This is a genomic window from Nonomuraea sp. NPDC050786 (genome assembly GCF_040654115.1).
Classification (GTDB): Bacteria; Actinomycetota; Actinomycetes; order Streptosporangiales; family Streptosporangiaceae; genus Nonomuraea.
Genome location: NZ_JBFAHJ010000030.1, coordinates 114,431 through 161,984 on the forward strand (window position 1 = coordinate 114,431; position 47,554 = coordinate 161,984).

Genomic DNA, 47,554 nt, shown 5'->3' on the forward strand with positions numbered 1-47,554 from the left:
CACGTGGGAGCCCGCGGCGCCCGCCTGCTCGGCCAGCTTCAGCGCCGTCCGGTACGCCTCCAGCTGCTGCCCGATCGACGGGTGGCCGGGGATGTCGGCGCAGGCGAAGTGGGACCAGAGCCCGACGATCTCGATGACGCCCTCGGCCCGCAGCCGCATCGCCCGGTCCAGCAGCCCCGGCCAGCCGGCCAGCGGGGCGCCGCCCCTGCTCATGCCGGTGTCGGCCTCCAGGTGCAGCTTGGCGGCGCGTCCCGTGCGCCGGGCCGCCGCGGCGATCTCCTCGAGCAGGCTCTCGTCGGAGGCCGACAGCTCGACGTCGCTGCCGAGCGCCTCGTCCAGCGGCTCGCCCGGCGTGATGAGCCACGCCAGGATCGGCGCGGTCACGCCGCCCTCCCGCAGCGCGAGCGCCTCCCTGACGAACGCGGTGCCCAGCCGGCTCGCCCCGCCCTCCAGCACGGCCTCGGACGCCGGCACCAGCCCGTGCCCGTACGCGTCGGCCTTGACGGCGCCCATCAACTCCGCGCCGCCGGCCCGCGCTCTCAGCAGGGCCACGTTGTGCCTGATCGCGTCCAGGTCGACCCGCGCCTCGGCGGGGGTGGCCATCGGGGAGTACATCCTTCTAGTGTGGCAGCTCACGCACGTGGTCGAGCGCGATTCGTACCCCTGACTCACCCCTTGACGGACGACTTCCTCCGGCGCTCACCGCGCGGATGGCCGCGGGGACGGCGGAGGCCACGTCGGCTGCGGTCAGCGGCGCGCCGTCGGCGGCGAGGCGGCCCGCGAGCCCGTGCAGGAACGCCCCGCACGACCCCGCGTCGTAACAGCTCGCCCCCTGGGCGAGCAGCGCCCCTGCCACCCCCGCCAGCACGTCGCCGGTCCCTCCGGTGGCCAGCCAGGACGTCCCCGTGGGGTTCACCCGCACCGGCCGGGACTCCTCGGCCACCACCGTCGTGGACCCCTTGAGCAGCACGGTCACCCCCAGCTCGCCGGCGGCCCGCCGGGCGTGCTCCAGCCGGGACGACTCGATGGCGTCGCGGTCGGCGCGGAGGAGCCGTGCCAGCTCCCCGGCGTGCGGCGTGATCAGGACAGGCGCGGACCGCCGCAGCAGCGCCCGGTCCCGGGACACCAGCGTCAGCCCGTCGGCGTCGATCAGCACGGGCACGTTGGTGGCGAGCACGGCGGCGGCCAGCTCGTGCGCCCACTCCCCGGTGCCCAGTCCTGGCCCGAGCACCCACGCCTGCACCCGGCCCACGTCGTCGATCGACGGCCGGTCCAGCTCGGTGATCACCGCCTCGGGCCAGTGCGAACGCACCTGCGTGACCGGCTCGCCGGGCCCGACGTACCGCACCATGCCCGCCCCGGCCCGCAACGCGCCGCCCACGGCCAGCACGGCGGCGCCGGTGAACAGGTCGCTGCCGGCCGCGACGCCGAGCACGCCCCTGCGGTACTTGTCCGACTCGTTGCCCGGCCGCGGCAGCAGGACGTCCACGTCGGCGGAGCCCAGCGCCGCGACGTCGGGATCGGGCAGGTACGCCCCGAGCCCGATGTCCACCAGCTCGACCCGCCCCGCGTACTCGGCGCCCGGATCGACGAGCAGGCCCGTCTTGTACGCCCCCATGGTCACGGTCACGCGGGCCCGCACCGCCGTGCCCTCCACCCGCCCGCTGCTCGCGTCCACGCCGCTGGGCACGTCCACCGCCACGATCGGGCCGCGGACCGCGTTCGCCTCCTCCACCAGCTCCCTGTACGGCTCCCGCAGCGCCCCCGAGGCCCCGATCCCGACGAGCCCGTCGACGATCAGGTCCGCCCCCTCCAGCGAGTCCCGGTCGACGACCCGTCCACCGGCCTGCCGGAACGCGGCCAGCCCGGCCTCGTGCGTCTTGGACCCGGCCAGGATCGCGCCCACCCGGGCACCGCGCCTGGCCAGGCGCTCGCCCGCGTAGAGCGCGTCGCCGCCGTTGTCGCCGCTGCCGACGAGGAGCACGACGCGTGTGCCGTACACCTTGCCCAAGAGGTCGGCGCAGACGGCGGCGAGCCCGGCGGCGGCCCGCTGCATGAGCGTGCCCTCGGGCAGCCGCGCCATCAGCTCGTGCTCGGCGCCCCGGATCTGGTCGGCGGTGTAGGCGGTCTTCATGGCCTCACTCCGTTCGGCTGCCCGGTCGCCCGGCACTCCCTCGCGCGCATGATCCGAAGCTATCCCTCCGCGATCACATAGGCCACGGCCACCCCCGCGTCGTGGCTGAGCGAGATGTGCCACCGCTTCACCCCGAGGTCGTAGGCGACCTCGGCGGCCCGGCCGGTGATCCGCAGCTCCGGCCTGCCGTCCTCGTCGCGGCGGACCTCGGCCTCCCGGTGGTCCAGCCCCGCCGGCGCGCCGAGCGCCTTGGCGACGGCCTCCTTGGCGGCGAACCTGGCCGCCAGCGACTGCACCGGCAGCCCGCGCTCGCCCTCGGTGAACAGCCGCTCCCTGAGCTTCGGCGTGCGCTCCAGCGTCGCCTCGAAGCGGGCGATGTCCACGACGTCCACACCGATGCCCAGGATCATCACCCCAGCGTACTCAGAACAGGCCGCGCTCCCACGGACCCCAGATGGCGAACGACCTGCCCTGCTTGGCCTGCACGTTGACGTACAGCGTGTGGCCGTCGGGCCCGAACGTCGAGCCCGCGAACTCCGCCCCGGGATCGCCCGAGATCGGCTCCAGGCGGCAGAAGTCGAAGATCTCGCCCGACTTGGTGAGCCCGCGGAGGTAGTTGTCGCCGTCGCCGTCCTCGCAGAGCACGAGCGTGCCGCGCTTGCTGGCGGTCACGTTGTCCGGCAGGTCGAGCGTGGCCGAGCGCGGCGACTCGTAGACGAGCTTCAGCCGCCCGCTCCACGTCTCGTACGCCCAGACCTGCCCCCGCCCCTTCCCGAACCCGGACGGCGGCGTGTCGCCCGGCGCGGTGTCACCGCCCTGGGTGGAGACGAAGTAGACGACGCCCTGGTGGAAGACGGCGCCCTCCAGCCTGGAGAAGACGGCCGCGCCCGCCTCGCGCCCCTGCTTGCCCACGGCCTGTACGGCCTCGTCGTAGGCCGGCCTGCCGGTGAAGGCCGGGTCGGGTTCGTCGATGTCCACCCAGACGGTCTCGTACGTCGTCCCCGCGCGCTGCCCGACGGACAGGTCCTTGCGCTTGGCGCCCTTGACGGCGAGCATCTGCAGCCTGCCGCCGTCGAGCAGCCGCCCGGCCTGTACGGGGTGCTTCGGCGGCAGGTAACGGTAGAACCCGGAGGGGAAGGAGAAGTTGTCCTCGGTCATGTAGAGCGCGCCCGTCGAGGGGTCGAACGCCACGGACTCGTGCGGGAACCGGCCGGCTGACTTGATCGGCCTGGCGGTCGCGGCGCGGCCGACCGGCACCTCGAAGATGTAGCCGTGCTTCCGCGTGAGCTTGGAGTTGTCACCGCCGGAGAAGTCGTCGGCCACGTCGGGGCCGTTGACCGTCTCCTCGCAGCTCACCCAGGCCCGCCATGCCATGGGGCCGCCCGAGCAGTTCATCATGGTGCCGTTCAGCGAGGGAGCGCTCTGGATCACCTCGCCGAACCGGCTGACGCGCAGCGTCGAGGTGCCGCCGCCGGCCATCGGGTCGTACGCCTTCTCCTTGTCGCCGAACGCGCCGACCGGGCCGTTGACCTCGTGGTTGCGGATCAGGATGGCGCTGCCGTCCGGCCCGGAGAACGCCGCCATGCCGTCGTGCCTGCCCGGCACGGCCGAGCCGTCGCTGAACCTCTCGCCCGCGGCGCTGAACGAGCGGTACCGGAACCCGTCGGGCAGGTGCAGGCGCACCTTCCCGTCACGCAGGTCGGCCGTGGGCCGCAGCCGTCCGTACCCCGGCACCGGCTTGACGCCGCCCTGCGCTCCCGCGCAGGCCACCCCGGCGAAAGGCCCGGCGACGGCGATCACATTGGCGATGAAGCGACGACGGTCCATGAGACCTCCCAGCCTCGAACAGTAGCCGCCGGCGCATCCTCACATACGTCATTCGCCAAAGCGAGTCTTCCTTCCCCGAACACAGTCTCGGTAATCCCACGTCTTTATCCACAGGCTGTGGATCACGCGGGGAGCGCCCCGCCCATGATCCGGTTTGTCCCCCATCGCTACGCTGCCTAGGTGAACAACGGCTACGTGGAACTGAGCAGGGAGCAGTGGAGCGAGCTCCGCAAGAACACGCCCTTGACTCTCACCGCAGACGAGCTGGAAGAGCTTCGCGGCCTCGACGATCCCATCGATCTCACCGAGGTCACCGACATCTACCTCCCCCTCACCCGGCTGCTCAATCTGCACTTCACCGGGTCCAAGCAGCGCAGCAGCGTGCTGAGCGCCTTTCTCGGGCATCCCGAGCAGCGCGTGCCGTACGTCCTCGGCATCGCGGGCAGCGTCGCGGTGGGCAAGTCGACGACGGCGCGGCTGCTGCACACGCTGCTGGCCCGCTGGCCCGAGCACCCGCACGTGGAGCTGGTCACCACCGACAGCTTCCTCTACCCGAACGCGGTGCTGGAGTCCAAGGGCATCATGCACCGCAAGGGCTTCCCGGAGAGCTATGACCGCAGGGCGCTGGTCAGGTTCGTGGCCGAGGTGAAGGCGGGGTCGGCGGAGGTCCGCGCGCCGGTCTACAGCCACCTGGAGTACGACATCGTCCCCGGCGCCACCCAGGTCGTGAAAAATCCGGATATCTTGATCATCGAAGGGCTCAACGTCCTCCAACCGGCCCCGCCCACCTCCCTCGCGGTCAACGACTACTTCGACTTCTCGATCTACGTGGACGCCAAGGTCGAGGACATCCGCACCTGGTACGTCGACCGCTTCCACAAGCTCCGCCGCACCGCCTTCGAGGACCCCAAGTCGTACTTCCGGTACATCGCGGAGCTTTCGTACGAGGAGGCCACCGACTTCGCCGTCAACGTCTGGCGCGACATCAACGAGCGCAACCTGGTCGAGAACATCGCCCCCACCCGGGGCCGCGCCGACCTCGTGCTCCAGAAGGGCGCCGACCACTCGGTCAGACGAGTACGCCTCCGCCAGACCTGACCGGTATCAACGCCGCATGGACCACAATGTGTCCGTGTTGCATCTCCGACTGATCAGCCCCGCCACCCGCACAGAAGAGGCGACGGCGGTGTTGGAGGACTGCCCAGGCGTCACCAACATCGTCGTCCTGCCCGGCGCGGCCCGCGAGCCCGCCGGCGACGTGATCCTGTGCGACGCCGCGCGCGAGTCGGCGAACGAGGTGCTGGGCCGGCTCAAGTGGGTGGAGACGGAGGGCTCCATCGCCATCGAGCAGGTCGATTTCTCGCTGTCCAGGGCGGCGGACGACGCGGTGGACGAGGCCCCCGGCGATCCCGACGACGCCGTGGTGTGGGAGGAGCTGGCGCACAAGGTGCACGCCGACTCCCGCATCACGTGGGCGTACCTCACGTTCCTGGCCATCGCCACCCAGCTCGCGGGCATCGGCGTGCTGCAGAACTCGCCCATCCTGATCGTCGGCGCGATGGTGCTCGGGCCGGAGTTCGGCGCGGTCGCGGCCATCTGCTTCGGCCTGCTGCACCGCAGGTGGCACCTGGTCGTCTCCTCGTTCAGGACGCTGGTCGTCGGCTTCACGATCGCGATCGCGGTCACGTTCGCCTGCGCGCTGGTCTCCAACTGGCTCGGCTGGATCGACCACGGCCCTCTCAGTGGGCACGAGGAGGTCCAGTTCATCGTCAAGCCGGACCGGTGGTCGTTCATCGTGGCGCTGCTGGCCGGCGCGGCCGGGGTGCTGTCGATCACGGCGGGCAAGTCGTCGGCCCTGGTCGGCGTCTTCATCTCGGTCACCACGGTGCCCGCGGCCGGCTTCGTGGCCGTCGCGCTGGCGCTGGGCGACTGGGAGGAGGTCTCCGGTTCGGCGTCGCAGCTCGCGGTCAACATCCTCGGCATGGTCATCGCGGGCACCGGCACGCTGCTGGTGCAGCGGAAATTCTGGCCTCAAGTAGGACGGCGTTCATCCGTCTGAACGAGGCGGCGGCCCCGTCCCGGCGGTACGGTCGGGCACATGCACATCCTCGCCACCGAGGGGCTGACCAAACGCTTCCCCACCGTCACCGCGGTCGATCAGCTCACGGTCACCGTGGGACCCGGGGTCACCGGTCTGGTTGGGGCGAACGGCGCGGGCAAGTCGACACTGATCAAGATCCTGCTCGGCCTGCTGCCGCCCACCAGCGGCAGCGCCAAGGTGCTCGATCTGGACGTGACCGCGCAGGGCGCCGAGATCCGCAGGCTCGTCGGCTACATGCCCGAGCATGAGTGTCTCCCGCCCGACGTCTCCGCCACCGAGCTGGTCGTCCACCTCGCACAGATGTCCGGCCTGCCGCGCACGGCCGCCCGCGAGCGCGCTGCCGACGTGCTGCGCCACGTCGGCCTGGCAGAAGAGCGCTACCGCGCCGTCGGAGGCTACTCCACGGGCATGAAGCAGCGCGTCAAGCTGGCCCAGGCTCTGGTGCACGACCCCAAGCTGATCTTCCTCGACGAGCCCACCAACGGCCTCGACCCCCGCGGCCGCGACGAGATGCTGACGCTGATCAGGCGCATCGGCACCGAGTTCGGCATCAGCGTGCTGGTCACCTCCCACCTGCTGGGCGAGCTGGAGCGGATCTGCGACCACGTGATCGTCATCGACGCCGGGCGGCTGCTGCGCTCGTCCGCCATCGGCGAGTTCACCCAGGCCACGCAGACCGTCACGGTCGAGGTCGAGGACGGCCTGGAGCCGCTGGCCGCCCGCCTGACCGAGGCTGGGCAGGCCGTCTCGCGGCAGGGCCGCCTGCTGGTCGTCAAGGTGCTCGGCCAGGAGACGTTCGACGCGATCAGGGACGCCACCGTCGACCTGGACCTCTGCCTCATCCGCCTCGAACAGGGACGCCACCGCATCGAGGACGTCTTCAGGGAGGAGGTCGCGGGTGTCTGAGATCTACGACATCGGCTACCGCCACTACGACGGCCCCCGGCTCGGCCGCGCCTACGCGACCAGGGCGCTCACCGTGCACAGCCTGCGCGGCATCTTCGGCCTCGGGCGCACGGCCCGCAGCAAGATCATGCCGTTCTCCCTCTTCGTCATCATGCTGCTGCCGGCCGTCGTGGCCATCGCGACGATGGCCCTGGCCCAGCAGCGCATCCTGCCGTACAGCGGCTTCGCCGTCATCATGCAGGCCGTGGTGGCGGTCTTCCTGGCCTCCCAGGCGCCCACCGTGGTCGCCCCCGACCTGCGCTACCGCGTGCTGCCGCTCTACCTCTCGCGTCCGGTCTCGATCGCCGAGTACGTGGGCGCCAAGGTCGCGGCGATGACCCTGGCGCTCTTCCTGCTGGTGGCGGTACCCCTGACGTTGATCTACGTCGGCGAGCTGGTGGTGGACATGCCCGGATCGCCGGCCACCGGCGAGTACCTGGGCGCGGTGCTCATGGCGCTGGTGCTGGCGCTGCTGCTGTCGGCGTTCGGGCTGGCGCTGGCCTCCTTCACGCCGCGGCGCGGGCTCGGGGTGGCCTCGGTGATCGTCGTCTACCTGCTGTCGGTGGCGTCGGTGCCGTTGATGTACGGGATGCTCTCCTCCTCCGGCTACGAGTCCGCGGCCGCCTGGGCCTGGCTGGCCAACCCGTTCTGGTTGGTGGACTCCCTACAGTCCTGGCTGTTCGGCACCCCGCCGCACTCCATCGAGAGCGCCGCCTACCCGAGTGGCCCGGCCTCGGCGGCGACCGTCGTGGTGCTGGTGGCACTCGCCCTGGCCGCCCTCGCGCTGCGCTACAGGAAGGCGGCCTCGCGGTGAAGATGGAGCTTTCGCAGGTTTCCCGCTGGTACGGCAACGTGGTGGCGGTCAACGACGTCACCATGACGATCGGCCCCGGCGTCACGGGCCTGCTCGGCCCCAACGGGGCGGGCAAGTCCACGCTCCTCCACATGATGGCCGGCTTCCTGGCCCCGTCGGGCGGCTCGGTCACGCTGGACGGGAATCGGGTCTGGAAGAACCATCACATCTACCGAAATATCGGCCTGGTCCCGGAACGGGAGGGCGTGTATGGCTTCCTCACCGGCTGGCAGTTCGTCCTCTCCGCCGCCCGCCTCCACGGGCTGAGCGACCCTGTTGAGGCCGCGCGCAAGGCCCTGGCCACGGTCGAGATGGAGGAGCCGAAGGACCGGCGCGTGGAGACGTACTCGAAGGGCATGCGCCAGCGCGTCAAGGTGGCCGCCGCGCTGGTCCACGACCCGCCGGTGCTCCTGCTCGACGAGCCTTTCAACGGCATGGACCCCCGCCAGCGCCTCCACCTCATGGACCTGATCCGCGCCATGGGCACGGCGGGCAAGACGATCCTGTTCAGCTCCCACATCCTGGAGGAGGTCGAACGGGTCGCCCAGCACATCGAGGTCCTGGTGGCGGGGCGGCACGCGGCGTCGGGCAACTTCCGCGAGATCAGGCGGCTGATGACCGACAGGCCCCACCTGTTCATGATCCGTTCGAGCGACGACAGGAAGCTCGCCGCGGCCCTCATGCGCGACCAGTCCACGGGCGGCATCACCCTCCGTCCCGACGGTCTCGAGGTGCAGGCCACCGAGTTCCGCCGCTTCACCTGGCTGCTCCCCCGGGTGGCGCAGGCGGAGGGCGTACACCTGCACCAGGTCTCCCCCGCGGACGAAGACCTGGAGAGCGTCTTCGCCTACCTGATCACCAGGAGCACCTGATGAATCCAGTTGTCGCAGGTATCACCTACCGGGCGCTACTCGGTCGCCGCCGGATCATCCTGCTGCTCCTGTTGCCCTTGGCGCTGATCGGCCTGGCCGTGCTCTTCCGCGTGCTCGGCGGGAACGACCAGAAGATGGCCGTCGACCTGATGCAGATCTTCGCCATCGGCACCATGCTGCCCTTGCTGGGCGTGATCGCCGGCACCGGCGTCATCGCACCGGAGATCGACGACGGCACGATCATCCACCTGATGTCCAAGCCGATCTCCCGCCCGGTCATCGTCCAGACGAAGTTCCTCGTGGCGGTCTCGCTGATGGCCCTGTTCGGCGCCGTGCCCACCTACCTGGCGGCCTGGATCCTGGCCGGCAACGAGGACGGCATCGCCCCGGGCTTCGCCCTGGGAGCCCTGGTGGCCGGCATCGCGTACGCCGCCGTCTTCCTCCTGCTGGGCATCGTCACCCGGCACGCGGTCACGATCGGCATCATCTATGCCCTCGTCTGGGAGAGCGTGGTCGGCGGCTTCATGCCGGGCGCCCACAAGTTCTCGATCCAGCAGTGGGGTCAGACGATAGCCAAACAGATCTCCGACTCGACCTTCATCAAGGCGGACGTCGCGCTGAGCTTCGCCGTACCGGCGCTGATCGTCGTCACGGTCGTCGGCGTGCTCTGGGCGGCACAGCGGCTGCGGGTCTTCTCGCTCACCGGGGACGAATAGGCGAACGGCCCGCGGGATCATCCCGCGGGCCGTTCGAAGCGTCGCTCAGGCGCAGACCTTGCGTACGACGTCGGCGAGGCGCTCCGCCACCTGGGTGGCGTGCTCCTCCGACGCGGCCTCCACCATGACGCGGATCATCGGCTCCGTGCCGCTCGGCCTGATCAGGACCCGGCCCGTCTCGCCCAGCTCGGCCTCCGCCTCCGCGACGGCGGCCAGCAGGTCAGGCTCCGCGGCCTTGCCCTTGTCCACGCCCTTGACGTTGATCAGGATCTGCGGCAGCGGCGTCATCACCGAGGCCAGCTCCTTCAGCGGCACGCCGGACTTGGCCACCACGCCCAGCAGGTGGAGCGAGGTGAGCAGGCCGTCGCCGGTGGTCGCGTGGTCGAGCATGATGACATGGCCCGACTGCTCGCCGCCGAGGTTGAAGCCGTCGGACTTCATGCGCTCCAGCACGTAACGGTCGCCCACCGCGGTCTCCACCACGGTGATGCCCGCATCGCGCATGGCCAGCTTGAAGCCCAGGTTGGACATCACGGTCGCCACCACGGTGTCCTTGGCCAGCAGGCCCTCGCCGTGCATGGCGGCGGCGAGGATGGCCATGATGTGGTCACCGTCGATGACCGCGCCCGTGTGGTCGATCGCCAGGCAGCGGTCGGCGTCACCGTCGTAGGCCACACCGAGGTCGGCCCCGCGCGACACGACCACCTGCTGGAGCTTCTCCAGGTGGGTGGAGCCGTGGCCCGCGTTGATGTTGAGGCCGTCGGGCCTGGCGCCGATGGCCTCGACCCTGGCGCCCGCGCGGACCAGCGCCTCGGGAGCCACCATGTGGGCGGCCCCATGAGCGCAGTCGACCACGATGTCGAGCCCGTCGAGGGCGGCGTTCATCGTGGTCAGCACGTGATCGATGTACCGGTTGGCCTCACCGTACGCGTCCCGCACCCGGCCCACGCCGGAGCCGACGGGGAAGGTCCACTCCTCGCCCAGGCGCCGCTCGATCTCGTCCTCGACCGCGTCGGACAGCTTGAAGCCGCCACGCGCCAGGAACTTGATGCCGTTGTCAGGCGCCGGATTGTGCGAGGCCGACAGCATGACGCCGAGGTCGGCGCCGAGCGCTGCGGTGAGGTGGGCGACGGCAGGTGTGGGCAGCACGCCGAGGCGTAGCACGTCCACGCCGGACGCCGCGAGGCCGGCGACCACTGCGGCCTCGAGAAACTCTCCCGAGGCACGCGGGTCCCGGCCTACGACAGCCACCGGTCGGCGCCCGGTGGCTGCGAACGCGCCTGCATCGCCGAGGACGTGAGCCGCCGCGACCGCGAGGTCCATGGCGAGCTGCGCCGTGAGGTCGCGGCCGGCGACCCCACGGACCCCGTCGGTGCCGAAGAGGCGCGCCAACTTAGCGCTTGCTGTACTGCGGAGCCTTGCGGGCCTTCTTGAGGCCGTACTTCTTCCGCTCCGTGGCGCGGGCGTCACGGGTGAGGAAGCCGGCCTTCTTCAGCGGCGGGCGGTTGACCTCGACGTCCAGGATCGCCAGGGCGCGGGACAGGCCCATGCGCAGCGCGCCGGCCTGGCCGGTCACGCCACCGCCGTCGATGCGCGCGATGACGTCGAACGCCTCCTCGGCGCCGAGCACCACGAAGGGCTCGTTGACGATCTGCTGGTGGACCTTGTTCGGGAAGTAGACGTCCAGCGAACGACCGTTGATCGTCCACTTGCCGGTGCCGGGGACGATGCGCACGCGGGCGATCGCCTCCTTGCGGCGGCCGGTGCCGTACGAGTTGCCCGTGGTGACGGGCTTGCGGACGGGCGCGTCGGCGCTGGCGGCGGACTCGGTGGTGTACTCGGACGGGAAGTCCTCGCCGGAGAAGTCCTCCAGCTCGGCCTCGACGACGGCCGTCTCGACACCGGTGGGCTCAGCCACGGTTCTCCTCTAAATCTTTCGAACTACTACTGGGCGATCTGGGTGATCTGGAACTGCACCGGCTGCTGGGCCTGGTGCGGGTGCTCGGAACCCGCGTAGACCTTCAGCTTCTTCGCCATCTTCCGGCCGAGGGAGTTCTTGGGAAGCATGCCCTTGACGGCCTTCTCGACGGCCTTCTCCGGCCGCTTCTCCATGAGCTCGCCGTACGTGACGGAACGCAGACCGCCCGGGTAGCCCGAGTGGCGGTACGCCTTCTTCTGCTCAAGCTTGTTGCCACTGAGCGCGACCTTGTCCGCGTTGATGACGATGACGAAGTCACCGGTGTCGACGTGGGGAGCGAAGATCGGCTTGTGCTTGCCGCGGAGCAGGGTCGCGACGTGGCTGGCCAGCCGGCCCAGCACGACATCGGTCGCGTCGATGACGTACCACTGACGCTGGACGTCGGCGGGCTTCGGTGAGTACGTGCGCACGGTCGTAGCCTTCTTTATGCTCGCGTCTTCGGCGCTGTCGGAAGTGACAGCTAACATTGGTCGGTCGGTGCGGGCACACGACGGCCCGGACCTTCCGTCTCCTCAACACGGGAGATGACGCCGGACGCGCCGCGCATTGGTCTCACGGACCTATGCACACAACGAACCTAAGCTACCCGCCCATAGGCGTGCAGGTCAAAATGACCGGTAACCCGGTGTGAGTTTACCTGACCGCAGAACGGTTCGGTTTCGTTTCCCTGGGACCTCTTCATTCCCAGGACCAGACATCCCTATCGTTAGCGGCGGTATGTGGCAGAACTCTCACCCCCGGCAAACCCAGCAGGGCGCTCGGCGCCGGAATCACCTGGGGGTGCTCGCCTGCCTCATGGCCGTGCTGTTCACGGGCATACTGATCGGCCGGCTGAGCGACGACGCCGAGCCGGCCCGCCACGTCTTCCTGAACGAGACCGCCCCGCCGGCCGCCGCCACCGCCAACCCCGCGCCGACCTCCGCCAAGAAGGCGCAGCAGCAGGCCGAGATGATCCCCAGGAAGCTCACCACCAAGACCGTGCCGCGCGACAGGGCCACCCCGCGGCCCACCAAGACGCCCGAGGGCCAGATCCCCGGGTTCAACACCCAGGACAACCCGGCGCTGCTCAGCGACGGCAGCACCGGCGTGCAGGCGATGCCCGGCCTGGCGGCCAGGGTCGTCTCGCTCACCAACTCGGCCAGGTCCAGGCACGGCTGCGGGGCGCTCAGGGTGGACGGGGGGCTCACCCGCTCCGCGCGTACGCACGCGCTGGAGATGGCGAGCACCAAGCAGCTCTCCCACAACTCCCCCGACGGCTCGTCACCGTGGGACCGGATGGAGCGCGCCGGGTACCACTGGGGCGCCGCCGAGAACATCGGCGCCGGATACAGCACCCCTGAAGAGGCGGTGAGCGGCTGGCTCGGCAGCCCCGACCACCGCAAGAACATCCTCGACTGCGGCCTCAAGGCCATCGGCGTGGGCGTCGCGTCAGGCCCCGACGGGCCGTGGTGGACCCAGGACTTCGGAACCCGATGACGAACATCACGGTAATGTCGCCGCATGGGTTTTCCCGAAGGACGTGAAAACGGCGCCCCCTACGGGATGGGGAGCATGTTCCAGCCTGCGGGCAACGGTCAGGGTGGTCAGGGCCGTCGCCGCGCGCCGGCCGATCCGGGTGGGCCCCCTGCTCAGGGCGGTCCCGGCTTCCCCGACGGTCCGGGCGTCCCCGATTCCCCCGGCGGTCCCGGCGGTCCGGGCTTTTTTGGCGCTCCCGATGGTCCCAGCGGTCCGGGCTTCTTCGGCGGTCCCGATGGTCCGGGCGGTCCGGGCGGTCCGGGCGGTCCCACCGCGCCCGGTGAGCCGGGTGCGCCCGGCGGCCCTGATGCTCCTGGTGCCTCCGACGCCGACGCTCCAAAGGGAGGCCGTCGCTCCCGCAGGGGACGCGCCGCCGACGACTCCGACCAGCCTGACAAGCCGGACAAGACGGATAAGAAGGCAGACAAGGCCGACAAGGCGTCCAAAGGCAAGTCCGAGAGGGCGCCACAGAGCCGGGTCGGCTGGAGCCCGTACGACGAGGGTCCGCGCTCGCGCGCCCCGCTGTGGTTCTCCCTCGGCGGCCTCGCGGTGCTCGGCCTGCTCGGCGGCGGCCTCGCGCTGATGTTCAACGCCGACGACCCCGCCACCACCCAGGCCTCCGTCCCGACCCGGACCTCGGCGCCGCTCCCGTCGGCCCCACCCGGCAAGTACGGCTTCGCGGCCGAGCGCTCCTCGGATCCCGAGCCGATCACGGTGAAGGAGATCTTCGGCAAGCAGAAGAAGATCACCGTCGCGGGCCGGTCGTACGAGATGACGATCACCAGCAAGGACAAGAAGTGCAGTGACGGCGCTCTGGGCGACGCCCTGAAGAAGGCACTCAAGGCCGGCAAATGCACCCAGCTCGTACGCGCGAGCTTCCGCGACAAGGCCGGCAAGGTGATCGGCACGATCGGCGTGGCCAACCTCAAGAGCAGCAAGTCCGCCAGCAAGGTCGCCAAGGTCGGCAGCACGAGCAACTACGTGAAGCCGCTGGCAGGCAAGGACAGTGTCACCAAACAGCTCGGTTCGGGGGCCGGCGGGGCCAGGATCTGGACGCACGGCCACTACGCGATCATGGTCTGGTTCCAGAACAAGGACGGCACGAAGCCGGACAAGAAGGGCTCCAAGCAGCTCTTCGCCGCCATCGACGACATCACCAAGGCGACGGTCTTCAAGGCTCTGGACAACCGCTCACTGACCGGCAGCCCCCAGTAGCGAAACGGGCTTCGTGCGCGTTAGGCGGCCAAACGGGATGCCGGATCCCGCTGGGAACGCTCATACCGACATAACGATCTCGCTGCTCTCGCTAGGCTCCCCCTTATGCGTGGCCAGGAACCCGGGTCCGAGCCCGATCGCAGGGAAGCCGACGGCTCGTCCGCCCCAGCGACGCCACCGCCGAGCTTCGGGCAGACCGGCGGGCGAGACATGCCATCGGCGTTCACGCCTGCCGACGAGTCGCCACCCGACTCCGCCGAGGGCGCGACACGCGGGCTCGCCGACGGCGCGACCCGCAACCTCGCCGACCGCGTCGCACGCGGCTCCACCGACGGGGCGCCCCATGGCTCCGCCGGCAGGGCGGCAGGTGGCGCCGCCGACGGCGTGACACGCGCCTCCGACAGTGGCGCGGCACACGGCCCTGCCGACGGCGCCACCCGCAATCCCGCCGAGCGCGCCGTACGCGGACCCGGCGACGAAGCGGTGTCCGCGTCCGCCCACGACGCGGCGCACGCGTCCCCCGCCCGGCCCGCGTCCGCCCCGTCAGGCGGAGCCACAGGCGCCGGCGAGCCCCCTGCCATCCCCGTCTTCCAGGGCCCTCCCCCCAACCTGCCCGACCCCGACGAGCCGCCCGGCAAGCAGCCGTGGGAGGTCGCGGCAGACGACGCCGCGGAGTACGACTGGTTCGCCGACGACGTCGAGCCCACCCGCCCGGGCGAGCTACGGCCGTACATCCCGCTCTCGGACCCGAGCCGCCCCACGCGCCCGGCCCGCCCGCCGGCCGACCCGGTCGTGCCCGGCGCGCCGCCCTGGGAGCCCCCGCCGGCGTTCACCGCCGCCGCAGCGGGCATGCCGGCGTGGCCCGCGCCCATCAGCGACCCGCACGCCATGCCGCCCTGGCCCGCCGCCACGGGCGAGCTGGTGGCCGAGCCCGACAGCGACGAGCCGGACACCCCCTTCGACTCGAACGCCACCAACCCGGAGGGCTTCACCCGCCCGGCCCACTACTTCAACCCGGGAGCGGCGCGACGGGAAGCATCCCAACAGCAGCCGTCCGGCGCCCAGGCAGGAGCCGACGCACCGGAGCAGCGGGAGGACGCCCAGCACCCCGCCGGGCCGGACGACGTCCCTCCGCCGAAGCAGGCGAGCGCCCCTCCCGTCCGGCGAGGGAGCGTTCCACTGTCGGCCCCCGTCGCCCCGCCGCAGGAGGAGACCCGGCCGATCGCCCAGGAGGGCACCGCGACGTCTCCCCACAGCACCAGGCAACCGGCCCACTACTTCGACCCCAAGACCGCCGGACGCGACCACCCGCCGGTCTCGCTCTCCGATCCCGCGAACGTGCCGGTCCACCCGGCGGAGCCCGGCGACGTACCCGTCTGGCCGCCCACTCCACCGGCCGCGAGCAAGCTGCCCGATCTTCCGTTCCCCAAGGACACCTGGGGCCAGAAGTCCCTCCCCCCGGGCGGCGGTGCCGCGTTCCCAGGTGGAGCGTTCAAACAGCCCCCGTTCCAGACCCCGCCCCCGCCGCCCGCACCGCCCGGAAAGAGCAGGCGCGCCCTGTTCGTCACGTTGGGCGCCCTCGCACTGGCCGGGGTGGCCACCGGCGGCTTCTTCGCCTACCAGGCGGTGAGCTCTCCCGCTCCCACCACGACCGCCGCCCGGCCCAGCGCGTCCGGGCAGGCGAGCTCCGAGCAGCCGCCGTCCGGCGAGCCCTCAGGCGCCCAGCCCTCGGACGCGCCCGGCGGCACGTCGATCCTCAACTCCGAGCAGACCGACCCGCAGAAGCTGTCGCTGTCGGAGGCGTTCCCGAAGAAGAAGGTGAGCGCGGCGGGCACGACGTTCACCAGGGTCAAGGCCGACATGGAGACGAGCTGCGACAAGGCCGCCGTGGGAGCCTTCGCCGACGCGCTGCGCGAGCAGAAGTGCGGCCGCGTGCTGAGGGCCACCTACGTCGACAGCAAGCGCCGCTACGCCGTCACCACGGGCATAGCGGTCCTCCCCGACAAGGACGCGGCCGCCGCCGCCGACAGGGCCAAGAACCTGTCACGCAACATCTGGTTCCGCCCGCTCCCCGGCGCCGCGGGCTCGGGCAGCGAGCGCGTGCACATCGCCGGTGGCTACGCGTCCGGCCTGGTGTGGGGGCGTTACATCGTCTTCAGCTACGCCACGTACGCCGACGGCCACACGCCCGACTCGAAGGACAAGACGCTCCCCAAGGTCAGCGGGGCGCTCCGCGACCAGACCTCACTCGTCCTGGAACGCCGCGTCACCAAGGGCTGAGCCTCCCAGCGGAGCGGCCCGCCGGTCAGACACCGTCCGTACTCGCCGCGTGGCCGAGGCCCGCGCGGCGAGCTCCGCCTCCGCCGGGTAGCCGACCTCCTCCAGGCACAATCCGTGCGCGGGCGCGACGTGCACCCCAGAGTCGCGTACGGCCCGCACCAGCACCTCACCCGGCCACTCCACGGGCCGGCTGCCGTCGCCCGCCGCCAGCAGCGACCCGACCAGCGCCCGCACCATCGAGTGGCAGAACGCGTCCGCCACGACGGTCGCCACCAGCAGCCCGTCGGGCTCGCGTACCCACTCCAGCCGCTGCAGCTCCCTGATCGTGGTGGCTCCTTCGCGCTTCTTGCAGAACGCCGCGAAGTCGTGCTCACCGAGCAGCCGCGCCGCCGCCGCGTTCAGCGCACCGACGTCCAGGGTCCGGTTGTGCCACACCACCTCACGCCGCCGCAGCGGGTCCACGCCGCCCACCGCGTCGCTCACCCGGTACGCGTACCGCCGGAACATCGCCGAGAAACGCGCGTCAAAGCCCTCAGGAGCCACGGAGACGCGAAAAACACGTACATCGGGGGGCAACACCCCACCAAGCCGCCGGACGAGCGCAGAGAGCCGCTCATCGACGCCCAGCGGCCCGCGGTTGCCGTCGAGCTCGGCCAGCGAGCCGTCCGGCACGTCCACGTGGGCCACCTGGCCGCGCGCGTGCACCCCGGCGTCGGTACGGCCGGCCACGGTCAGCATGGCGGGCCCTTCGAGGCGCAGGATCCGGCCCAGCGCCTGCTCGATCTCGCCCTGGACCGTACGGCGCCCCGGCTGCCTGGCCCAGCCGGAGAAGTCGGTCCCGTCGTACGCGAGGTCGAGGCGGAGCCGTACCACGATGATCCTCCTTCAACGAAAACGGGCCCGCACCCCCGCAGGGAGTCCGGGCCCGTCTCATGCGGCCTGAGAGATCAGGCCTCGTCCTTCTTCGCCTCGGCCTCGGCGGCCGGAGCCTCCTCGGCGGCGGCCTCCGCGGCGGGGGCCTCCTCGGCGGCGGCCTCGGGAGCCTCAGCGGCCTCCTCGGCCTTGGGGGCCTCGGTCTCCTCCGCGGCGGGCGCCGGGGCCGCGGCGGCGGCCGGAGCCTCGGTGCGGCGGGTCGTGACGGCGTTCAGCGGCTCGGTCACCAGCTCGATGACCGCCATCGGGGCGTTGTCGCCCTTACGCGGACCGACCTTGGTGATCCGGGTGTAGCCACCGGGACGCTCGGCGAACGTCGTCGCGATCTCGGTGAAGAGGTGGTGTACGACGCCCTTGTCCTTGACGACGGTCAGGACCTGGCGACGGTTGTGGATGTCGCCCTTCTTCGCCTTGGTGATCAGGCGCTCCGCCAGCGGACGCAGGCGCTTGGCCTTCGTCACCGTCGTGCGGATCTTGCCGTGGCGGAACAGATCGGTGGCCAGGTTGGCCAGGATCAGCCGCTCGTGCGCCGGGCTGCCGCCAAGACGTGCACCCTTGGTGGGCTTGGGCATGGTCTTTCTCCTCCTGGATTAACCCGCCCCGGCCGTACCAGGTACCGGAGTCGGGCCGGATCGCCGTCGCTTCGTGTGCGATCCGTTACTGTGGCCCCGCGCCATGACACTGCGCGGGGCCCTCGAAAAGCGGGATCAGTACTGCTCGGTCTCGACGTACGCGCTGTCGTCGTCGTCGTAACCGCCACCGGCCACCGCGCTCGGGTCGAACCCGGGCGGGGAGTCCTTGAGCGCCAGCGACATCTCGTGCAGCTTCTGCTTGACCTCTTCGATCGACTTGGCGCCGAAGTTGCGGATGTCCAGCAGGTCCTGCTCGCTGCGGGCGACGAGCTCGCCCACGGTGTGGATGCCCTCGCGCTTGAGGCAGTTGTAGGAGCGAACCGTGAGGTTGAGCTCCTCGATCGGCAGCGCCAGGTCGGCGGCCAGGGCGGCGTCGGTCGGCGACGGGCCGATGTCGATGCCCTCGGCCTCGACGTTGAGCTCACGGGCCAGGCCGAAGAGCTCGACGAGGGTCTTACCGGCGGAGGCCACCGCGTCGCGGGGCTTCATGGCCGGCTTGGTCTCGACGTCGAGGATCAGGCGGTCGAAGTCGGTGCGCTGCTCGACTCGGGTCGCCTCGACCTTGTAGGTGACCTTGAGCACCGGGGAGTAGATCGAGTCGATCGGGATGCGCCCGATCTCCTGGCCCGGCTGCTTGTTCTGGGCGGCGGAGACGTAGCCGCGACCGCGCTCGACGGTCAGCTCCATCTCCAGCTTCGCCTTGCCGTTGAGCGTGGCGATGCGGAGCTCGGGGTTGTGCACCTCGACACCGGCCGGCGGCGCGATGTCGGCGGCGGTGACCTCACCCGGGCCCTGCTTGCGCAGGTACATCACGACCGGCTCGTCATGCTCGGAGGAGACGACGAGCTCCTTGAGGTTGAGGATGATGTCGGTGACGTCTTCCTTGACCCCGGGAACCGTCGAGAACTCGTGCAGGACGCCCTCGATGCGAATGCTCGTCACGGCCGCGCCCGGGATGGACGACAGCAGCGTGCGACGGAGCGAGTTGCCGATGGTGTAGCCGAAGCCCGGCTCCAGCGGCTCGATGACGAACCGGGACCGGGTGTCGTCGATCGACTCTTCGAGAAGAGTCGGGCGCTGAGCGATCAGCATGTGCGGGTCTCCCCTTGTTTCGTGTGACGCCCGCTATATGACGCCACTCCGATAAACAGCGTAGCTGAGGTGCGGAAATCCGCACCTCAGCCAAGGCTCACTTCGAGTAGTACTCGACGATGAGCTGCTCCTGGACCTGGGTGTCGATCTGCTGGCGAACCGGCAGCTGGTGAACCAGGACGCGGAGCTTCTCCGGCACGACGCCGAGCCACGCGGGAACGGTGCGCTCGCCCGCGGTCGCCCTGGCGACCTCGTAGGGCATCAGGTTGCGCTTGGTCTCGCGGACCTCGATGATGTCGTGCTCGCGAACGCGGTAGGACGGGATGTCGACCTTCTTGCCGTTCACCAGGAAGTGCCCGTGACGGACCTGCTGGCGGGCGGCGTCGCGCGACTGAGCGAAACCGGCGCGGTAGACCACGTTGTCGAGACGGCTCTCCAGGATCTGGAGCAGCACCTCACCCGACTTGCCGGTCTTGCTCGCGGCCTCCTCGTAGTAGTTGTGGAACTGCTTCTCGAGGACGCCGTAAATGCGGCGGGTCTTCTGCTTCTCGCGAAGCTGAAGCTGGTACTCGGACTCCTTGGGGCGTCCGCGGCCGTGCTCACCCGGCGGGTAAGGACGGATTTCGATGGGGCACTTGGCGGACTCGCACTTGCTGCCCTTGAGGAAGAGCTTGGTCTTCTCGCGACGGCAGAGCTTGCAGTCCGCGCCCGTGTAACGAGCCATTTCTCTGTATCTCCTGGGCTAATTCAGACGCGGCGGCGCTTCGGCGGGCGGCAGCCGTTGTGCGGAACCGGGGTGACGTCCTGGATCGAGCCCACCTCGAGGCCGGTGGCCTGCAGCGAGCGGATCGCGGTCTCACGGCCGGAGCCGGGACCCTTGACGAAGACGTCGACCTTGCGCATGCCGTGCTCCATGGCGCGGCGGGCGGCGTTTTCCGCGGCCATCTGCGCGGCGAACGGGGTGGACTTGCGGGAGCCCTTGAAACCCACGTGGCCGGCGCTGGCCCAGGAGATCACGTTCCCGTTCGGGTCGGTGATCGAGACGATCGTGTTGTTGAACGTGCTCTTGATGTGGGCGTGCCCGTGAGCGACGTTCTTCTTCTCCTTGCGGCGCACCTTCTTCGGGGCGCCCTGACGGCTCTTAGGAGGCATTGCTTGCCATTACTCCTGAGGTCTTCGGTCCGCGGCTGTGGACTACTTCTTACCGGGCTTCTTCTTGCCGGCCACGGTCTTCTTCTTGCCCTTGCGGGTGCGCGCGTTGGTCTGCGTGCGCTGACCGTGGACGGGCAGGCCCTTGCGGTGCCGGATGCCCTGGTAGCAACCGATTTCGATCTTGCGACGAATGTCGGCCTGGACCTCGCGGCGCAGGTCACCCTCGATCTTGAAGTTCGCCTCGATGTAGTCACGCATCGGGACGAGCTCGGTGTCGGAGAGCTGGTGCACGCGGAGGTCGCCGCTGACACCGGTGGCCTGGAGGATCTCCTGGGCGCGGGTGCGGCCGATTCCGTAGATGTAGGTGAGAGCGATCTCCAGCCGCTTCTCGCGGGGGAGGTCGACGCCAACCAGGCGAGCCATGGTCGGGCATTCTCCTTCTTTGTGGCGGAGGTCTTGCGCCGCACTACCCCTCCCCATGCCCGGGGTGAGGGCCCCGGCCTCCGACCGGGGGTCTCCCGAATGGTTCGGGCCTTCGGAAAGGCCCGCCTGTTCGGGTGTGAGACGCGATTACTGACTCAGGCTCCTCATGCGTCGAGCCCGCTCCCTTGTCGGGGCGGACTCGGAGAAGCCTTTGCGGCGACTAGCCCTGGCGCTGCTTGTGGCGCAGGTTGTCGCAGATCACCATGACGCGACCGTGCCGGCGGATCACCTTGCACTTGTCGCAGATCTTCTTGACGCTCGGCTTTACCTTCATTGTCCTTCGTATCCTCAGACGTCTTACTTGTATCGGTAGACGATCCGCCCACGACTCAGGTCGTAGGGGCTCAGTTCAACGACTACCCGGTCGTCAGGCAGGATCCGGATGTAGTGCATCCGCATCCGACCGCTGATGTGGGCCAGGACCTTATGGCCGTTGTCGAGCTGCACCCGGAACATGGCGTTCGGGAGCGACTCGACCACAGTGCCCTCGATCTCGATGGCGCCGTCTTTCTTGGCCAAAATTCCTCGCGTTTCACTGATCGATCGTCTGAGGCTCCGGTTCACTAGCAGCCGCGACCTCACGCTTCGGAGAGAGCGGCGACCGGCAACGGTCACCGACGCGTGACAGTCATAGTGAGCCGACTAAGGAGTGTACGACACCTGGGCCCTAAACGCGAAACGCGTGCCAGGCGTCCTGACACAACCATGTAAGAGCTTACCCTATCTTCTCCCCGCACCCGACCGCACAGCGAAAGGCCCGCCGGAGGAGACCTCCCGGCGAGCCTTTCAGGGGAAAAGGGGCCTCAGTAGATGCGGTGCACCGGCCCGCAGTACGTGGACGGGCTCCCCCAGCAGGTGTACGTGTACAGCTTCTTGATCCCGTGCTTCGACCAGGTCGCCTGGTACGAGCCGTCCCAGCCCTGGACGAACTTGTGCCAGCTCCCGCCGGAGTAGTACCTGAACCACACGTACCCCTTCCTCGGGGTGGACTCCTTGCCGTACCAGTGGGTGTAGACCTTGCCGTGCTGCTTCCAGGTCTTCCCGTAGGTGTAGGCCTTGTGGTTCTTCGAGTAGAACTTGCCCCAGCTGCTCACCGAGGCGGCGGTCGACTGCGTCGTGGTGGCCGCCTGGGCGGTGGGGGCGACGGCGAGGCCGGTGACGGCGATGGAGCCGGCGAGGGCGGCGGCTGCGAGGACCTTGCGCATTTCGGATTCCCTCCGTGAGTGGTGTTTCTCGACACCGCTCACGTTAGAAATCCGGACATATATCCACTGCGGAGGAATGCACACAGTGCACTAGTGCACAGAGCCCTACCGGCGCTTCTTGGGCGGCGCACCGCCGCCCAACGTGCTGATCAGCAGGATGACGCCCCACGGGCCCATCACCCACAGCGGCCAGGGATAGATCGCATGCTCGGCCGTGATGCTCACGATCAGCCAGATCACCCAGTTGATGCCGCTGGCCGTGGCCCAGGCGCCCCAGGCCGCCTTCATGCCGGGATGCATGCCGCCCCGCCGCTCGGGGCTCTGGGACACCTTGGCGGGCGCGTGACGCAGGTCCACGTCCGGCAGGTCGGCGGTCAGCCTGGCCAGTTCGCCGTACGTCCTGCTCTTGTAGAGCTGTTCGAGCCGCTCGTTGAACTCGTCCATCGTGATGCGGCCCTGCGCGGTGTGCTCGCGGAGGATGGCGGCGACGCGGTCGCGATCGGCGTCGGAGGCTCGCATCTCGGGGCTGTTCGCCATCCCACCCACTCCCGGGGGTTAGTTCTGCAGTTGGGACAGGCGCTCTTCGCCCCCGTCCAGGGCGGTAAGCACCCAAGGACCATTATGTGTCACCGCGACGCTGTGTTCGAAGTGTGCCGAGTGCTTGCCGTCGACCGTCACCACGGTCCAGTCGTCGGCCAGCACGCGCGTGCGCTCGGTGCCGAGGTTCACCATGGGCTCGATGGCCAGGCACATGCCCTCTTCGAGCACCGGGCCCTTGCCCGGCCTGCCGTGGTTGGCGATCCACGGGTCCATGTGCATCTCGGTGCCGATGCCGTGGCCGCCGTACTCCGGAGGGATGCCGAAGCGGCCCTGCGACTTGACGTACCGCTCCACCTCGTAGCCGATGTCGGACAGGTGGCGGCCGACCTTCAGGGCGGCGATGCCGCGCCACATGGCCTCTTCCGTGATCCGCATCAGCTCGGCCAGCTTCGGGTCCACCTCGCCGACCGGGACCGTGACGGCCGAGTCGCCGTGCCAGCCGTCCAGGATCGCGCCGCAGTCGATCGAGATGATGTCGCCCTCGCGCAGCTTGCGGGCATCGGTCGGGATGCCGTGCACGACCTCGTTGTTGACCGACGCGCAGATCGTCGCAGGAAAGCCCTGGTAGCCCTTGAACGACGGGATCGCGCCCTCGTCCCTGATCGCCTTCTCGGCGATGACGTCGAGGTCGAGCGGCGTCATGCCGGGCTCGACCGAGCGCTTGAGCAGGTCGAGCGTGCGCCCGACCACCAGGCCCGCCGCCCGCATCTTCTCCAGCTGCTCCGGCGACTTGATCTGGATGCCGTGTCTGTTCCGTTTGAACATCGTGTGCCCCCCTGGGTCACTCAACGGGCCACGCTGGGGGCCCAATTCCCCCACAATAACCGCGAGGTGGCACGGAATCCCGTGCCACCTCCGCAAATCGGTCGTACGTGGTACTAACCCATGTATGGGCGGATCTGCTCCATGGCCCGCTGAGTGACCTCCTCAACGGGACCCGTCGCGTCCACCCCCACGAGAATGCCCTCGTCGGCGTAGTAGGAGACCAGCGGCGCCGTCTGCTCCTGGTAGACCTCCAGGCGGTGCCTGACGGTCTCCTCCTTGTCGTCGTCACGCTGGAAGAGCGCGCCCCCGCACGCGTCGCACCTGTCGTCCTTCTTGTCGTCGAACTCGACGTGCCAGATGCGGCCGCACTGGCTGCAGGTGCGCCGGCCGGCCAGCCGCCTGACCACCTCGTCGTCGTCGACGACGAGCTCGAGTACGAGGTCGAGCGCCTGGCCCCAGTCCTTGAGCATGTCGCGCAGGATCTCCGCCTGCGCGACGTTCCTCGGGAAGCCGTCGAGCAGGAACCCGTCCTGCGCGTCGGCCTCGGACAGACGGTCACGGACCATGGCGATGGTGACCTCGTCGGGCACCAGGTCACCACGGTCCATGTACGTCTTGGCCAGCTTGCCGAGCTCCGTGCCCCCCGAGACGTTGGCACGGAAAATATCACCTGTCGAGATCTTCGGGATGGACAGGTTGGATGCGATGTACTGGGCCTGCGTCCCCTTACCCGCTCCGGGGGGCCCGACCAGAACGAGACGCACTACCGCAGGAAACCTTCGTAGTTACGCTGCTGCAGCTGGCTCTCGATCTGCTTAACGGTGTCCAGGCCGACGCCTACCATGATCAGAATACTCGTCCCTCCGAACGGGAAGTTCTGGCTCGCACCGGACACCGCCAGCGCGATGATCGGGACCATGGCGATGAGACCCAGATAGAGCGAGCCCGGCGCGGTCAGACGAGTGAGCACGAAGTTCAGGTATTCAGACGTCGGCCGGCCGGGGCGGATGCCCGGAATGAAACCACCGTACTTCTTCATGTTGTCGGCGACTTCAGTGGGGTTGAACGTGATGGACACGTAGAAGTACGTGAAGAAGATGATCAGCACGAAGAACGTGGCCATGTAGATCGGGGTGTCACCCGTGGCCAGGTTCTGCGAGATCCAGCGGATCACCGCGTTGTCGGACGTCTGGAAGAGCGACGTGAGCAGCTGCGGCAGGTAGAGCAGCGAGGACGCGAAGATGACCGGGATGATGCCGGCCTGGTTGACCTTCAGCGGGATGTAGGTGGACGTGCCGCCGTACATCCTGCGCCCGACCATCCGCTTGGCGTACTGGACCGGGATGCGCCGCTGCGCCTGCTCGACGAAGACCACCGCGGCGATCATGAAGATGCCGACCACCATGACGACCGCGAACGTGAAGGTGTTGGCCTTGAAGATGTTGGTCAGCTCGGCCGGGAAGACCGCGACGACCTGCGTGAAGATCAGGATGGACATGCCGTTGCCGACGCCGCGGTCGGTGACGAGCTCACCGAGCCACATGATCACCGAGGTGCCGGCCGTCATGATGACCACCATGGTGATGATCATGAAGATGTTGTCGGGGTCGATCAGCACGTCCTGCTGGCAGTTCGGGAAGAGCTGCCCGGTACGGGCCAGCGCGATGAACGCGGTCGACTGGAGGATGGCGAGGCCAATGGTCAGATAACGCGTATACTGCGTGATCTTGGCCTGACCGGCCTGCCCCTCCTTCTTCAACGCCTCGAGACGCGGAATCACCACGACGAGCAGCTGAAGAATGATGCTCGCGGTGATGTACGGCATGATGCCCAGCGCGAACACCGACAGCTTCAGGAGCGCACCACCGCTGAAAAGCTGCACCATCCCGTAGATGTTGCCGGCGGCTCCGTTACGGGCCTGCTCGAAACAGGCCGCGAGGTTCTGGACGTGAACTCCCGGAGTCGGAAGAACCGAGCCGAGACGGAAAAGCGCGATGATGCCCAGGGTGAAGAGCAACTTCTTGCGCAGGTCCGGTGTCCGGAACGCCCGGGTAAACGCGGTCAGCACGGTCCCTCCTGCGCGCCTTTACGGCGATGTGAGTATGCGATGGTGCGGGGATCTGCCATCTCAAGTCTTGGGTCTAACGAGCCGGACAGAAGCCTGCCGTCTCGCGAACTCTAACGCACTACGGGCGTGGGGGCATTTGTCAAAGCCCCCACGCCGCGTAATAGCTCTTACAGCTCGGTAACGGAACCACCGGCAGCGGCGATCTTCTCCTTCGCGGAGGACGAGAAGGCGTGAGCCTGAACGTTCACCGCGACCGAGATCTCGCCGGTGCCGAGCACCTTCACGAGCTGGTTCTTGCGAACAGCACCCTTGGCGACCAGCGCCTCGACGGTGACCTCGCCACCCTCGGGGAACAGCTCACCGAGCCTGTCGAGGTTGACGACCTGGTAGGTCGTCTTGAACAGGGCGTTGGAGAAGCCCTTGAGCTTCGGCAGACGCCTCTGCAGCGGCACCTGGCCACCCTCGAAGCCGAGGGGAACCGTCGTACGGGCGTGGCTGCCCTTGGTGCCGCGACCGGCGGTCTTGCCCTTCGACGCCTCGCCGCGACCCTTGCGGATCTTGGCCTTGTTGGCGCCGGGGGCCGGCCGCAGGTCGTGAATCTTGAGCGGAGCCTTGTCAGTCATGACTAGTCGACCTCTTCCACCTCGACGAGGTGCGTCACCACGGCGACCATCCCGCGAATCTCGGGCCGGTCCTCCTTGACGACGACGTCGCCGATTCGCTTCAGGCCAAGCGAACGCAGCGAGTCACGCTGGTTCTGCTTGCCACCGATCTTCGAGCGAACCTGAGTGATCTTCAGGCGTGCCATGACTAGCTCACCGCCTTCGCGGCCGCCGCCTCGGCGAGACCCTCACGCTGAGCCTTCAGCATCCGGGCCGGGGCGACGTCCTCGATCGGCAGGCCACGGCGGGCGGCGATCTCCTCGGGCCGCGAAAGACCCTTCAGAGCCGCCACGGTGGCGTGCACGATGTTGATCGGGTTGTCCGAGCCGAGCGACTTGGACAGCACGTCATGGATGCCGGCGCACTCCAGCACCGCGCGCACCGGGCCACCGGCGATGACGCCGGTACCGGCCGAGGCCGGACGCAGGAAGACGACACCGGCCGCCTCCTCGCCCTGCACGGTGTGCGGGATGGTGCCCTGGATCCGAGGCACCTTGAAGAAGTGCTTCTTCGCCTCTTCGACACCCTTGGCGATGGCCGCGGGCACTTCCTTGGCCTTGCCATAGCCGACGCCGACCAGGCCGTTGCCGTCACCGACGACGACGAGGGCGGTGAAGCTGAAGCGACGACCACCCTTCACGACCTTGGCCACTCGGTTGATCTTCACTACGCGCTCGATGTACGAGACGCCCTTCTCTGCGGCGCCACCGCGGCGATCGTCACGACGGTCCCGCCGCTCGCCACCGGTGCCGCCACCGCGACGCGGAGCTGCAGCCATCAGTGGTTCCTCTTCTCAGTTGCCATCATTTGCGATCCTTGGGCCCTCATCAGAACTCGAGCCCACCCTCGCGCGCGCTGTCAGCCAGCGCCGCGATCCGGCCCGCATACCGGTTGCCGCCACGGTCGAAGACGACCTTGGTGATCCCGGCTTCCTTGGCCCGCTGAGCGAGGAGCTCGCCGACCTTCTTCGCCTTCTCGGTCTTGTCCGCCTCCAGCGTGCGCAGCGAGGCGTCCATGGTGGACGCGCTCACCAGCGTGTGGCCGACGGAGTCGTCCACGATCTGGACGAACATGTGACGCGTCGAGCGGTTGACGACCAGGCGCGGACGCTCTGCCGTACCGACGACGAACTTGCGGACGCGGCGGTGACGGCGGGCCCGCGAGACGGTGCGGGCAGCCGTGTGCTTGCTGAACGCAGTCTTCGGAGCCATGCCTACTTACCAGCCTTTCCGACCTTGCGGCGGATCTGTTCGCCCTGGTAGCGCACGCCCTTGCCCTTGTACGGGTCAGGCTTGCGCAGCTTGCGGATGTTGGCCGCGACCTCGCCGACCTTCTGCTTGTCGATGCCGTCCACGTGGAACAGGGTCGGCTTCTCGACGCGGAAGGTGACGCCCTCGGGGGCGTCGACGATGACCGGGTGGCTGAAGCCCAGAGAGAACTCCAGCTGCGTCGGGCCCTTGGCCTGAACGCGGTAACCGACGCCGACGATCTCCAGGGACTTGGTGTACCCCTGGGTGACGCCCTGCACCATGTTGGCGATCAGCGTCCGGGACAGGCCATGCAGCGCACGAACCTTGTTCTCGTCGTTGGGCCGGGAGACGGCGATGGCGCCGTCCTCGTCGCGGGCGACCGAAATGGGCGTCGCGACCGTGTGAGAAAGCGTGCCCTTCGGGCCCTTGACCTGGACATCCTGACCGTCGATCGTGATGTCTACGCCACTCGGCACAGGGATGGGCAGCCGTCCGATTCTCGACATGCTGTGTTCCTCCCCTCTACCAGACGTAGGCGAGGACTTCCCCGCCCACACCACGCTTGCCGGCCTGCTTGTCGGTCATGAGACCGTGGGACGTCGAGATGATCGCGACGCCCAGTCCGCCCAGGACTCGAGGCAGGTTGTCCTTCTTTGCATAAACCCGCAGACCGGGCTTGGAAACCCGGCGCAGGCCCGCGAGCGACCGCTCACGGGTAGGCCCGAACTTGAGCTCCACCACGAGGTTCTTGCCAACCTTGGCGTCCTCGACGGTCCAAGCCTGGATGTAGCCCTCTTGCTGGAGGATCTCGGCGATGTGCGCCTTGATCTTCGAGTACGGCATCGACACGCTGTCGTGGTACGCCGAGTTCGCGTTACGCAGACGAGTGAGCATGTCTGCGATCGGGTCGGTCATCGTCATGGCCAGTGGCCTTCCTCGCCGCGGTTTCCAGTCGGCCAAGCAGCGCTCTGCCGGTGGACCTTCGGCGTGGTCATGGACGCTCACACAGAGCGCCCGGTTTCTACTTGAAAATATGATCGCCTAAGGGGCGACCTGAGGCCGCCCCTTAGGGTATCTACCAGCTCGACTTGGTGATACCGGGCAGCTCGCCCCGGTGCGCCATCTCGCGGAAGCACACGCGGCAGAGCCCGAACTTGCGGTAGACGGCGCGCGGCCGGCCACAACGCGAGCACCGGGTGTACGCCCGGACCTCGAACTTCTGCTTGCGCCCCGCCTTGGCGATCAGCGACTTCTTCGCCATTGGATCAGGCCTCCTTGAAGGGGAAGCCGAGGAGCTTCAGCAGCGCCCGGCCCTGGTCGTCGTTCTTCGCGGTGGTCACGAGCGTGATGTCCATACCCCGCGGACGGTCGACCTTGTCCTGGTCGACCTCGTGGAACATGACCTGCTCGGTCAGACCGAACGTGTAGTTGCCGTTCCCGTCGAACTGCTTGGGCGACAGGCCGCGGAAGTCCCTGATGCGGGGCAGCGCGAGCGCCAGCAGCCGGTCGAGGAACTCCCACATGCGGTCGCCGCGCAGCGTGACGTGCGCACCGATCGGCATGCCCTCGCGCAGCTTGAACTGGGCGATGGACTTGCGCGCGCGAACGACGGCCGGCTTCTGGCCGGTGATCGCGGTGAGGTCGCGGACGGCACCCTCGATGAGCTTGGAGTCGCGAGCCGCCTCGCCGACGCCCATGTTGACCTTGATCTTGGTCAGCGCCGGGATCTGCATGACGTTCTCGATGCCGAACTGCTCGCGAAGCTGGGCCGCGATCTCCTCGCGGTACTTCGTCTTGAGTCGCGGCGTCGGGCGCTCGGTCTCAGTGGTCGTGGCAGTCATCAGCTGTCCTCACCCGTCTCGTCGGCCTTCTTCTCGTCGGCCTTCTTGTCGGCGGGCTTCTCGTCCTTGAGCTTCTTCACGTTCGAGACGTGGATGGGGGCCTCCATGGTCTGCACGCCGCCGGTCTTGGCGCCGCGCGGACCCTGGTGGGTCTCCTTGGAGTGCTTCTTGATCATGTTGATGCCCTCGACCACCACGCGGTCCTCGCGCGGGAGCGTGGCGATGACGCGACCCTTGGCACCCTTGTCCTTGCCGGCGATGACCTGGACCAGGTCACCCTTCTTCACATGCAGCGACTTCGGCATCACAGCACCTCCGGGGCGAGCGAGATGATCCGCATGAACTTCTTGTCACGCAGCTCGCGGCCGACCGGGCCGAAGATACGAGTGCCGCGAGGGTCACCGCTGTCCTTGATGATGACGGCGGCGTTCTCGTCGAAGCGGATGTAGGAGCCGTCGGGCCGGCGCCGCTCCTTGACCGTGCGGACGATGACGGCCTTGACCACATCGCCCTTCTTGACGCCCGTGCTGCCGGGCAGCGCGTCCTTGACTGTGGCGACGATGACGTCGCCGATACCGGCGTAGCGTCGGCCCGAGCCACCGAGCACACGGATGCAAAGGATTTCCTTCGCCCCCGTGTTGTCGGCGACCTTGAGCCGCGACTCCTGCTGGATCACGTTGAACTCCTGTTAGTCGCGCCGGTTCTCATTTCTGAGCCTGGCGGAACCGTCGTTGTCTTGTTCCCACGGCCACAGCACCCGTGGGCGCCGCACCGCAGGCGACGCGAGACCACACGTGGCCCCGCGTCCTTGGACGCCGTCATGGGGGCTCTGAGAGCCCCCACGAGGCGCGGTATATGTCGAGAAGGAAGGGTTACTTGGCCTTCTCGAGGATCTCCACGACCCTCCACCGCTTGGTGGCGGAGAGGGGGCGGGTCTCCATGAGCAGCACGCGGTCGCCCACGCCACAGGCGTTGGCCTCGTCGTGCGCCTTGTACTTGGTCGTACGGCGGATGACCTTGCCGTACAGACGGTGCTTCACGCGGTCCTCGACGGCGACGACGACGGTCTTGTCCATCTTGTCGCTCACCACGAGGCCCTCGCGGACCTTGCGGAAGTTCCGCTGCTCGTTCGTCTCAGTGGTCTCGGTCTCAGCCATCGCTCGTCTCCTTCTCGACCGTGACGATGCCCAGCTCGCGCTCGCGCATCACGGTGTAGATACGGGCGATCTCGCGGCGGACGGCACGCAGCCGCCCGTGGCTCTCCAACTGACCGGTCGCCGCCTGGAAGCGGAGGTTGAACAGCTCCTCCTTCGCCTCCCTCAGCTTCTGGACGAGGGTCTCCTCGTCCTCCACTCGCAGCTCGCCGGCGGTCAGGCCCTTAGCCATCACGCCTCACCCACTTCACGCTTAACGATCTTGCACTTCATCGGGAGCTTGTGGATCGCACGCTGAAGCGCCTCGCGAGCGATCGGCTCCGCCACGCCGGACAGCTCGAACATCACGCGTCCGGGCTTGACGTTGGCGATCCACCACTCCGGCGAACCCTTACCGGAACCCATGCGGGTCTCAGCAGGCTTCTTGGTGAGCGGACGGTCGGGGTAGATGTTGATCCACACCTTGCCGCCACGGCGGATGTGACGGGTCATGGCGATACGGGCCGACTCGATCTGGCGGTTGGTCACGTAGGAGTGCTCAATCGCCTGGATGCCGAACTCGCCGAACGTGACCCTGGTGCCGCCCTTGGCGGCTCCGCTGCGGTCAGGCCGGTGCTGCTTGCGGTGCTTGACCCTGCGCGGGATCAGCATGGTCAGCTCCCTTCAGCACCCGGCTGCGCAGCCGGGCCGGTCTCGGGGGCGGCCTGCGAGGCCGCCTCAGTGCGGGGGGCGCGGTCGCCACGGCCGCCACCACGACGGGGACGGTCGCCGCCACCACGACGCGGACGGTCGGCGCCGCCACCACGGCGGTCGTCACGCTCGCGACGCTGGCCGGCACGGGCGCCGGCGGCGGCCGCCTCGCGCTCGGCGCGGCTGGTCGGAGCCTCGCCCTTGTAGATCCAGACCTTCACGCCGATGCGGCCGAAGGTCGTGCGGGCCTCGTAGAAGCCGTAGTCGATGTCCGCGCGGAGGGTGTGCAGCGGCACGCGGCCCTCGCGGTAGAACTCCGACCTCGACATCTCAGCGCCGCCCAGACGGCCAGAGCACTGGACACGGATGCCCTTGGCGCCGGACTTCATGGCGGACTGCATCGCCTTGCGCATGGCGCGGCGGAACGAGACACGGCTGGACAGCTGCTCGGCAACGCCCTGCGCGACGAGCTGCGCGTCGATCTCCGGGTTCTTGACCTCGAGGATGTTGAGCTGGACCTGCTTCTTGGTCAGCTTCTCCAGGTCGCCACGGATACGGTCCGCCTCGGCGCCGCGGCGGCCGATCACGATGCCGGGACGCGCGGTGTGGATGTCCACCTGCACGCGGTCCGTCGTGCGCTCGATCTCGACCTTGGAGATGCCGGCCCGCTCCATGCCCTTCTGCAGCATGCGGCGGATCGCCACGTCCTCGGCGACGTACGACTTGTACAGCTTGTCGGCGTACCACCGGCTCTTGAAGTCGGTCGTGATGCCGAGGCGGAACCCGTGCGGGTTAACCTTCTGGCCCACTATCGGGTCCTTCCCTTCGGCTCGCGGGACTCCACGATCACAGTGATGTGGCTCGTCCGCTTGTTGATCCGATAGGCACGACCCTGTGCACGCGGGCGGAACCGCTTCAGCGTCGGGCCCTCGTCGACCCACGCCCGGCTGACGACGAGCGTCTGCGGGTCGAGGTCGAAGTTGTGCTCCGCGTTCGCCATGGCGCTGCTGAGCACCTTGTAGATCGGCTCGCTCGCCGACTGGGGAGCGAACTGCAGCACGGCCTGCGCCTCCGAAGCGGGCAGCCCGCGAATGAGGTCCACCACACGGCGGGCCTTCTGGGGCGTGACACGGACGAACCGCGCCTGAGCCCTGGCTTCCATCGCTTTCTCCTACTTCCGGGACGCTTACCGCCGGCTGCGGCGGTCTTCCTTGACGTGGCTGCGGAACGTACGCGTGGGGGCGAACTCTCCGAGCTTGTGGCCGATCATCGACTCGGTGACGAAAACCGGGACGTGCTTGCGGCCGTCGTGCACGGCGATCGTGTGCCCGAGCATGTCGGGAACGATCATGGAGCGCCGCGACCACGTCTTGATGACGTTCTTGGTGCCCTTCTCGTTCTGAGCGTCCACCTTCTTCTGAAGGTGATCGTCCACGAAGGGACCCTTCTTAAGGCTACGTGGCATTTCGGCTGCTCCTACCGCTTCTTCCTCTTGCTCCGACGACGGATGATCAGCCGGTCGCTGGCCTTGTTGGCCTGGCGGGTGCGGCCCTCGGGCTTGCCCTTCGGGTTCACCGGGTGGCGACCACCGGAGGTCTTGCCCTCACCACCACCGTGCGGGTGGTCGACGGGGTTCATCGCGACACCGCGAACGGTTGGGCGCTTGCCCTTCCACCGCATACGGCCGGCCTTGCCCCAGTTGATGTTGGCCTGCTCGGCGTTGCCGACCTGGCCGACCGTCGCGCGGCAGCGCACGTCCACCATGCGCATTTCACCGGACGGCATACGCAGGGTGGCGTACTGGCCTTCCTTGGCGAGCAGCTGGATCTGAGCGCCCGCGGAGCGGCCGAGCTTGGCGCCGCCGCCCGGACGGAGCTCCACCGCGTGGATGAAGGTACCGGTCGGGATGTTGCGCAGCGGCAGGCAGTTGCCCGGCTTGATGTCGGCAGCGGGGCCGTTCTCGATACGGTCACCCTGCTTGAGGCCCGTCGGCGCGATGATGTAGCGCTTCTCGCCATCGGCGTAGTGGAGCAGAGCGATGTTGGCGGTGCGGTTGGGGTCGTACTCGATGTGAGCGACCTTGGCCGGGATGCCGTCCTTGTCATGCCTACGGAAGTCGATGATCCGGTAGGCGCGCTTGTGACCGCCGCCCTGGTGGCGAGCGGTGACTCGGCCGTGTACGTTCCGGCCGCCCTTGCTGTGAAGGGGCGCAAGCAGCGACTTCTCGGGCGTGCTGCGGGTGATCTCGGAGAAGTCCGAGACACTCGACCCGCGGCGACCCGGAGTCGTCGGCTTGTACTTACGGATGCCCATCTTTTTCGTTCATCCTTCGTCGGTTACATGGGTGAGCCCGCCGCACCGAAGTGCGACGGTCTCAGCCCCGCGCGGGCCATAGCGGCCCGCACTCACTTCTATGGCTGTCAGCCGATCTGACCGAAGATGTCGATCCGATCGCCCTCGACCAGGCTCACGATCGCGCGCTTGGTGTCGGGACGCTTGCCGTAACCGGTACGGGTGCGCTTGCGCTTGCCCTGCCGGTTGATCGTGTTCACGCTGGTGACCTTGACCCCGAAGATCTGCTCGACGGCGATCTTGACCTGGGTCTTGTTCGCGGTCTTCTTCACCAGGAACGTGTACTTGTTGTTCTCATCGATCAGGCCGTAGCTCTTCTCAGAGACGACCGGCTTGATGATGATGTCGCGCGGGTCGGCGATCTTCTCCATCAGGCCTCTTCCTTCCCGCTTTCGCTCAGGCGAGCGACGACCTGGTCATACGCCTCCTGCGTGAAGACCACGTCGTCGGCCACGAGCACGTCGTACGTGTTGAGCTGCCCGGCGTCCAGGAGGTGGACCTCGGGAGCGTTACGCAGGCTCAGCCAGGTCAGCTCGTCGGCCTCGTCCACAACGACGAGCACGCGCGGAGCCTGGGTGACCTTGCGCAGCGCCTCCAGGGCGGCCTTGGTCTTGGGGGTCTCGCCTGTGATCAGCGAGCTGACCACGTGGACGCGACCGCCGCCGGCCCGGTCGGAGAGGGCGCCACGCAGGGCGGCGGCCTTCATCTTCTTGGGCGTGCGCTGCGAGTAGTCGCGCGGCACGGGACCGTGGACGGTCCCACCGCCGGTGAACTGCGGCGCGCGGGTCGAGCCCTGACGGGCGCGGCCGGTGCCCTTCTGCCGGTACGGCTTCTTGCCGCCGCCGGAGACCTCACCACGGGTCTTGGCCTTGTGGGTGCCCTGCCGGCGAGCGGCGAGCTGGGCCACGACCACCTGGTGGATCAGCGGCACGTTGACCTTGGCGCCGAACACGTTCTCCGGCAGCTCTACGGTGCCGGCCTTCGCGCCGCTGGCGTCGAGGACGTCAATGGTGGTGCTCACTTGGCAGCCCCCTTCTTGGCAGAGGTGCGAACGAGGACCAGGCTGCCGTTGGCGCCGGGGATCGCACCCTTGATCAGGATGAGACCGTTCTCGACGTCCACGGAGTGAACCTTGAGGCTCTGCACGGTGGTGCGGACGTTACCCATCCGACCAGCCATGCGCAGACCCTTGAAAACGCGGCCCGGGGTGGCGCAGCCACCGATGGAACCCGGCGAACGGTGCTTGCGCTGCGTACCATGCGACGCGCCCAGACCACCGAAGCCGTGCCGCTTCATGACACCGGCGAAGCCCTTGCCCTTGCTCTTGCCCGTCACGTCGACGAACTGGCCGGCCTCGAAGGTGTCGGCCAGCAGCTCCTGGCCCAGGGTGTAGTCGCTCGCGTCGTCGGTGCGGATCTCCGCGAAGTAACGGCGCGGGGTGATGTCGTGCTTACGCAGGTAGTCGCCGAGCGGCTTGTTGACCTTCCGGGGGTCGACCTGCCCGAAGCCGAGCTGGATGGCGGAGTAGCCGTCCTTCTCAGCGGTGCGGACCCGGGTCACCACGCACGGACCGGCCTCCACCACGGTCACCGGCACCATCCGGTTGTCCGCGTCGAAGACCTGGGTCATGCCGAGCTTCTTGCCCAGGACGCCCTTGATCGTCTTAGCCATGTCAGTGCGTTCCCTCAGAGCTTGATCGAAATGTCGACACCCGCGGGGAGGTCGAGCCGCATGAGCGAGTCAACCGTCTTGGGGGTCGGATCGATGATGTCAATCAGCCGCTTGTGCGTGCGCATCTCGAAGTGCTCGCGGCTGTCCTTGTACTTGTGCGGCGAGCGGATGACGCAGTACACGTTCTTCTCGGTCGGCAGCGGCACCGGGCCCGCGACCTTCGCGCCAGTCCGCGTCACCGTCTCGACGATCTTCTTGGCCGAGCTGTCGATGACCTCGTGGTCATAGGCCTTAAGCCGGATGCGGATCTTCTGTCCCGCCATAGTGGCCTCGGTGTCCTTCGCTGTCGTCTGAAAAAGTATCGTGCGGCCTGTTGCCGCTGTTCTGGTGCAGGTCGAAGCCTGCTTGACCCCACGAGGCAGACGTAGTCGATCTGCCTTTTCTTCCGTGATCCGGCAGTGACTTCGGTCACAAGTGTCTGGCCGAAGCGACTGCTGGATCACGGCGCCGTACGTGAGGTCCTCACGCGTTGCGGCGGTCGGCTCCGATGTCCGGGGCCGACCGCCGCCCCGACGGTCTAGCTACTTGATGATCTTCGTGACCCGACCGGCGCCGACGGTGCGGCCACCCTCACGGATCGCGAACTTGAGGCCTTCCTCCATGGCGATGGGCTGGATCAGCTCAACGCGCATCTCGGTGTTGTCGCCCGGCATGACCATCTCCGTGCCCTCGGGGAGGTTCACGACACCGGTCACGTCAGTCGTACGGAAGTAGAACTGCGGGCGGTAGTTGTTGAAGAACGGCGTGTGGCGGCCGCCCTCGTCCTTGGACAGGATGTAGACCTGGCCGGTGAACTCGGTGTGCGGGGTCGTCGTGCCCGGCTTGATGATGCACTGGCCGCGCTCGACGTCGTCGCGCTTGATGCCGCGGAGCAGCAGGGCGGCGTTGTCACCGGCGTGACCCTCGTCGAGCATCTTGTTGAACATCTCGATGCTGGTGACGGTGGTGGTCGTCTTCTCCGGCTTGATGCCGATGATGTCGACCTGCTCGTTGACCTTGACGATGCCGCGCTCGATACGACCGGTGACGACGGTGCCGCGACCGGTGATCGAGAAGACGTCCTCGACCGGCATGAGGAACGGCTTCTCCGTCTCACGCGGGGGCTCGGGGACGTTCTCGTCGACGGCGTTCATCAGCTCGATGATGCTGTCGGCCCACTTCTCGTCGCCCTCAAGAGCCTTGAGCGCGGAGACGCGGACGACCGGCAGGTCGTCGCCGGGGAACTCCTGAGCGGAGAGGAGCTCGCGGACCTCGAGCTCGACGAGCTCCAGGATCTCCTCGTCGTCCACCATGTCGGACTTGTTGAGGGCCACGACGATGTAGGGGACGCCGACCTGGCGGGCCAGGAGGACGTGCTCCTTCGTCTGCGGCATCGGGCCGTCGGTGGCGGCGACCACCAGGATGGCGCCGTCCATCTGAGCGGCACCGGTGATCATGTTCTTGACGTAGTCGGCGTGGCCGGGGCAGTCAACGTGAGCGTAGTGACGCTTCTCCGTCTGGTACTCGACGTGCGCGATGGAGATCGTAATGCCGCGAGCCTTCTCCTCCGGCGCCTTGTCGATCTTGTCGAACGGGGTCGCCTTGTTCAGCTCGGGGTAACGGTCGTGGAGCACCTTGGTGATCGCCGCGGTCAGCGTGGTCTTGCCGTGGTCGATGTGCCCAATGGTGCCGATGTTCATGTGCGGCTTGGTCCGCTCGAACTTGGCCTTAGCCACTGGTTCTCTCCTTGAGAATCTGACTGACTTTCGTCTACACACTCGGGCCCGGGAGCTCCCGAACCCCTAGGCGGCGGGGTGGCTCGCACCACCCCACCAGGGACCGGGGAGCTTTATTCGCCCCGGGCCTTCGCGACGATCTCCTTGGCGATGCCCGGGGGCACCTCCGCGTAGGAGTCGAACTGCATGCTGTAGCTCGCGCGCCCCTGCGTCTTGCTACGCAGGTCACCCACGTAGCCGAACATCTCAGACAGCGGCACGAGCGCCTGGACGACACGGGCGCCGGCCCGCTCGTCCATCGCTTGGATCTGCCCGCGGCGACCGTTGAGGTCACCGATGACGTCACCCATGTAGTCCTCGGGCGTGGTGACCTCGACGGCCATCATCGGCTCGAGAAGCACGGCGTCCGCCTTGCGCGCGGCCTCCTTGAAGGCCATCGAGCCGGCGATCTTGAAGGCCATTTCCGAGGAGTCGACGTCGTGCGCGGCACCGTCCTGGAGCGTAACCTTCACGCCCACCATCGGGTAGCCGGCCAGCACGCCGAACTCGGCGGCCTCCTGGGCGCCCGCGTCGACCGACGGGATGTACTCCCTCGGGACACGACCACCCGTGACCTTGTTCTCGAACTCGTAGCCGTCGTTGCCCTCGCCCAACGGCTCCAGGTCGATGATCACCCGCGCGAACTGACCGGAACCACCGGTCTGCTTCTTGTGGGTGTAGTCGACCTTCTCCACCTTGCGGCGGATGGTCTCACGGTAGGCCACCTGCGGGCGGCCGACGTTGGCCTCGACCTTGAACTCGCGACGCATACGGTCGACGAGGATCTCCAGGTGAAGCTCGCCCATGCCCCAGATGACCGTCTGGCCGGTCTCCTCGTCACGGCGGACCTGGAAGGACGGGTCCTCCTCGGCCAGCCGCTGGATCGCGGTCGACAGCTTCTCCTGGTCGCCCTTGGTCTTGGGCTCGATGGCGACGTTGATGACCGGAGCCGGGAACGTCATCGACTCGAGCACGACCTGGTTCGACGGGTCGGACAGCGTGTCACCGGTCGTGGTGTCCTTCAGACCCATGACGGCGACGATCTGACCGGCGATGGCCGTCGGGCGCTCCTCGCGCTTGTTGGCGTGCATCTGGTAGATCTTGCCGATCCGCTCCTTCTTGCCCTTCACAGAGTTGACGACCTGTGAACCGGCCTCGAGCGTGCCCGAGTAGATGCGGATGTAGGTGATCTTGCCCAGGTGCGGGTCGCTCGCGATCTTGAAGGCCAGAGCGGAGAACGGCTCGCTCGGGTCCGCGTGCCGCTCGACGACCTTCTCCTCGTTGCCGACCGCGTGGCCCTTGAAGGCCGGGATGTCGGTCGGGGCGGGGAGGAAGGCGACGATCGCGTCGAGCAGGGGCTGCACGCCCTTGTTCTTGAACGCGGTGCCGCAGAGCACCGGGTTGATGGCGCTGGACAGCGTCGCGCGGCGGATGGCCGCGACCAGCTGCTCCTCGCTGGGCTCGACGCCCTCGAGGAAGAGCTCCATCAGCTCGTCGTCGTTCTCGGCGACCGTCTCGATGAGGCGGTCACGCCACTCGCGAGCGGCCTCGGCGTGGTCGGCCGGGATGTCGACGGTGTCGTACATCTCGCCCTTGGCCGCCTCGGCGCTCCAGAGGTAACCCTTCATCTTGATGAGGTCGATGACGCCCTTGAAGTCGGCCTCAACGCCCCACGGAAGCTGGATGACAGCCGGGGTCGCACCCAGGCGGCTGATCATCATGTCGACGCAGCGGTGGAACTCCGCGCCGACACGGTCCATCTTGTTAACGAAGCAGATACGGGGGACGTCGTAGCGGTCAGCCTGGCGCCACACCGTCTCCGACTGCGGCTCGACACCCGCGACGCCGTCGAACACGGCGACCGCGCCGTCGAGGACGCGGAGCGAACGCTCCACCTCGATGGTGAAGTCGACGTGACCCGGGGTGTCGATGATGTTGATGGTGTGACCGAGCCACTCGCACGTCGTCGCGGCAGACGTGATCGTAATGCCGCGCTCCTGCTCCTGCTCCATCCAGTCCATCGTGGCAGCGCCCTCGTGGACTTCACCGATCTTGTAGTTGATACCGGTGTAGAACAGGATGCGCTCGGTCGTGGTGGTCTTGCCCGCGTCGATATGGGCCATGATCCCGATGTTTCGGACCTTGGCCAGGTCAAGAGCGGTCTGCGTGGCCACTTCTCTCGCGTCCTCGTCGTCTCGTCGGATCCACTACCAGCGGTAGTGGGCGAAGGCCTTGTTGGACTCGGCCATCTTGTGGGTGTCCTCGCGCTTCTTGACACTCGCCCCAAGGCCGTTGCTGGCGTCGAGGAGCTCGTTCATGAGGCGCTCGGTCATGGTCTTCTCGCGGCGGGCGCGGGAGTACTGCACCAGCCAGCGCAGGGCCAGGGTGGTGCTGCGCGCGGCGCGCACCTCGACCGGCACCTGGTAGGTCGCGCCACCGACGCGACGGCTGCGGACCTCGAGGGTGGGCTTGACGTTGTCAAGCGCGCGCTTCAGGGTGACGACCGGGTCGTTGCCCGTCTTCTCCCTGCAGCCCTCAAGGGCGCCGTAGACGATCGACTGCGCGATGGAGCGCTTGCCGTCCAGGAGCACCTTGTTGATCAGGGCGGTCACCAGCGGCGAGCTGTAAACCGGGTCAGACATGAGCTGACGACGGCCAGGAGAACCCTTACGAGGCATTGTTAGCTCTTCTCCTTCTTCGCGCCGTAGCGGCTACGGGCCTGCTTGCGGTTGCGGACACCCTGGGTGTCGAGCGAACCGCGGATGATCTTGTAGCGAACACCAGGCAGGTCCTTCACACGACCGCCACGCACGAGCACGATGGAGTGCTCCTGCAGGTTGTGGCCCACACCGGGGATGTAAGCCGTGACCTCGATGCCGTTCGTGAGCCGAACGCGGGCCACCTTGCGCAGTGCCGAGTTGGGCTTCTTCGGAGTCGTCGTGTAAACGCGCTGGCAAACGCCGCGCCGCTGCGGACTCCCCTTGAGGGCAGGAGTCTTGGTCTTGGAGACCTTGTCCTGCCGGCCCTTGCGGACCAACTGCTGAATAGTGGGCACTGCCACTCCGTTTCGTGCCTTGGCCGGTGATACGTCAGTTGTGCTGCATTTCGCAGGTACTGCCGGTGTCATGACCTGCTGATTTTTCTCGACCCGGTGCCCCCGCGCTCGGGCGTGTCGCGCTATTCACGCAGACGTCCCGCGAGGTTTACGAGCCAGGAAGCCGTCCTACGCCCGCAATGAGCGCACGGTCGAGAGCCCGCATAGAGACGGGCACGATGCACAAGACTACCCAGGCCCACGCGACACGTCAAAACGGCGCGGCAAAGCGGACAAGCCTTGCCACTCCGTGTCGCTTGGGCCTACTTCATCCAGCCCATCTACAGCTCCGGAGGCCATGATATCGGGCCACCCGACCACTCCGCACGACGTTCCCAAACCCTCCTACCCCCTTCCCGAATCCGCCTACGCCGGCACGGGTATCGGCCTCCACGGCATGCGCCGTCATCAGTCGCCTGCCCACTCACACGGCAGGAAACACGGAGCCGGTCAAGCGGCGGGCCGGCGAATGCCTCCTGGAGGGGCTGTCAGCCACGTACGGGAGCGGGGAGGGCCTTGGAACAGCAAAGCGCCCGGGCCCCTCCATGAGAGGCCCGGGCGCGTTACCTCGAGCTATCGGTTGTACTGACCGAAGTCGTACTCCTCCAGCGGCACAGCCTCGCCGCTGCCGGTGCCGAAGGTGTAGTCGGCGGCGGAGCCGTCGTAGCCACCCACGGTGTACATGGCGGCCTTGGCCTCCTCGGTCGGCTCCACCCGGATGTTCCGGTACTGCGGCATGCCGGTGCCGGCCGGGATGAGCTTACCGATGATGACGTTCTCCTTCAGGCCCAGCAGCGAGTCGGACTTGGCGTGGATCGCCGCGTCCGTCAGCACCCTGGTCGTCTCCTGGAAGGAGGCCGCCGACAGCCACGACTCGGTGGCCAGCGACGCCTTCGTGATGCCCATGAGCACCGGACGGCCGGCGGCCGGCGAGCCGCCCTCCGCCACCGTCTCGCGGTTCATCTGCTCGAAGCGCGGCCGCTCCACGAGCTCGCCGGGCAGCAGGTCGGTGTCACCGGACTCCAGCACGTTCACGCGCTTGAGCATCTGCCGCACGATGATCTCGATGTGCTTGTCGTGGATCGACACACCCTGCGACCGGTAGACCTGCTGGACCTCCGCCACCAGGTGCAGCTGCACGGCCCGCGGGCCGAGGATGCGCAGCACCTCGTTGGGGTTGACCGCACCGGCGACGAGCTGCTGCCCGACCGACACGCGCTGGCCGTCCTGCACGAGCAGGCGCGAACGCATCGACACCGGGTACGCGATCTCCTCCGAGCCGTCGTCGGGGGTGATCACGATCTTCCGGGTCTTGTCGGTCTCGTCGATGCGGACCCGGCCCTCGGCCTCGGAGATCGGGGCGACACCCTTGGGGATGCGCGCCTCGAACAGCTCCGTGACACGGGGCAGACCGTGGGTGATGTCGGCGCCGGCCACACCACCGGTGTGGAACGTACGCATGGTCAGCTGCGTGCCGGGCTCACCGATCGACTGGGCGGCGATGATGCCGACCGCCTCGCCGACGTCCACGAGCTTGCCGGTGGCCAGCGAGCGGCCGTAGCAGGTCGCGCAGACACCGATCTTGGCCTCGCAGACCAGCGCGCTACGGGTGCGCACGGTCTCGACGCCCGCCTCGACCAGCTTGGTGACGTGGGTGTCGTTGATGTCGACGCCCGCCGCGGCGATGACCTTGCCGTCGACCTCGACGTCCTCGGCCAGGATGCGGCCGTGCACGTTGGACTCGGCGTTCTCGGCCTTGACCAGGTTGCCCGACGCGTCACGCTCGCCCACGTGCAGCGGGACCGCGCGGTCGGTGCCGCAGTCGATCTCGCGCACGATGACGTCCTGCGCCACGTCCACCAGACGACGGGTCAGGTAACCCGAGTCGGCGGTACGCAGAGCGGTGTCGGCCAGACCCTTCCGCTGACCGTGGGTGGAGATGAAGTACTCCAGCACCGACAGGCCCTCGCGGAACGAGGCCTTGATCGGCCGCGGGATCGTCTCACCCTTGGTGTTGGACACCAGGCCGCGGATGCCGGCGATCTGCCGGACCTGCATCTTGTTACCACGAGCGCCGGAGTTGACCATCATCCAGACCGGGTTGGTCGCCGGGAAGGCGTTGACCATGTCGGTCTCGACGTCGGCCGTCGCGTGCGTCCAGATCTCGATGAGCTCCTGACGGCGCTCCTCGTCGGTGATCAGACCGCGCTCGTACTCGCGCTGGACCTTGTCGGCCCGGCGCTCGTAGTTCTCCATGATGTCGGTCTTGTTCGGGGGCGCGACGACGTCCTCGATCGAGATCGTGACACCGGAGCGCGTCGCCCAGCGGAAGCCGGCGTCCTTGAGCGCGTCGAGCGAAGCGGCGACCTCGATCTTGGGGTAGGTCTCCGCCAGCTCGTTCACGATCGTGGACAGCTGCTTCTTGCCGACCTGGAAGTCGACGAACGGGTAGCTGGCAGGCAGCGTCTGGTTGAACAGGCACCGGCCGAACGTGGTCTCCAGGCGGATCGGGTCACCCTGCTCCCAGCCCTCGGGAGCGACCCAGTCGCGCGGCGGCAGGACGTCCTTGAGCCGGATCTGGATCTTCGCCTGGATCTCCAGCTCGCGGCGGTCGAAGGCCATCTGCGCCTCGGCGATCGAGCCGAACACGCGACCCTCGCCCCGCGCGCCTTCCTTGTGGGTGGTCAGCCAGTAGAGGCCGATGACCATGTCCTGGGTGGGCATCGTCACGGGCTTGCCGTCGGCCGGCTTGAGGATGTTGTTGGTCGAGAGCATCAGGATGCGTGCCTCGGCCTGGGCCTCAGCCGACAGCGGCAGGTGCACGGCCATCTGGTCGCCGTCGAAGTCCGCGTTGAACGCGGTGCAGACGAGCGGGTGGATCTGGATGGCCTTGCCCTCGACCAGCTGCGGCTCGAACGCCTGGATGCCCAGGCGGTGGAGCGTCGGAGCACGGTTGAGCAGCACCGGGTGCTCGGTGATGACCTCTTCGAGCACGTCCCACACCACAGGGCGGGCGCGCTCGACCATCCGCTTGGCCGACTTGATGTTCTGGGCGTGGTTGAGGTCGACCAGCCGCTTCATCACGAACGGCTTGAACAGCTCCAGCGCCATCTGCTTGGGCAGGCCGCACTGGTGCAGCTTGAGCTGCGGGCCGACGACGATGACCGAACGGCCGGAGTAGTCGACTCGCTTGCCCAGCAGGTTCTGGCGGAAACGACCCTGCTTACCCTTGAGCATGTCGCTCAGGGACTTCAGCGGCCTGTTGCCGGGACCGGTGACCGGGCGACCGCGGCGGCCGTTGTCGAACAGCGCGTCGACGGCCTCCTGGAGCATCCGCTTCTCGTTGTTCACGATGATCTCGGGCGCGCCGAGGTCGAGAAGCCTCTTGAGGCGGTTGTTCCGGTTGATGACCCGGCGGTAGAGGTCGTTGAGGTCGGAGGTCGCGAACCGGCCACCGTCGAGCTGCACCATCGGGCGCAGGTCCGGCGGGATGACCGGGATGCAGTCGAGCACCATGCCGCGCGGCGAGTTGGTGGTGTTGAGGAACGCCGACACGACCTTGAGCCGCTTGAGGGCGCGGGCCTTCTTCTGGCCCTTGCCGCTGCGGATCGTCTCGCGCAGGTTCTCGGCCTCGGCGTCGAGGTCGAAGCTGATCAGGCGGTCCTGGATCGCCTGCGCGCCCATGCCGCCCTTGAAGTAGCGGCCGAAGCGGTCGCGCATCTCGCGGTAGAGCAGCTCGTCGCCCTCGAGGTCCTGGACCTTGAGGTTCTTGAAGCGGCTCCAGACCTCGTCGAGGCGGTCCAGCTCGCGCTGGGCCCGGTCGCGGAGCTGGCGCATCTCGCGCTCGGCGCCCTCGCGGACCTTGCGGCGCTGGTCGCCCTTGGCGCCGGCGGCCTCGAGCTCGGCCAGGTCGGCCTCGAGCTTCTTCTGCCGGGACTCCACGTCGGCGTCACGGCGCTGCTCGATGTGCTGCCGCTCGACGGAGATCTTCGCCTCCAGCGAGGGCAGGTCACGCTCACGCATCTCGGTGTCGACATGCGTGATCATGTACGCCGCGAAGTAGATGACCTTCTCCAGGTCCTTCGGGGCGAGGTCGAGCAGGTAGCCGAGGCGCGACGGGACGCCCTTGAAGTACCAGATGTGCGTGACCGGCGCGGCCAGCTCGATGTGGCCCATCCGCTCACGACGCACCTTGGCCCGGGTCACCTCGACGCCACAGCGCTCACAGATGATGCCCTTGAACCGGACGCGCTTGTACTTACCGCAGTAGCACTCCCAGTCGCGGGTCGGGCCGAAGATCTTCTCGCAGAAGAGCCCGTCCTTTTCCGGCTTGAGGGTCCGGTAGTTGATGGTCTCCGGCTTCTTGACCTCGCCGTGCGACCACTGACGGATGTCGTCGGCCGTCGCGAGGCCGATCCGAAGCTCGTCGAAGAAGTTGACGTCCAGCATTTGTGCGATCTCCCCCTCAGACTTCTTCCACGCTGCTCGGCTCACGCCGGGACAGATCGATACCGAGCTCCTCCGCGGCGCGGAAGACGTCCTCGTCGGTGTCGCGCATCTCGATGGACATGCCGTCGCTGGAGAGCACCTCGACGTTCAGGCACAGCGACTGCATTTCCTTGATGAGGACCTTGAAGGACTCCGGAATACCCGGCTCGGGGATGTTCTCGCCCTTGACGATGGCCTCGTAGACCTTCACACGGCCCAGGACGTCGTCGGACTTGATCGTCAGCAGCTCCTGCAGGGCGTAGGCGGCGCCGTACGCCTCCAGCGCCCACACCTCCATCTCACCGAAGCGCTGGCCGCCGAACTGGGCCTTACCGCCGAGCGGCTGCTGGGTGATCATGGAGTACGGACCGGTCGAACGCGCGTGGATCTTGTCGTCGACCAGGTGCAGCAGCTTGAGGATGTAGATGTAGCCGACAGAGATCGGGTACGGGAACGGCTCACCGGAACGCCCGTCGAACAGCTGGGCCTTACCGGTCTCCTGCACCATGCGGTCACCGTCGCGGTTGGCGACGGTGTTGCCGAGCAGGCCGACGATCTCCTCCTCGTGCGCGCCGTCGAACACGGGCGTGGCGACGTTGGTGCGCGGGGCGACCTTCTCGAAGCCCTTGTCGCGCAGGCGCTCGGCCCACGCCTCCTGGACGCCCGAGATGTCCCAGCCTCTGGCGGCGATCCACCCGAGGTGGGTCTCCAGCACCTGGCCGACGTTCATTCGGCCGGGCACGCCCAGCGGGTTGAGGATGATGTCGACCGGGGTGCCGTCCTCCAGGAACGGCATGTCCTCGACCGGCAGGATCTTGGAGATGACGCCCTTGTTGCCGTGGCGGCCGGCCAGCTTGTCACCGTCGGTGATCTTACGCTTCTGGGCCACGTAGACGCGGACCAGCTCGTTGACACCGGGCGGCAGCTCGTCGCCCTCCTCGCGGGAGAAGACGCGGACGCCGATGACCTTGCCCTGCTCGCCGTGCGGCACCTTCAGGGAGGTGTCGCGGACCTCGCGGGCCTTCTCACCGAAGATCGCGCGCAGCAGCCGCTCCTCCGGGGTCAGCTCGGTCTCGCCCTTGGGCGTGACCTTGCCGACGAGGATGTCACCGGGGACGACCTCGGCGCCGATGCGGATGATGCCGCGCTCGTCGAGGTCGGCCAGGACCTCCTCGGAGACGTTCGGGATGTCCCGGGTGATCTCCTCGGGGCCCAGCTTGGTGTCGCGGGCGTCGACCTCGTGCTCCTCGATGTGGATCGAGGAGAGCACGTCGTCCTGCACCAGTCGCTGGGACAGGATGATCGCGTCCTCGTAGTTGTGGCCCTCCCACGGCATGAACGCCACGAGCAGGTTCTTGCCGAGCGCCATCTCACCCTTGTCGGTGCACGGCCCGTCGGCGATGACCTGGTTGACCTCGACGCGGTCGCCCTCGGCCACGATCGGCTTCTGGTTGAAGCTCGTGCCCTGGTTGGAGCGCTTGAACTTGGCGACACGGTAGGTGGTGCGGGTGCCGTCGTCGTTCATGACCGTGACGTAGTCGGCGGAGACCTCCTCGACCACACCGGCCTTCTCGGCGCTGATCACGTCGCCGGCGTCGGTCGCGGCACGGTATTCCATGCCGGTGCCGACCAGCGGCGCCTCGCTCTTCAGCAGCGGCACGGACTGCCGCTGCATGTTGGAGCCCATGAGCGCGCGGTTGGCGTCGTCGTGCTCGAGGAAGGGGATCATCGCGGTGGCCACCGACACCATCTGGCGCGGCGACACGTCGATGTAGTCGACCTCCTCGGCACGGGCGAGCTCGGTCTCACCACCCTTGGTGCGGACCAGGACGCGGGCCTCGGCGAACGAGCCGTCGGGGTTGAGCGCCGTGTTGGCCTGCGCCTTGACGTAGCGGTCCTCCTCGTCGGCGGTCAGGTAGTCGACCTGGTCGGTCACCTTGCCGTCGACGACCTTGCGGTAAGGCGTCTCGACGAAGCCGAAGGCGTTGATCCGGCCGTAGGAGGCCAGCGAGCCGATGAGGCCGATGTTGGGGCCTTCAGGGGTCTCGATCGGGCACATCCGGCCGTAGTGGGACGGGTGCACGTCACGGACCTCGAAGCCCGCCCGCTCACGGGACAGACCACCGGGGCCCAGCGCGGACAGACGCCGCTTGTGCGTCAGGCCGGCCAGCGGGTTGGTCTGGTCCATGAACTGCGACAGCTGCGAGGTGCCGAAGAACTCCTTGATCGACGCCACGACCGGGCGGATGTTGATCAGGGTCTGCGGCGTGATCGCCTCGACGTCCTGCGTGGTCATGCGCTCGCGCACGACCCGCTCCATGCGGGCCAGGCCCAGGCGGACCTGGTTCTGGATCAGCTCGCCGACGCTGCGCAGACGGCGGTTGCCGAAGTGGTCGATGTCGTCCACCTCGACGATGACCTCGCGGTCATTGGCGCCCGGCATCGACTCCTCGCCCGCGTGCAGGCGCACGATGTACTCGATCGTGGCGACGATGTCGTCCTCGGTCAGAGTGCCCTGAGAGATCTCGGCGTCGACGCCCAGCTTCTTATTGATCTTGTATCGGCCGACCTTGGCCAGGTCGTACCGCTTGGAGTTGAAGTAGAGGTTCTCCAGCAGGGTCTGCGCCGACTCCTTGGTCGGCGGCTCACCCGGCCGCAGCTTGCGGTAGATGTCCAGCAGCGCGTCATCCTGGCCGGCCGTGTGGTCCTTCTCCAGGGTGGCCCGCATGGACTCGTACTGGCCGAACCGCTCGAGGATCTGGTCGTTGGTCCATCCCAGCGCCTTGAGAAGCACGGTGACGGCCTGCTTGCGCTTGCGGTCGATGCGCACACCGACGCTGTCGCGCTTGTCGATCTCGAACTCGAGCCAGGCACCCCTGGACGGGATGACCTTGCAGCCGTACAGGTCCTTGTCGGACGTCTTGTCGACAGTGCGTTCGAAGTAGACGCCAGGCGAGCGGACCAGCTGCGAGACCACGACACGCTCGGTGCCGTTGATGATGAACGTGCCCTTCGGCGTCATGAGCGGGAAATCGCCCATGAACACCGTCTGGCTCTTGATCTCACCAGTGGTGTTATTGATGAACTCCGCCGTCACGAACATCGGGGCGGAGAAGGTCATGTCCTTGTCTTTGCACTCATCGACTGAGTACTTCGGCGGCTCGAACCGGTG

At 68.0% G+C, this 47,554-nt stretch carries 56 protein-coding genes (1 of these 56 only partly in view); 9 read left to right on the top strand and 47 right to left on the bottom strand.

Annotation, left to right across the window (positions count from 1 at the left end):
• The 4 genes in view from alr to AB0H84_RS40315 are tightly spaced (at most 59 nt apart) and all read right to left on the bottom strand, a layout consistent with a single transcriptional unit that may run on beyond the window.
• Window positions 1-603: the 5' portion of an alanine racemase gene (gene alr / locus AB0H84_RS40300; protein WP_357616938.1), read on the bottom strand. Its footprint begins 531 nt before the window's first position; the window shows 603 of its 1,134 coding nt (coding positions 1-603); its start codon is at window positions 601-603; the stop codon falls past the left edge of the window.
• A 16-nt stretch (window positions 604-619) separates the two neighbouring features.
• A complete protein-coding gene (locus AB0H84_RS40305; RefSeq protein WP_357616872.1) occupies window positions 620-2,134 on the bottom strand; it encodes an NAD(P)H-hydrate dehydratase in 1,515 nt (504 codons plus the stop codon).
• A gap of 59 nt (window positions 2,135-2,193) precedes the next feature.
• A complete protein-coding gene (locus AB0H84_RS40310; protein WP_357616874.1) occupies window positions 2,194-2,544 on the bottom strand; it encodes a holo-ACP synthase in 351 nt (116 codons plus the stop codon).
• A gap of 13 nt (window positions 2,545-2,557) precedes the next feature.
• On the bottom strand, window positions 2,558-3,961 hold the full coding sequence (locus AB0H84_RS40315; RefSeq protein WP_357616876.1) for an alkaline phosphatase PhoX: 1,404 nt from the start codon (window positions 3,959-3,961) through the stop codon (window positions 2,558-2,560).
• Between the two features lie 195 nt (window positions 3,962-4,156).
• Here AB0H84_RS40315 and coaA point away from each other — a divergent pair, with 195 nt between their 5' ends.
• The 6 genes from coaA to AB0H84_RS40345 are packed head-to-tail and all read left to right on the top strand — an operon-like array spanning window position 4,157 to window position 9,448.
• Complete coding sequence (gene coaA, locus AB0H84_RS40320) at window positions 4,157-5,059, top strand: type I pantothenate kinase (RefSeq protein WP_357616940.1); 903 nt, start codon at window positions 4,157-4,159, stop codon at window positions 5,057-5,059.
• Between the two features lie 34 nt (window positions 5,060-5,093).
• Window positions 5,094-6,020, top strand: coding sequence for a DUF389 domain-containing protein (locus AB0H84_RS40325; RefSeq protein ID WP_357616878.1), 927 nt, complete (start codon window positions 5,094-5,096; stop codon window positions 6,018-6,020).
• Window positions 6,021-6,059: 39 nt separating this feature from the next.
• On the top strand, window positions 6,060-6,968 hold the full coding sequence (locus tag AB0H84_RS40330) for an ABC transporter ATP-binding protein (RefSeq protein WP_357616880.1): 909 nt from the start codon (window positions 6,060-6,062) through the stop codon (window positions 6,966-6,968).
• Window positions 6,961-7,821, top strand: coding sequence for an ABC transporter permease (locus AB0H84_RS40335; protein WP_357616882.1), 861 nt, complete (start codon window positions 6,961-6,963; stop codon window positions 7,819-7,821). The genes AB0H84_RS40330 and AB0H84_RS40335 overlap by 8 nt, the downstream gene beginning before the upstream one ends.
• Window positions 7,818-8,732 carry an ABC transporter ATP-binding protein gene (locus AB0H84_RS40340; RefSeq protein WP_357616884.1) on the top strand — a complete coding sequence of 305 codons (915 nt, stop codon included), beginning with the start codon at window positions 7,818-7,820 and terminating at the stop codon, window positions 8,730-8,732. Before AB0H84_RS40335 ends, AB0H84_RS40340 begins: the two co-directional genes overlap by 4 nt.
• The gene (locus tag AB0H84_RS40345; RefSeq protein WP_357616886.1) at window positions 8,732-9,448 is read left to right on the top strand and encodes an ABC transporter permease subunit; all 717 of its coding nucleotides are present in this window, start codon (window positions 8,732-8,734) and stop codon (window positions 9,446-9,448) included. The genes AB0H84_RS40340 and AB0H84_RS40345 overlap by 1 nt, the downstream gene beginning before the upstream one ends.
• Before the next feature lie 45 nt (window positions 9,449-9,493).
• Here AB0H84_RS40345 and glmM read toward each other — a convergent pair whose 3' ends face one another.
• From glmM to rplM, 3 genes are read right to left on the bottom strand one after another with little or no spacing between them, the layout of a single operon-like run.
• Window positions 9,494-10,840: a phosphoglucosamine mutase gene (gene glmM / locus AB0H84_RS40350; RefSeq protein ID WP_357616887.1), complete on the bottom strand. Its 1,347-nt coding sequence runs from the start codon at window positions 10,838-10,840 to the stop codon at window positions 9,494-9,496.
• A gap of 1 nt (window position 10,841) precedes the next feature.
• Window positions 10,842-11,366: a 30S ribosomal protein S9 gene (rpsI, locus tag AB0H84_RS40355; RefSeq protein ID WP_357616889.1), complete on the bottom strand. Its 525-nt coding sequence runs from the start codon at window positions 11,364-11,366 to the stop codon at window positions 10,842-10,844.
• A 26-nt stretch (window positions 11,367-11,392) separates the two neighbouring features.
• Window positions 11,393-11,836, bottom strand: coding sequence for a 50S ribosomal protein L13 (gene rplM / locus AB0H84_RS40360; RefSeq protein ID WP_357616891.1), 444 nt, complete (start codon window positions 11,834-11,836; stop codon window positions 11,393-11,395).
• 307 nt (window positions 11,837-12,143) lie between these two features.
• On the opposite strand from rplM, the gene AB0H84_RS40365 reads away from it, so the two are divergent.
• The 3 genes from AB0H84_RS40365 to AB0H84_RS40375 all read left to right on the top strand — a co-directional run bounded on the left by AB0H84_RS40365 (window position 12,144) and on the right by AB0H84_RS40375 (window position 16,436).
• Window positions 12,144-12,902 carry a CAP domain-containing protein gene (locus tag AB0H84_RS40365; RefSeq protein ID WP_357616893.1) on the top strand — a complete coding sequence of 253 codons (759 nt, stop codon included), beginning with the start codon at window positions 12,144-12,146 and terminating at the stop codon, window positions 12,900-12,902.
• A gap of 75 nt (window positions 12,903-12,977) precedes the next feature.
• Window positions 12,978-14,156: a hypothetical protein gene (locus tag AB0H84_RS40370; protein WP_357616895.1), complete on the top strand. Its 1,179-nt coding sequence runs from the start codon at window positions 12,978-12,980 to the stop codon at window positions 14,154-14,156.
• A gap of 210 nt (window positions 14,157-14,366) precedes the next feature.
• Window positions 14,367-16,436 (top strand): hypothetical protein, encoded by a 2,070-nt coding sequence (locus AB0H84_RS40375; RefSeq protein ID WP_357616897.1) that lies wholly within the window; start codon window positions 14,367-14,369, stop codon window positions 16,434-16,436.
• Here the strand turns inward: AB0H84_RS40375 and truA are convergent.
• The 40 genes from truA to rpoB all read right to left on the bottom strand — a co-directional run.
• Window positions 16,401-17,309: a tRNA pseudouridine(38-40) synthase TruA gene (truA, locus tag AB0H84_RS40380; RefSeq protein WP_357616899.1), complete on the bottom strand. Its 909-nt coding sequence runs from the start codon at window positions 17,307-17,309 to the stop codon at window positions 16,401-16,403. The two genes, AB0H84_RS40375 and truA, sit on opposite strands and share 36 nt — an antisense overlap.
• A 74-nt stretch (window positions 17,310-17,383) precedes the next feature.
• The gene (gene rplQ / locus AB0H84_RS40385; RefSeq protein ID WP_357616901.1) at window positions 17,384-17,941 is read right to left on the bottom strand and encodes a 50S ribosomal protein L17; all 558 of its coding nucleotides are present in this window, start codon (window positions 17,939-17,941) and stop codon (window positions 17,384-17,386) included.
• Between the two features lie 135 nt (window positions 17,942-18,076).
• Window positions 18,077-19,093 carry a DNA-directed RNA polymerase subunit alpha gene (locus tag AB0H84_RS40390; RefSeq protein WP_103960866.1) on the bottom strand — a complete coding sequence of 339 codons (1,017 nt, stop codon included), beginning with the start codon at window positions 19,091-19,093 and terminating at the stop codon, window positions 18,077-18,079.
• Window positions 19,094-19,190: 97 nt separating this feature from the next.
• The gene (gene rpsD / locus AB0H84_RS40395; RefSeq protein ID WP_357616903.1) at window positions 19,191-19,817 is read right to left on the bottom strand and encodes a 30S ribosomal protein S4; all 627 of its coding nucleotides are present in this window, start codon (window positions 19,815-19,817) and stop codon (window positions 19,191-19,193) included.
• 23 nt (window positions 19,818-19,840) lie between these two features.
• Window positions 19,841-20,245, bottom strand: coding sequence for a 30S ribosomal protein S11 (gene rpsK / locus AB0H84_RS40400; RefSeq protein WP_020542285.1), 405 nt, complete (start codon window positions 20,243-20,245; stop codon window positions 19,841-19,843).
• Window positions 20,246-20,287: 42 nt separating this feature from the next.
• The gene (gene rpsM, locus AB0H84_RS40405; RefSeq protein WP_125644650.1) at window positions 20,288-20,668 is read right to left on the bottom strand and encodes a 30S ribosomal protein S13; all 381 of its coding nucleotides are present in this window, start codon (window positions 20,666-20,668) and stop codon (window positions 20,288-20,290) included.
• A 220-nt stretch (window positions 20,669-20,888) separates the two neighbouring features.
• Entirely contained in the window at window positions 20,889-21,002 is a 114-nt protein-coding gene (gene rpmJ / locus AB0H84_RS40410; protein ID WP_003956441.1) for a 50S ribosomal protein L36, read from the bottom strand.
• Between the two features lie 23 nt (window positions 21,003-21,025).
• Window positions 21,026-21,247, bottom strand: coding sequence for a translation initiation factor IF-1 (gene infA, locus AB0H84_RS40415; RefSeq protein ID WP_012887858.1), 222 nt, complete (start codon window positions 21,245-21,247; stop codon window positions 21,026-21,028).
• A gap of 284 nt (window positions 21,248-21,531) precedes the next feature.
• Entirely contained in the window at window positions 21,532-21,933 is a 402-nt protein-coding gene (locus AB0H84_RS40420; protein ID WP_357616905.1) for a hypothetical protein, read from the bottom strand.
• 105 nt (window positions 21,934-22,038) lie between these two features.
• Entirely contained in the window at window positions 22,039-22,470 is a 432-nt protein-coding gene (locus tag AB0H84_RS40425) for a DUF1707 domain-containing protein (RefSeq protein WP_357616907.1), read from the bottom strand.
• Window positions 22,471-22,488: 18 nt separating this feature from the next.
• Complete coding sequence (gene map / locus AB0H84_RS40430; protein WP_357616909.1) at window positions 22,489-23,298, bottom strand: type I methionyl aminopeptidase; 810 nt, start codon at window positions 23,296-23,298, stop codon at window positions 22,489-22,491.
• A gap of 113 nt (window positions 23,299-23,411) precedes the next feature.
• The gene (locus tag AB0H84_RS40435; protein WP_344997569.1) at window positions 23,412-24,062 is read right to left on the bottom strand and encodes an adenylate kinase; all 651 of its coding nucleotides are present in this window, start codon (window positions 24,060-24,062) and stop codon (window positions 23,412-23,414) included.
• On the bottom strand, window positions 24,062-25,366 hold the full coding sequence (gene secY, locus AB0H84_RS40440) for a preprotein translocase subunit SecY (RefSeq protein WP_357616911.1): 1,305 nt from the start codon (window positions 25,364-25,366) through the stop codon (window positions 24,062-24,064). Before secY ends, AB0H84_RS40435 begins: the two co-directional genes overlap by 1 nt.
• Before the next feature lie 167 nt (window positions 25,367-25,533).
• The gene (gene rplO / locus AB0H84_RS40445) at window positions 25,534-25,989 is read right to left on the bottom strand and encodes a 50S ribosomal protein L15 (RefSeq protein ID WP_357616913.1); all 456 of its coding nucleotides are present in this window, start codon (window positions 25,987-25,989) and stop codon (window positions 25,534-25,536) included.
• A 2-nt stretch (window positions 25,990-25,991) separates the two neighbouring features.
• The gene (gene rpmD / locus AB0H84_RS40450) at window positions 25,992-26,174 is read right to left on the bottom strand and encodes a 50S ribosomal protein L30 (RefSeq protein ID WP_020542293.1); all 183 of its coding nucleotides are present in this window, start codon (window positions 26,172-26,174) and stop codon (window positions 25,992-25,994) included.
• 2 nt (window positions 26,175-26,176) lie between these two features.
• A complete protein-coding gene (rpsE, locus tag AB0H84_RS40455; RefSeq protein ID WP_357616915.1) occupies window positions 26,177-26,806 on the bottom strand; it encodes a 30S ribosomal protein S5 in 630 nt (209 codons plus the stop codon).
• Between the two features lie 49 nt (window positions 26,807-26,855).
• Window positions 26,856-27,239: a 50S ribosomal protein L18 gene (gene rplR, locus AB0H84_RS40460; protein WP_125644663.1), complete on the bottom strand. Its 384-nt coding sequence runs from the start codon at window positions 27,237-27,239 to the stop codon at window positions 26,856-26,858.
• A gap of 2 nt (window positions 27,240-27,241) precedes the next feature.
• A complete protein-coding gene (rplF, locus tag AB0H84_RS40465; RefSeq protein WP_357616917.1) occupies window positions 27,242-27,784 on the bottom strand; it encodes a 50S ribosomal protein L6 in 543 nt (180 codons plus the stop codon).
• Between the two features lie 16 nt (window positions 27,785-27,800).
• Entirely contained in the window at window positions 27,801-28,199 is a 399-nt protein-coding gene (gene rpsH, locus AB0H84_RS40470; protein ID WP_020542297.1) for a 30S ribosomal protein S8, read from the bottom strand.
• Between the two features lie 154 nt (window positions 28,200-28,353).
• A complete protein-coding gene (locus AB0H84_RS40475; RefSeq protein ID WP_020542298.1) occupies window positions 28,354-28,539 on the bottom strand; it encodes a type Z 30S ribosomal protein S14 in 186 nt (61 codons plus the stop codon).
• 4 nt (window positions 28,540-28,543) lie between these two features.
• Entirely contained in the window at window positions 28,544-29,119 is a 576-nt protein-coding gene (gene rplE / locus AB0H84_RS40480) for a 50S ribosomal protein L5 (protein ID WP_357616919.1), read from the bottom strand.
• Entirely contained in the window at window positions 29,119-29,412 is a 294-nt protein-coding gene (rplX, locus tag AB0H84_RS40485; RefSeq protein ID WP_345002200.1) for a 50S ribosomal protein L24, read from the bottom strand. The genes rplE and rplX overlap by 1 nt, the downstream gene beginning before the upstream one ends.
• Window positions 29,413-29,423: 11 nt before the next feature.
• A complete protein-coding gene (rplN, locus tag AB0H84_RS40490) occupies window positions 29,424-29,795 on the bottom strand; it encodes a 50S ribosomal protein L14 (protein WP_026214151.1) in 372 nt (123 codons plus the stop codon).
• Between the two features lie 196 nt (window positions 29,796-29,991).
• Window positions 29,992-30,276 carry a 30S ribosomal protein S17 gene (gene rpsQ, locus AB0H84_RS40495; protein WP_185070626.1) on the bottom strand — a complete coding sequence of 95 codons (285 nt, stop codon included), beginning with the start codon at window positions 30,274-30,276 and terminating at the stop codon, window positions 29,992-29,994.
• Window positions 30,269-30,505 (bottom strand): 50S ribosomal protein L29, encoded by a 237-nt coding sequence (rpmC, locus tag AB0H84_RS40500; RefSeq protein ID WP_357616920.1) that lies wholly within the window; start codon window positions 30,503-30,505, stop codon window positions 30,269-30,271. Before rpmC ends, rpsQ begins: the two co-directional genes overlap by 8 nt.
• Window positions 30,505-30,924 carry a 50S ribosomal protein L16 gene (gene rplP / locus AB0H84_RS40505; protein WP_344997584.1) on the bottom strand — a complete coding sequence of 140 codons (420 nt, stop codon included), beginning with the start codon at window positions 30,922-30,924 and terminating at the stop codon, window positions 30,505-30,507. Before rplP ends, rpmC begins: the two co-directional genes overlap by 1 nt.
• A 2-nt stretch (window positions 30,925-30,926) precedes the next feature.
• Window positions 30,927-31,772, bottom strand: coding sequence for a 30S ribosomal protein S3 (rpsC, locus tag AB0H84_RS40510; RefSeq protein WP_344997586.1), 846 nt, complete (start codon window positions 31,770-31,772; stop codon window positions 30,927-30,929).
• Window positions 31,772-32,125 carry a 50S ribosomal protein L22 gene (rplV, locus tag AB0H84_RS40515; protein WP_020542306.1) on the bottom strand — a complete coding sequence of 118 codons (354 nt, stop codon included), beginning with the start codon at window positions 32,123-32,125 and terminating at the stop codon, window positions 31,772-31,774. Before rplV ends, rpsC begins: the two co-directional genes overlap by 1 nt.
• Before the next feature lie 24 nt (window positions 32,126-32,149).
• On the bottom strand, window positions 32,150-32,428 hold the full coding sequence (gene rpsS / locus AB0H84_RS40520; protein WP_030451498.1) for a 30S ribosomal protein S19: 279 nt from the start codon (window positions 32,426-32,428) through the stop codon (window positions 32,150-32,152).
• 11 nt (window positions 32,429-32,439) lie between these two features.
• Entirely contained in the window at window positions 32,440-33,276 is an 837-nt protein-coding gene (gene rplB, locus AB0H84_RS40525) for a 50S ribosomal protein L2 (RefSeq protein ID WP_080043237.1), read from the bottom strand.
• Window positions 33,277-33,383: 107 nt separating this feature from the next.
• Complete coding sequence (gene rplW / locus AB0H84_RS40530) at window positions 33,384-33,686, bottom strand: 50S ribosomal protein L23 (RefSeq protein ID WP_080043238.1); 303 nt, start codon at window positions 33,684-33,686, stop codon at window positions 33,384-33,386.
• Window positions 33,686-34,336 carry a 50S ribosomal protein L4 gene (gene rplD / locus AB0H84_RS40535; RefSeq protein WP_357616922.1) on the bottom strand — a complete coding sequence of 217 codons (651 nt, stop codon included), beginning with the start codon at window positions 34,334-34,336 and terminating at the stop codon, window positions 33,686-33,688. Before rplD ends, rplW begins: the two co-directional genes overlap by 1 nt.
• Window positions 34,333-34,986 carry a 50S ribosomal protein L3 gene (rplC, locus tag AB0H84_RS40540; protein ID WP_349446686.1) on the bottom strand — a complete coding sequence of 218 codons (654 nt, stop codon included), beginning with the start codon at window positions 34,984-34,986 and terminating at the stop codon, window positions 34,333-34,335. The genes rplD and rplC overlap by 4 nt, the downstream gene beginning before the upstream one ends.
• 14 nt (window positions 34,987-35,000) lie before the next feature.
• On the bottom strand, window positions 35,001-35,309 hold the full coding sequence (rpsJ, locus tag AB0H84_RS40545; protein WP_012887830.1) for a 30S ribosomal protein S10: 309 nt from the start codon (window positions 35,307-35,309) through the stop codon (window positions 35,001-35,003).
• Window positions 35,310-35,567: 258 nt separating this feature from the next.
• A complete protein-coding gene (gene tuf, locus AB0H84_RS40550) occupies window positions 35,568-36,761 on the bottom strand; it encodes an elongation factor Tu (RefSeq protein WP_043623429.1) in 1,194 nt (397 codons plus the stop codon).
• 113 nt (window positions 36,762-36,874) lie between these two features.
• Window positions 36,875-38,974, bottom strand: coding sequence for an elongation factor G (fusA, locus tag AB0H84_RS40555; RefSeq protein WP_357616924.1), 2,100 nt, complete (start codon window positions 38,972-38,974; stop codon window positions 36,875-36,877).
• A gap of 33 nt (window positions 38,975-39,007) precedes the next feature.
• Window positions 39,008-39,478: a 30S ribosomal protein S7 gene (rpsG, locus tag AB0H84_RS40560; protein WP_043623423.1), complete on the bottom strand. Its 471-nt coding sequence runs from the start codon at window positions 39,476-39,478 to the stop codon at window positions 39,008-39,010.
• Window positions 39,479-39,480: 2 nt separating this feature from the next.
• Complete coding sequence (gene rpsL, locus AB0H84_RS40565) at window positions 39,481-39,855, bottom strand: 30S ribosomal protein S12 (RefSeq protein ID WP_020542315.1); 375 nt, start codon at window positions 39,853-39,855, stop codon at window positions 39,481-39,483.
• Between the two features lie 612 nt (window positions 39,856-40,467).
• The gene (locus tag AB0H84_RS40570; protein WP_357616926.1) at window positions 40,468-44,343 is read right to left on the bottom strand and encodes a DNA-directed RNA polymerase subunit beta'; all 3,876 of its coding nucleotides are present in this window, start codon (window positions 44,341-44,343) and stop codon (window positions 40,468-40,470) included.
• Window positions 44,344-44,359: 16 nt separating this feature from the next.
• On the bottom strand, window positions 44,360-47,554 hold a 3,195-nt coding region (gene rpoB, locus AB0H84_RS40575; protein ID WP_357616928.1), incomplete at its 5' end, for a DNA-directed RNA polymerase subunit beta.

Coding starts and splice junctions, on each gene's coding strand:
- AB0H84_RS40305 (WP_357616872.1), bottom strand. CDS start 2,134: ATGAAGACCGCCTACACCGCCGACCAGATCCGGGGCGCCGAGCACGAG.
- AB0H84_RS40310 (WP_357616874.1), bottom strand. CDS start 2,544: ATGATCCTGGGCATCGGTGTGGACGTCGTGGACATCGCCCGCTTCGAG.
- AB0H84_RS40315 (WP_357616876.1), bottom strand. CDS start 3,961: ATGGACCGTCGTCGCTTCATCGCCAATGTGATCGCCGTCGCCGGGCCT.
- AB0H84_RS40330 (WP_357616880.1), top strand. CDS start 6,060: ATGCACATCCTCGCCACCGAGGGGCTGACCAAACGCTTCCCCACCGTC.
- AB0H84_RS40345 (WP_357616886.1), top strand. CDS start 8,732: ATGAATCCAGTTGTCGCAGGTATCACCTACCGGGCGCTACTCGGTCGC.
- AB0H84_RS40365 (WP_357616893.1), top strand. CDS start 12,144: ATGTGGCAGAACTCTCACCCCCGGCAAACCCAGCAGGGCGCTCGGCGC.
- AB0H84_RS40370 (WP_357616895.1), top strand. CDS start 12,978: ATGTTCCAGCCTGCGGGCAACGGTCAGGGTGGTCAGGGCCGTCGCCGC.
- AB0H84_RS40375 (WP_357616897.1), top strand. CDS start 14,367: ATGCCATCGGCGTTCACGCCTGCCGACGAGTCGCCACCCGACTCCGCC.
- rplQ (WP_357616901.1), bottom strand. CDS start 17,941: ATGCCCAAGCCCACCAAGGGTGCACGTCTTGGCGGCAGCCCGGCGCAC.
- AB0H84_RS40390 (WP_103960866.1), bottom strand. CDS start 19,093: ATGCTGATCGCTCAGCGCCCGACTCTTCTCGAAGAGTCGATCGACGAC.
- rpsD (WP_357616903.1), bottom strand. CDS start 19,817: ATGGCTCGTTACACGGGCGCGGACTGCAAGCTCTGCCGTCGCGAGAAG.
- rpsK (WP_020542285.1), bottom strand. CDS start 20,245: ATGCCTCCTAAGAGCCGTCAGGGCGCCCCGAAGAAGGTGCGCCGCAAG.
- rpsM (WP_125644650.1), bottom strand. CDS start 20,668: ATGGCTCGCCTGGTTGGCGTCGACCTCCCCCGCGAGAAGCGGCTGGAG.
- rpmJ (WP_003956441.1), bottom strand. CDS start 21,002: ATGAAGGTAAAGCCGAGCGTCAAGAAGATCTGCGACAAGTGCAAGGTG.
- AB0H84_RS40420 (WP_357616905.1), bottom strand. CDS start 21,933: ATGCGCAAGGTCCTCGCAGCCGCCGCCCTCGCCGGCTCCATCGCCGTC.
- AB0H84_RS40425 (WP_357616907.1), bottom strand. CDS start 22,470: ATGGCGAACAGCCCCGAGATGCGAGCCTCCGACGCCGATCGCGACCGC.
- map (WP_357616909.1), bottom strand. CDS start 23,298: ATGTTCAAACGGAACAGACACGGCATCCAGATCAAGTCGCCGGAGCAG.
- rplO (WP_357616913.1), bottom strand. CDS start 25,989: ATGACTGACAAGGCTCCGCTCAAGATTCACGACCTGCGGCCGGCCCCC.
- rpmD (WP_020542293.1), bottom strand. CDS start 26,174: ATGGCACGCCTGAAGATCACTCAGGTTCGCTCGAAGATCGGTGGCAAG.
- rpsE (WP_357616915.1), bottom strand. CDS start 26,806: ATGGCTGCAGCTCCGCGTCGCGGTGGCGGCACCGGTGGCGAGCGGCGG.
- rplR (WP_125644663.1), bottom strand. CDS start 27,239: ATGGCTCCGAAGACTGCGTTCAGCAAGCACACGGCTGCCCGCACCGTC.
- rplF (WP_357616917.1), bottom strand. CDS start 27,784: ATGTCGAGAATCGGACGGCTGCCCATCCCTGTGCCGAGTGGCGTAGAC.
- rpsH (WP_020542297.1), bottom strand. CDS start 28,199: ATGACGATGACCGACCCGATCGCAGACATGCTCACTCGTCTGCGTAAC.
- AB0H84_RS40475 (WP_020542298.1), bottom strand. CDS start 28,539: ATGGCGAAGAAGTCGCTGATCGCCAAGGCGGGGCGCAAGCAGAAGTTC.
- rplE (WP_357616919.1), bottom strand. CDS start 29,119: ATGACTGCCACGACCACTGAGACCGAGCGCCCGACGCCGCGACTCAAG.
- rpsQ (WP_185070626.1), bottom strand. CDS start 30,276: ATGGCTGAGACCGAGACCACTGAGACGAACGAGCAGCGGAACTTCCGC.
- rpmC (WP_357616920.1), bottom strand. CDS start 30,505: ATGGCTAAGGGCCTGACCGCCGGCGAGCTGCGAGTGGAGGACGAGGAG.
- rplP (WP_344997584.1), bottom strand. CDS start 30,924: ATGCTGATCCCGCGCAGGGTCAAGCACCGCAAGCAGCACCGGCCTGAC.
- rplV (WP_020542306.1), bottom strand. CDS start 32,125: ATGGAAGCCAGGGCTCAGGCGCGGTTCGTCCGTGTCACGCCCCAGAAG.
- rpsS (WP_030451498.1), bottom strand. CDS start 32,428: ATGCCACGTAGCCTTAAGAAGGGTCCCTTCGTGGACGATCACCTTCAG.
- rplB (WP_080043237.1), bottom strand. CDS start 33,276: ATGGGCATCCGTAAGTACAAGCCGACGACTCCGGGTCGCCGCGGGTCG.
- rplW (WP_080043238.1), bottom strand. CDS start 33,686: ATGGAGAAGATCGCCGACCCGCGCGACATCATCATCAAGCCGGTCGTC.
- rplC (WP_349446686.1), bottom strand. CDS start 34,986: ATGGCTAAGACGATCAAGGGCGTCCTGGGCAAGAAGCTCGGCATGACC.
- rpsJ (WP_012887830.1), bottom strand. CDS start 35,309: ATGGCGGGACAGAAGATCCGCATCCGGCTTAAGGCCTATGACCACGAG.
- rpsG (WP_043623423.1), bottom strand. CDS start 39,478: ATGCCTCGTAAGGGTTCTCCTGGCCGTCGTCAGCTCATGTCTGACCCG.
- AB0H84_RS40570 (WP_357616926.1), bottom strand. CDS start 44,343: ATGCTGGACGTCAACTTCTTCGACGAGCTTCGGATCGGCCTCGCGACG.